This window comes from Mesorhizobium sp. M0243 (assembly GCF_040321775.1).
In the GTDB taxonomy this organism is placed as follows: Bacteria; Pseudomonadota; Alphaproteobacteria; order Rhizobiales; family Rhizobiaceae; genus Mesorhizobium.
Genome location: NZ_JAMYSF010000009.1, coordinates 113,570 through 167,713 on the forward strand (window position 1 = coordinate 113,570; position 54,144 = coordinate 167,713).

General features: G+C 60.8%; 65 protein-coding genes and 2 tRNA genes (2 of these 67 only partly in view). 34 read left to right on the forward strand and 33 right to left on the reverse strand.

All coding sequences use genetic code 11. The features are described 5' to 3' along the window. On the reverse strand, positions 1–159 hold the 5' portion of the coding sequence (locus NKJ11_RS14585) for a tyrosine-type recombinase/integrase (protein ID WP_352793633.1). It extends 318 nt beyond the left edge of the window; only the first 159 of its 477 coding nucleotides appear in the window; it begins with the start codon at positions 157–159; its stop codon lies beyond the left edge, outside the window. A 430-nt stretch (positions 160–589) separates the two neighbouring features. Beyond that, complete coding sequence (locus NKJ11_RS33825; RefSeq protein ID WP_502905796.1) at positions 590–775, reverse strand: hypothetical protein; 186 nt, start codon at positions 773–775, stop codon at positions 590–592. Positions 776–914: 139 nt separating this feature from the next. Here NKJ11_RS33825 and NKJ11_RS14590 point away from each other — a divergent pair, with 139 nt between their 5' ends. Together NKJ11_RS14590 and NKJ11_RS14595 are read left to right on the forward strand one after the other, a co-directional pair. After that, positions 915–1,187: a hypothetical protein gene (locus NKJ11_RS14590; RefSeq protein ID WP_352793634.1), complete on the forward strand. Its 273-nt coding sequence runs from the start codon at positions 915–917 to the stop codon at positions 1,185–1,187. Positions 1,188–2,157: 970 nt separating this feature from the next. Further along, a complete protein-coding gene (locus tag NKJ11_RS14595; protein ID WP_352793636.1) occupies positions 2,158–2,520 on the forward strand; it encodes a hypothetical protein in 363 nt (120 codons plus the stop codon). A 47-nt stretch (positions 2,521–2,567) separates the two neighbouring features. On the opposite strand, the gene NKJ11_RS14600 is transcribed toward NKJ11_RS14595, so the two are convergent. After that, positions 2,568–2,753, reverse strand: a complete 186-nt coding sequence (locus NKJ11_RS14600; protein WP_352793637.1) for a hypothetical protein — start codon at positions 2,751–2,753, stop codon at positions 2,568–2,570. 86 nt (positions 2,754–2,839) lie between these two features. Between NKJ11_RS14600 and NKJ11_RS14605 the strand changes: the two genes are divergently transcribed. After that, entirely contained in the window at positions 2,840–3,067 is a 228-nt protein-coding gene (locus NKJ11_RS14605; protein WP_352793638.1) for a hypothetical protein, read from the forward strand. A 258-nt stretch (positions 3,068–3,325) separates the two neighbouring features. Beyond that, entirely contained in the window at positions 3,326–3,730 is a 405-nt protein-coding gene (locus tag NKJ11_RS14610; RefSeq protein ID WP_352793640.1) for a hypothetical protein, read from the forward strand. Positions 3,731–3,767: 37 nt separating this feature from the next. Here NKJ11_RS14610 and NKJ11_RS14615 read toward each other — a convergent pair whose 3' ends face one another. Then, positions 3,768–3,866 carry a putative RiPP precursor gene (locus NKJ11_RS14615; protein WP_352793641.1) on the reverse strand — a complete coding sequence of 33 codons (99 nt, stop codon included), beginning with the start codon at positions 3,864–3,866 and terminating at the stop codon, positions 3,768–3,770. A 461-nt stretch (positions 3,867–4,327) separates the two neighbouring features. On the opposite strand from NKJ11_RS14615, the gene NKJ11_RS14620 reads away from it, so the two are divergent. Further along, a complete protein-coding gene (locus NKJ11_RS14620) occupies positions 4,328–5,059 on the forward strand; it encodes a hypothetical protein (RefSeq protein ID WP_352793643.1) in 732 nt (243 codons plus the stop codon). Positions 5,060–6,196: 1,137 nt separating this feature from the next. Here the strand turns inward: NKJ11_RS14620 and NKJ11_RS14625 are convergent. Together NKJ11_RS14625 and NKJ11_RS14630 are read right to left on the reverse strand one after the other, a co-directional pair. Continuing rightward, a complete protein-coding gene (locus tag NKJ11_RS14625) occupies positions 6,197–6,655 on the reverse strand; it encodes a DUF1515 family protein (protein WP_352793644.1) in 459 nt (152 codons plus the stop codon). A gap of 891 nt (positions 6,656–7,546) precedes the next feature. Next, a complete protein-coding gene (locus NKJ11_RS14630) occupies positions 7,547–8,788 on the reverse strand; it encodes a tyrosine-type recombinase/integrase (RefSeq protein ID WP_352793645.1) in 1,242 nt (413 codons plus the stop codon). 100 nt (positions 8,789–8,888) lie between these two features. On the opposite strand from NKJ11_RS14630, the gene NKJ11_RS14635 reads away from it, so the two are divergent. Together NKJ11_RS14635 and NKJ11_RS14640 are read left to right on the forward strand one after the other, a co-directional pair. Beyond that, positions 8,889–8,979, forward strand: a tRNA-Glu gene (locus tag NKJ11_RS14635). A gap of 351 nt (positions 8,980–9,330) precedes the next feature. Next, a complete protein-coding gene (locus tag NKJ11_RS14640; protein ID WP_023810468.1) occupies positions 9,331–9,573 on the forward strand; it encodes a DUF6894 family protein in 243 nt (80 codons plus the stop codon). Positions 9,574–9,728: 155 nt separating this feature from the next. Here NKJ11_RS14640 and NKJ11_RS14645 read toward each other — a convergent pair whose 3' ends face one another. After that, positions 9,729–9,962, reverse strand: a complete 234-nt coding sequence (locus NKJ11_RS14645; protein WP_352552867.1) for a hypothetical protein — start codon at positions 9,960–9,962, stop codon at positions 9,729–9,731. 768 nt (positions 9,963–10,730) lie between these two features. Here NKJ11_RS14645 and NKJ11_RS14650 point away from each other — a divergent pair. Together NKJ11_RS14650 and NKJ11_RS14655 are read left to right on the forward strand one after the other, a co-directional pair. After that, complete coding sequence (locus NKJ11_RS14650) at positions 10,731–10,949, forward strand: hypothetical protein (RefSeq protein WP_352610663.1); 219 nt, start codon at positions 10,731–10,733, stop codon at positions 10,947–10,949. A 38-nt stretch (positions 10,950–10,987) separates the two neighbouring features. Beyond that, positions 10,988–11,287: a hypothetical protein gene (locus NKJ11_RS14655; RefSeq protein WP_352610662.1), complete on the forward strand. Its 300-nt coding sequence runs from the start codon at positions 10,988–10,990 to the stop codon at positions 11,285–11,287. Between the two features lie 113 nt (positions 11,288–11,400). Here NKJ11_RS14655 and NKJ11_RS14660 read toward each other — a convergent pair whose 3' ends face one another. From NKJ11_RS14660 to NKJ11_RS14675, 4 genes are all read right to left on the reverse strand, one after another. Next, entirely contained in the window at positions 11,401–11,955 is a 555-nt protein-coding gene (locus NKJ11_RS14660; RefSeq protein ID WP_352793646.1) for a methyltransferase domain-containing protein, read from the reverse strand. 251 nt (positions 11,956–12,206) lie between these two features. Beyond that, positions 12,207–12,506: a hypothetical protein gene (locus NKJ11_RS14665; protein WP_127297149.1), complete on the reverse strand. Its 300-nt coding sequence runs from the start codon at positions 12,504–12,506 to the stop codon at positions 12,207–12,209. A gap of 452 nt (positions 12,507–12,958) precedes the next feature. Further along, on the reverse strand, positions 12,959–13,261 hold the full coding sequence (locus tag NKJ11_RS14670; protein WP_127297148.1) for a DUF1330 domain-containing protein: 303 nt from the start codon (positions 13,259–13,261) through the stop codon (positions 12,959–12,961). 113 nt (positions 13,262–13,374) lie between these two features. Continuing rightward, positions 13,375–13,617 carry a hypothetical protein gene (locus NKJ11_RS14675; RefSeq protein ID WP_352555229.1) on the reverse strand — a complete coding sequence of 81 codons (243 nt, stop codon included), beginning with the start codon at positions 13,615–13,617 and terminating at the stop codon, positions 13,375–13,377. A 165-nt stretch (positions 13,618–13,782) separates the two neighbouring features. On the opposite strand from NKJ11_RS14675, the gene NKJ11_RS14680 reads away from it, so the two are divergent. Next, complete coding sequence (locus tag NKJ11_RS14680) at positions 13,783–13,974, forward strand: hypothetical protein (protein WP_352555231.1); 192 nt, start codon at positions 13,783–13,785, stop codon at positions 13,972–13,974. Positions 13,975–14,010: 36 nt separating this feature from the next. Here the strand turns inward: NKJ11_RS14680 and NKJ11_RS14685 are convergent, their stop codons facing one another. The 7 genes from NKJ11_RS14685 to NKJ11_RS14715 all read right to left on the reverse strand — a co-directional run bounded on the left by NKJ11_RS14685 (position 14,011) and on the right by NKJ11_RS14715 (position 18,080). Continuing rightward, complete coding sequence (locus NKJ11_RS14685) at positions 14,011–14,418, reverse strand: TadE/TadG family type IV pilus assembly protein (RefSeq protein WP_023810463.1); 408 nt, start codon at positions 14,416–14,418, stop codon at positions 14,011–14,013. Then, positions 14,408–14,848 carry a TadE/TadG family type IV pilus assembly protein gene (locus NKJ11_RS14690; protein WP_352610660.1) on the reverse strand — a complete coding sequence of 147 codons (441 nt, stop codon included), beginning with the start codon at positions 14,846–14,848 and terminating at the stop codon, positions 14,408–14,410. The genes NKJ11_RS14685 and NKJ11_RS14690 overlap by 11 nt, the downstream gene beginning before the upstream one ends. A gap of 5 nt (positions 14,849–14,853) precedes the next feature. Then, entirely contained in the window at positions 14,854–16,047 is a 1,194-nt protein-coding gene (locus NKJ11_RS14695; RefSeq protein ID WP_502895804.1) for a pilus assembly protein TadG-related protein, read from the reverse strand. Between the two features lie 327 nt (positions 16,048–16,374). Next, positions 16,375–16,779 carry a DUF6074 family protein gene (locus NKJ11_RS14700; protein ID WP_245486113.1) on the reverse strand — a complete coding sequence of 135 codons (405 nt, stop codon included), beginning with the start codon at positions 16,777–16,779 and terminating at the stop codon, positions 16,375–16,377. A gap of 70 nt (positions 16,780–16,849) precedes the next feature. Continuing rightward, positions 16,850–17,146 carry a DUF982 domain-containing protein gene (locus tag NKJ11_RS14705; RefSeq protein ID WP_128303352.1) on the reverse strand — a complete coding sequence of 99 codons (297 nt, stop codon included), beginning with the start codon at positions 17,144–17,146 and terminating at the stop codon, positions 16,850–16,852. 159 nt (positions 17,147–17,305) lie between these two features. Beyond that, entirely contained in the window at positions 17,306–17,545 is a 240-nt protein-coding gene (locus NKJ11_RS14710) for a hypothetical protein (protein WP_023810458.1), read from the reverse strand. Between the two features lie 112 nt (positions 17,546–17,657). After that, entirely contained in the window at positions 17,658–18,080 is a 423-nt protein-coding gene (locus NKJ11_RS14715; RefSeq protein WP_023810457.1) for a hypothetical protein, read from the reverse strand. Between the two features lie 200 nt (positions 18,081–18,280). On the opposite strand from NKJ11_RS14715, the gene map reads away from it, so the two are divergent. Then, entirely contained in the window at positions 18,281–19,108 is an 828-nt protein-coding gene (gene map, locus NKJ11_RS14720; RefSeq protein ID WP_013532002.1) for a type I methionyl aminopeptidase, read from the forward strand. A 27-nt stretch (positions 19,109–19,135) separates the two neighbouring features. On the opposite strand, the gene NKJ11_RS14725 is transcribed toward map, so the two are convergent. From NKJ11_RS14725 to NKJ11_RS14740, 4 genes are read right to left on the reverse strand one after another with little or no spacing between them, the layout of a single operon-like run. Further along, positions 19,136–19,786 carry a sensor histidine kinase gene (locus NKJ11_RS14725; protein ID WP_352793647.1) on the reverse strand — a complete coding sequence of 217 codons (651 nt, stop codon included), beginning with the start codon at positions 19,784–19,786 and terminating at the stop codon, positions 19,136–19,138. Between the two features lie 39 nt (positions 19,787–19,825). Continuing rightward, positions 19,826–20,461 (reverse strand): hypothetical protein, encoded by a 636-nt coding sequence (locus NKJ11_RS14730; protein WP_352793649.1) that lies wholly within the window; start codon positions 20,459–20,461, stop codon positions 19,826–19,828. Next, a complete protein-coding gene (locus NKJ11_RS14735; RefSeq protein WP_031212976.1) occupies positions 20,458–21,219 on the reverse strand; it encodes a response regulator in 762 nt (253 codons plus the stop codon). The genes NKJ11_RS14730 and NKJ11_RS14735 overlap by 4 nt, the downstream gene beginning before the upstream one ends. Positions 21,220–21,260: 41 nt before the next feature. Next, positions 21,261–22,118 (reverse strand): MipA/OmpV family protein, encoded by an 858-nt coding sequence (locus tag NKJ11_RS14740; protein WP_352610657.1) that lies wholly within the window; start codon positions 22,116–22,118, stop codon positions 21,261–21,263. Between the two features lie 251 nt (positions 22,119–22,369). Between NKJ11_RS14740 and radC the strand changes: the two genes are divergently transcribed. The 8 genes from radC (at position 22,370) to NKJ11_RS14780 (ending at position 30,498) form a co-directional block, all read left to right on the forward strand. Further along, positions 22,370–23,131, forward strand: coding sequence for a RadC family protein (gene radC / locus NKJ11_RS14745; protein WP_352793650.1), 762 nt, complete (start codon positions 22,370–22,372; stop codon positions 23,129–23,131). A 254-nt stretch (positions 23,132–23,385) separates the two neighbouring features. Continuing rightward, positions 23,386–24,567 (forward strand): carbohydrate kinase family protein, encoded by a 1,182-nt coding sequence (locus NKJ11_RS14750; protein ID WP_352610656.1) that lies wholly within the window; start codon positions 23,386–23,388, stop codon positions 24,565–24,567. Positions 24,568–24,633: 66 nt separating this feature from the next. Beyond that, entirely contained in the window at positions 24,634–25,413 is a 780-nt protein-coding gene (locus NKJ11_RS14755; protein WP_352610654.1) for a glutamine amidotransferase, read from the forward strand. Positions 25,414–25,440: 27 nt separating this feature from the next. After that, a complete protein-coding gene (locus tag NKJ11_RS14760) occupies positions 25,441–26,211 on the forward strand; it encodes an ATP-binding cassette domain-containing protein (protein WP_023810449.1) in 771 nt (256 codons plus the stop codon). A gap of 33 nt (positions 26,212–26,244) precedes the next feature. Continuing rightward, positions 26,245–27,231: an autoinducer 2 ABC transporter substrate-binding protein gene (locus tag NKJ11_RS14765; RefSeq protein WP_027036878.1), complete on the forward strand. Its 987-nt coding sequence runs from the start codon at positions 26,245–26,247 to the stop codon at positions 27,229–27,231. A 47-nt stretch (positions 27,232–27,278) separates the two neighbouring features. Further along, the gene (locus NKJ11_RS14770; protein ID WP_352555246.1) at positions 27,279–28,226 is read left to right on the forward strand and encodes an ABC transporter permease; all 948 of its coding nucleotides are present in this window, start codon (positions 27,279–27,281) and stop codon (positions 28,224–28,226) included. Further along, positions 28,223–29,182 (forward strand): ABC transporter permease, encoded by a 960-nt coding sequence (locus tag NKJ11_RS14775; RefSeq protein WP_352793651.1) that lies wholly within the window; start codon positions 28,223–28,225, stop codon positions 29,180–29,182. The genes NKJ11_RS14770 and NKJ11_RS14775 overlap by 4 nt, the downstream gene beginning before the upstream one ends. Then, positions 29,182–30,498, forward strand: a complete 1,317-nt coding sequence (locus NKJ11_RS14780; RefSeq protein ID WP_352630198.1) for a M20 family metallopeptidase — start codon at positions 29,182–29,184, stop codon at positions 30,496–30,498. The genes NKJ11_RS14775 and NKJ11_RS14780 overlap by 1 nt, the downstream gene beginning before the upstream one ends. Before the next feature lie 253 nt (positions 30,499–30,751). On the opposite strand, the gene NKJ11_RS14785 is transcribed toward NKJ11_RS14780, so the two are convergent. Next, positions 30,752–31,276: a hypothetical protein gene (locus NKJ11_RS14785; RefSeq protein WP_352610645.1), complete on the reverse strand. Its 525-nt coding sequence runs from the start codon at positions 31,274–31,276 to the stop codon at positions 30,752–30,754. 160 nt (positions 31,277–31,436) lie between these two features. After that, entirely contained in the window at positions 31,437–32,903 is a 1,467-nt protein-coding gene (tig, locus tag NKJ11_RS14790) for a trigger factor (protein ID WP_352630200.1), read from the reverse strand. 373 nt (positions 32,904–33,276) lie between these two features. Between tig and NKJ11_RS14795 the strand changes: the two genes are divergently transcribed. Continuing rightward, a tRNA-Leu gene (locus NKJ11_RS14795) sits at positions 33,277–33,361 on the forward strand. Positions 33,362–33,404: 43 nt separating this feature from the next. On the opposite strand, the gene NKJ11_RS14800 is transcribed toward NKJ11_RS14795, so the two are convergent. Beyond that, a complete protein-coding gene (locus tag NKJ11_RS14800) occupies positions 33,405–33,983 on the reverse strand; it encodes an NUDIX domain-containing protein (protein ID WP_352555253.1) in 579 nt (192 codons plus the stop codon). A gap of 225 nt (positions 33,984–34,208) precedes the next feature. Between NKJ11_RS14800 and NKJ11_RS14805 the strand changes: the two genes are divergently transcribed. The 3 genes from NKJ11_RS14805 (at position 34,209) to NKJ11_RS14815 (ending at position 36,115) form a co-directional block, all read left to right on the forward strand. Continuing rightward, on the forward strand, positions 34,209–35,312 hold the full coding sequence (locus tag NKJ11_RS14805; RefSeq protein WP_352793653.1) for an NADH:flavin oxidoreductase/NADH oxidase: 1,104 nt from the start codon (positions 34,209–34,211) through the stop codon (positions 35,310–35,312). 254 nt (positions 35,313–35,566) lie between these two features. Beyond that, positions 35,567–35,845 carry a DUF982 domain-containing protein gene (locus tag NKJ11_RS14810; protein ID WP_352630204.1) on the forward strand — a complete coding sequence of 93 codons (279 nt, stop codon included), beginning with the start codon at positions 35,567–35,569 and terminating at the stop codon, positions 35,843–35,845. 30 nt (positions 35,846–35,875) lie between these two features. Next, positions 35,876–36,115 carry a DUF2188 domain-containing protein gene (locus tag NKJ11_RS14815; RefSeq protein ID WP_013532013.1) on the forward strand — a complete coding sequence of 80 codons (240 nt, stop codon included), beginning with the start codon at positions 35,876–35,878 and terminating at the stop codon, positions 36,113–36,115. Positions 36,116–36,275: 160 nt separating this feature from the next. Here the strand turns inward: NKJ11_RS14815 and NKJ11_RS14820 are convergent, their stop codons facing one another. Then, complete coding sequence (locus NKJ11_RS14820; RefSeq protein WP_352610642.1) at positions 36,276–36,557, reverse strand: hypothetical protein; 282 nt, start codon at positions 36,555–36,557, stop codon at positions 36,276–36,278. A 312-nt stretch (positions 36,558–36,869) separates the two neighbouring features. Between NKJ11_RS14820 and NKJ11_RS14825 the strand changes: the two genes are divergently transcribed. From NKJ11_RS14825 to NKJ11_RS14860, 8 genes are all read left to right on the forward strand, one after another. Next, positions 36,870–37,613, forward strand: a complete 744-nt coding sequence (locus NKJ11_RS14825; RefSeq protein ID WP_352630206.1) for a competence/damage-inducible protein A — start codon at positions 36,870–36,872, stop codon at positions 37,611–37,613. Positions 37,614–37,694: 81 nt separating this feature from the next. Next, positions 37,695–38,528 (forward strand): universal stress protein, encoded by an 834-nt coding sequence (locus NKJ11_RS14830; RefSeq protein ID WP_023810436.1) that lies wholly within the window; start codon positions 37,695–37,697, stop codon positions 38,526–38,528. Between the two features lie 132 nt (positions 38,529–38,660). Then, positions 38,661–39,161, forward strand: coding sequence for a xanthine phosphoribosyltransferase (gpt, locus tag NKJ11_RS14835; RefSeq protein ID WP_057145797.1), 501 nt, complete (start codon positions 38,661–38,663; stop codon positions 39,159–39,161). Between the two features lie 211 nt (positions 39,162–39,372). Further along, positions 39,373–39,861 carry an NUDIX hydrolase gene (locus NKJ11_RS14840; RefSeq protein ID WP_023810435.1) on the forward strand — a complete coding sequence of 163 codons (489 nt, stop codon included), beginning with the start codon at positions 39,373–39,375 and terminating at the stop codon, positions 39,859–39,861. A gap of 132 nt (positions 39,862–39,993) precedes the next feature. Continuing rightward, positions 39,994–40,305 carry a PilZ domain-containing protein gene (locus NKJ11_RS14845; protein WP_023810434.1) on the forward strand — a complete coding sequence of 104 codons (312 nt, stop codon included), beginning with the start codon at positions 39,994–39,996 and terminating at the stop codon, positions 40,303–40,305. Positions 40,306–40,903: 598 nt separating this feature from the next. After that, complete coding sequence (locus NKJ11_RS14850) at positions 40,904–44,680, forward strand: vitamin B12-dependent ribonucleotide reductase (protein ID WP_352793654.1); 3,777 nt, start codon at positions 40,904–40,906, stop codon at positions 44,678–44,680. 6 nt (positions 44,681–44,686) lie between these two features. Beyond that, complete coding sequence (locus NKJ11_RS14855; protein ID WP_023810432.1) at positions 44,687–44,887, forward strand: type II toxin-antitoxin system HicA family toxin; 201 nt, start codon at positions 44,687–44,689, stop codon at positions 44,885–44,887. Positions 44,888–44,891: 4 nt separating this feature from the next. Beyond that, entirely contained in the window at positions 44,892–45,098 is a 207-nt protein-coding gene (locus NKJ11_RS14860; protein WP_023810431.1) for a type II toxin-antitoxin system HicB family antitoxin, read from the forward strand. Positions 45,099–45,145: 47 nt separating this feature from the next. On the opposite strand, the gene NKJ11_RS14865 is transcribed toward NKJ11_RS14860, so the two are convergent. The 7 genes from NKJ11_RS14865 to NKJ11_RS14895 form a co-directional block, all read right to left on the reverse strand. Then, complete coding sequence (locus NKJ11_RS14865; protein WP_352793655.1) at positions 45,146–45,445, reverse strand: hypothetical protein; 300 nt, start codon at positions 45,443–45,445, stop codon at positions 45,146–45,148. Further along, a complete protein-coding gene (fghA, locus tag NKJ11_RS14870; protein WP_352793656.1) occupies positions 45,429–46,259 on the reverse strand; it encodes an S-formylglutathione hydrolase in 831 nt (276 codons plus the stop codon). Before fghA ends, NKJ11_RS14865 begins: the two co-directional genes overlap by 17 nt. A 102-nt stretch (positions 46,260–46,361) precedes the next feature. Then, complete coding sequence (locus NKJ11_RS14875) at positions 46,362–47,171, reverse strand: formylmethanofuran dehydrogenase subunit C (RefSeq protein WP_352793657.1); 810 nt, start codon at positions 47,169–47,171, stop codon at positions 46,362–46,364. Further along, positions 47,168–48,076: a formylmethanofuran--tetrahydromethanopterin N-formyltransferase gene (fhcD, locus tag NKJ11_RS14880; RefSeq protein WP_352793659.1), complete on the reverse strand. Its 909-nt coding sequence runs from the start codon at positions 48,074–48,076 to the stop codon at positions 47,168–47,170. The genes NKJ11_RS14875 and fhcD overlap by 4 nt, the downstream gene beginning before the upstream one ends. Continuing rightward, the gene (locus NKJ11_RS14885) at positions 48,064–49,695 is read right to left on the reverse strand and encodes a formylmethanofuran dehydrogenase subunit A (protein WP_352793660.1); all 1,632 of its coding nucleotides are present in this window, start codon (positions 49,693–49,695) and stop codon (positions 48,064–48,066) included. Before NKJ11_RS14885 ends, fhcD begins: the two co-directional genes overlap by 13 nt. Next, positions 49,689–50,510 (reverse strand): tungsten formylmethanofuran dehydrogenase, encoded by an 822-nt coding sequence (locus tag NKJ11_RS14890; protein ID WP_352793662.1) that lies wholly within the window; start codon positions 50,508–50,510, stop codon positions 49,689–49,691. The genes NKJ11_RS14885 and NKJ11_RS14890 overlap by 7 nt, the downstream gene beginning before the upstream one ends. Before the next feature lie 384 nt (positions 50,511–50,894). Then, on the reverse strand, positions 50,895–51,275 hold the full coding sequence (locus tag NKJ11_RS14895; RefSeq protein WP_013532029.1) for a 4a-hydroxytetrahydrobiopterin dehydratase: 381 nt from the start codon (positions 51,273–51,275) through the stop codon (positions 50,895–50,897). Between the two features lie 155 nt (positions 51,276–51,430). Between NKJ11_RS14895 and NKJ11_RS14900 the strand changes: the two genes are divergently transcribed. The 3 genes in view from NKJ11_RS14900 to NKJ11_RS14910 are tightly spaced (at most 29 nt apart) and all read left to right on the forward strand, a layout consistent with a single transcriptional unit that may run on beyond the window. Continuing rightward, complete coding sequence (locus NKJ11_RS14900; protein ID WP_352793663.1) at positions 51,431–52,402, forward strand: beta-ribofuranosylaminobenzene 5'-phosphate synthase family protein; 972 nt, start codon at positions 51,431–51,433, stop codon at positions 52,400–52,402. Between the two features lie 29 nt (positions 52,403–52,431). Then, a complete protein-coding gene (locus NKJ11_RS14905; protein ID WP_352793665.1) occupies positions 52,432–53,325 on the forward strand; it encodes an NAD(P)-dependent methylenetetrahydromethanopterin dehydrogenase in 894 nt (297 codons plus the stop codon). Positions 53,326–53,338: 13 nt separating this feature from the next. Beyond that, positions 53,339–54,144, forward strand: the 5' portion of a protein-coding gene (locus NKJ11_RS14910) for an ATP-grasp domain-containing protein (protein WP_352793667.1). 289 nt of this gene lie beyond the right edge of the window; 806 of the gene's 1,095 nt are visible here — the first part of the coding sequence; the start codon lies at positions 53,339–53,341; the stop codon falls past the right edge of the window.

The following is a 54,144-nucleotide window of genomic DNA, read 5'->3' on the forward strand; positions in this document are numbered from 1 at the left end:
CTCGGCGATGAACACCGACTTGTTCATGACGTCATAGTCAGCAATCCGCAGCCGGGCCAGTTCGCCGAACCGGGCGCCTGTCACAAGCGCCGCAGAAATGAGATCGCGGATCGTCCGGTAGCTCGCCGCCACCCATGCCCGCTGATCTTCCGGCGACACGTTCTGGTGTGGCCGACGGTTAACAGCAACTCATGCAGGAGTCGCGTCTGCCAGTAGGCCGCAATGCGGCGATATGAGTCTCTTAGGCCAGAGCTTCCGCGATCACGCTATAACGCACAGGGCCGAATCGGCCCATGTCTTCGAATGCGGCGGACTGATTGTCCGCTTGGCCGGCGCCGCACAGCCCAACAGCTCCCACCCTGGCGTCGGCCATTTACCCCGGGGAACTTCCCGACGCTGGTGACGTTCGCTGGTATGGCTCTTGTCACCGGGTTTGCATCTGCAGTGGTTATTTTGTTTGTCGTGCTGCTTTTCACCCATGCGGCCCGTGACCTTCAAAGCTCACCTCTGTTTCATAGAATATGTCACCGACTGCGCCGTGGGCTTTAGGTCGTCGTTTTGTAGCGCAATGATCCTGTGGCTGAGGGTGTTACCCCGCCGTCGGCGGTCGAACCGGCCCGGTTGTGTTCCACCGAATGAACTCCACTTCCCTCCCCGTGACTTCCCGGACGGTGTTCAACAGCACCTCATGCAAGACCCGCGTCTGCCTGTAGTGGTCGCAATGCGGTGATATGCACGGCTTGACGATGCTCAGGTCTAACCGCCACTGGATCATCAGTCATCGCGTTGGGCAGGTGCTCTGCCATCCACCGATCGAGAAAGCGATCCCGCGTGTGCTCATCAGCCGATAAGTTCAAAGCGCATATTCGGTTCCGCTACTTGACCCGTGAGACGGCCGCACCAGACTCCAGTGCATGGCTAGAGGTCTCAACATCGGCGATGAGGTGGCGATCGACGCCACCATTATTCGACGCGTCACTGACGACAGGATCAGCGTGTCAATACCGACCTACGGATTTCCCCATTCCGTTCGGGATAGCACCACGAAGGTGGTCAAAGGCCAGACCATGGAACTGATCGGCAGCATCACACGGGTCGAGAAGGACGCCGTAACCGTCAGCCTGGGTGGCCCGGTGGTGACGGTCGCGCTTGATGTTGTGCGGCTGGTGACGCCCACAGTGCGTTAGTCAGCCAAGGACCATCCCAGCGAATACCACAGTGAGGAGCAGTGATACCGGAACGGCTAGCAGACAGCACAGCTCAATGGTCTTGTTATCTTGCCGCTTGTCCATCTCACCGCCTCGCATTGTTCGCTGTGATTTTGACGAACCGGGGTGGCCAATGGAAGCGGATCCGCGCGCGATGCGTTAGAGATGCTGTCGGGTGCTGTATATTAGCAACACCTTGAGTGACCCCTGCTCAATTCCTCCCTGAAATCCTGCAGTGCCGCAGGTCATCCTCGCCCCGCAGGTACTTCACACGGCCGGCGATGCCGGTCTTACCCCCCGAGAATGGCTGGAGCGCGCAATGGTGAGGGTACGGAAAACAAGAGTGAAGGGGCGTCCGACAGAATGTCAGAATGACTTAGGCGGAACGTATAGGCAGATGGTTATGTCAGGGTTGCCAGATGGAAATTCATGATGCCGGCCTGCCGTTACTTTTTAAGCATGACACCAATGAAAACGCATGTCGTGCGACTGATGCACCCTGCCATCCGCATAAGGAAGCAACTCGCCTGACGGTACCATGAAGCCCCTGCTCGTTTCGCGGACGGCACCGTCGGCCACCGGCTCGCAATGCTGGTTATGGCAGCATTGTTTTTCGTACCAGTCATCGTGTGCCGATGCCAAAGGAGTTCCGAAAGCGCAGGCCGCAGCAATGGTTGCGCCCAACCCGAACGCGCCGCCGCACCGCCTCAATGGCCAGAACATGACGTTACATTAGACTTACCTGATATGACCGCGCAAGCGCAGCGCTTAGCTTAGGTGCAGCGCTTCCGCTGCCTGCTCGTCCATCTGGCCATGGTAGCGAACTCCTTTGACGGGGGTCGCCGCATAAGCAGGATTTATTCCTGATCTCGATGGCGCTGACAACCTCGCTTTTCAACCCTCATTGCGTTGTCGACGGATTCGCGCGCATATTTGCGAGGGGGTTGCCATGAAGCACCGGATTGGGTTTGCAGCGCTGGTCTTGCTTGGCGGTGTCGTTCAAGCGCAAGCTGATGTGAGACGCGGCGATTTCTCCCACGCCCTTTGGTATTCATCGAAGTGTCCGGCCTACGAACTTGACCCCGTCCGAGCCATGGAGGTGGCGGTGTCGGTGGGACTACCCGATACTCCGAGCTCAATCACAGTTGCGGCAAACGAAGGGACGAGTTCGATGATATCGAATGGGGTGCCCTTTATAGGCCATCCTGAACCGGCGCAGCTTTCCGACGAGGAATGCAGCGCCGCCTACTACTGGTTTGGTCCGCAGGGAACCAAGATCAAGGGCCTTCTGAAGCTCCGAGAAACTCAATAGCCAGTGCGATTAGCCTCCCGAAATCCTGCAGCGAAGCTGCCGTGGGGTCATCCCCCAAAGCGCTCAGTATGCCATGTTATCTTGCCGTCGATCTTCATGGGCTTGTGGATCACCAAGCGCTTCGGCAGGTGCTCCGGATGCATCTCCAGCAGCGTGATCTTGATCTGTGGCTTGCAACGGCTGCAATCGAACTTCAGCGTCTGCGGATCGACGCCGCCGCCGTAGACCATCATCAAGTCGGCCGACCGGCAGTAGCGGACATTGCCGCAGCTGAAATCGGTTCCGGAACATTTTAGCTTAAGTGCATGTTTCATTGGTTATGAAGATCGAAGCCGACGAATGCCGGGCAGCGTTGACGCTCATCCGGCGCACAATCGAGGAACACTGCCCGCCCGGCGTGCTGCCGAGCGAAGAGATGGTCAACGGGCTTTATGGTCCCGAACTGATCAATGAGGCGGAAGCCATTGCCGCCGCCATCGTAGCAACGATCGACCAGATGCAATTGCGCGTGATCATGAAACCGCCTTCCCCGAGCATTAAGGCTTAGCGTGGCCTTGCTGGAGGTTCCGCGCTTGGCCACACTGTAGCTCTTGACTGCGCGAGCGAGTTAGATCACCTTCGCTGCGTGTCCTGAGAGAAGCGGCCCAGGGTGCCTCGGAAAGGCCGCGTGATAACCGACGATGGGGGAGCCCTTACGTCGTAGACAACGAGCAGCACGGCTGCCCAAACACAACTCCCTCAGCATCAACATGGTCGCCACCCCGCGATGGGAGTTGCGGCCGCACGAATGTCATTGGAGAAGGCCATGCAAACGCAAAACGGCTACTGGTGGGCGGTCAGCATTAGGCAGGAGAACGATCGACCCGAGATTATCGACGTGGAAACCTATTCGTTTGGCCAAATGGCCACTCGGATTGGCGATCCCGATCCCTTCAATCTAATCGAGTTTGATCTGTTGCAGCGTGTCGATACAGATCGCCTGCCGACAACGGGTTCGGTCGATCGTGAGGCAGTTCAGGAAGGTTACTGGTGGGCTCTCGATCCGGCTGAGGGGCATCAAATAGTACTGATTGGCAAAGGAATGATCGTTCAAGACTTTAACGGCGACTTTGACCGCAGTCTCGATGAGTTCGAATTCCTGATGCCGATCGACACGAGCAGATGGCCCAATGGCAAACAGGGGATTCACATTCGAACGAGTCCGATCTAGAAGCCCGCCGGCTTGCCAAGCCGGTTCACGGATCGGCTCAGTCCGACGTGGCAGAACCCGAATCCACGACTTGCGCCGTGACCGAGGAAAGAATTCCCCTCTTCGTCAGGACAGGCTTTTCATAGGTCTTTTTCATAAGGTGCTCCCGCTTTTCCGATCACCGAAGGTGCTTTGGGGCAACCAAGTTGTCAAGCCGATGCTAAAATGCCCGCTATCTTTCGGCGCCGGCAGGATATGGGGTGCTGGATCAGCGTGGGTCAACGAGCGGCGGAGGGGCTGGCAGCGTTTGTATCACGGGCAGTGATTTCGTAATAAAAGCTTCCAATGCTGTTCTACTGACCCGCCATCAGTTAATTTAGTGGAGTGCCTTACCGAGCACCACGCGACTCCTTGACTCTCCCCGGCTCGAAGTTCTTTGTTCGCGCTGCGGGAGGAAAGTAAATGAGAGTACACGCGTACAGGGTCGCTCAGCGAGGACCTAGATCCCTTGAAGCTCTTTTGGATTGGCTTTGGGATCGACCTATGCACAACCGCTCGTTTCCTGGCAGGGCCGCTACAATGCGGCTTGAGAGCTTAGATAGGCAGGACGGATTCATTATGGCTGACTTCGCGGCTCCTCGGCAGGGGCACGGGCCGGGTAAAATGGCTCCAGAGGTGCCTGTGAGCGCTATTGCGATGGAAGCGGGCCACTCATTTGCGGAAGACACTGCTTTCGTGGTGGATACGGCAACGGGCTATATGGCCTTTCAATACAACCATAACGGCCCTCGCTTAGGGAGTGTCCGCGATTATCTCTTCTCCGCAGACAAGGCGGCGGGGATGCCGGGAGGCGGACGGCCTTTGAATGCGGATGCGTTTGGATTTGGCATTGGCTCCGTTCTAAAGCCTGAAGCCTATGCCCGCTTGCGCCGGTTCGGAATATTCCGATCGGTCGAGGTCGAGATCAGCCTTCCAGGAGCCTTGGCGGTTGACCTTGAGGCAGGCCGTAGCCTGAGCAGCGTCTTGAATGCGCCTTTGCCCGATGGCGTCGAAACGATGTCGATCAAACTACAGTCTACCGCCACGCGAGGCGGTCAGCTTTCGGCGGAGGGTGTCTGGGGTATAGCTGACGACATCGTGCGGTTGGGTAGCGCAGTAAAATCTGCCGTCATCGTCGGGAAGGTGGATGACCACACTCGTCAGGAGGAAGTCGATTTGATCTCGGAAAGGGTATCCACTGACGTTCGGATACAGTTGGGCAACGGGATGAGGTATGATAGAAATGACAGATGGATCGCACTGCGCGGAGCACTAGAGAGTTGGCAGGACGCCGGGGTGCTGCCGGTTTGAGGCTGAAACCAATCCACTTCGAGCGGTCATGGCCGTACATTGGCGCGGCAGTAGGCGTAGCTGTCTGGCACTATGTCGGCGGCTACAGCACTTTCCCATCTGACCCGCTACCGATGTTGGCGGCAGCGGGAACTGTAGCGTCCGTTTTAGTCGGCTTCATCATTACCGCTGAAACCATCGTGTTGGGCCTTACAGGCACTCCCGTATTCAAAAAGCTGGCTGCCACCGGTTATGCCGGGATGCTATTCAACTATTTGCACGAGGCGCTGTGGGGTGCGCTTAGCTTCCTAGTCGTATCGTTCCTTGGGTTCTTCACATTGCAAGCAGCCACCCCCCCGTTGCAAACGGGAGGAGCTCCAGCATGGTTTGCTACGCTATTCGTTTTGTGCGCAGTCGGCTCCATACTGCTTTTTGTACGGATATCTATAATTCTATCTTCGCTCCTTAAGACGGCATCGCGGACGCCGTAGAAGGCTCCCGATTTCTAAGTTCGCATATTGGAAGGTGCGCGGGCATGGGGGAATGTGTGCGGTTCGCTAAGCTGGCGATAATCGCTGCTGTGGGATTGGTTTTGCCCGCATGCACGGACGGGGCCCCGGAGCACTATTACGTCTTATGTGATGCGAAATCTGGAGACTGGACCCTCGTCGATTCCAGAAAAGACCAGAACGGCTACCTGATCGCGTGCACCTATCAATCTGCTGACAAAACTCAAGTGCGGACAGATGTATGCACTGAACATGGTTGCGATTGATTGGTTTGGCTCATGGGGGATCATTGCTTCCTCCGCAATTCGTCAAGCTCCACTTCATGTAATGGATACACGTGGCCCACGGCTCGGGCATGGAGCATGCACTAAAGTCCAACTCAGAACCGTCGAGAGCCAGTGTTAGACCTGACTAATGCAGTGATCCTGCACGGACGGGGCGTACGTTGGTGTATCAAATCAAAGAGTTCTTGGCTGGCCGAGTGACAGCCGAATATAGCTCCGTCGAGCCAACAGCTCTCAGTGCCGCGCAGATGGCGACGGGCCGCATGGTCACGTGCCATAAATCGGGGAACTTTCTCCTGGAAGTCACGGATATGACCAGCGGCCGTATATTTGCATTCCAGTACGCCGAGCTTCTCTACTGACGATTACCCGCCTCGCAGCGCACGCCAGATATCGGCCCAATAGGCGGTGACCAGCGAGGCCAGCGCCGCCGCCGCCATACCGGTCACGCCCAGGGCCCCGAGACCCATCAGCTTCCACCGGGTCACCTCGGCTGTAACGGCCTTCACGCCCGTCATGTCGTCATTGAGTTTGCTGACCGCAGTTTCGGTTGCCGCCACCCTGTCAACCAGCTCGTCGGTCTTGGCGTACCTCTTCGATCGACTTGCGGCGGCGCGATGTTCGGATGGCCCGTAACTCAGGGCGGCTCGGGAATCGCCGTCCTTGATAGCGTCGGATCTCGGTGGTAAGCGCTGTTCCGACGCAACCTTTCGCGCGTGGAGTTTACGCTTAAATCGCGCGTGGAGTTTACGCTTAAATCCAATGATCCCGGCAAGAGATGCCGGTATCACCTGCCCCGACCACTGCCGGATCTCCTCAGCCAATTGCTCGAGAACGCCTGTCGTCCCGGCGGGGAGCGGGTCCGGAAACCGTTGCTCGGGAAACGCGAGCGTTCCCCCTAGATGGACCGGCTGCGTCGAGGATGGCGTGACCACCCAACAGCTTTTCGAGAATGAGGAATTCGCCAGGAATTTTGCAGCCGGTCAAAGCAAGCGGCTCAACCCTCAACCGGCCCCACTAAAGCCAGATGGCAGACCCGCGCCTTAGCCACGCCTGTTTTGACGTCAGGTCGCCCGGATAGCTGTGGCAAGCGCGTGAGCTGGATGGCCTGCGAAAGCATTCGTAAACCATGCCAACACTGTAAATATTTTATATCGAACCGATCGGGTTGCAGGTGGTTGTGCACGGGTCTGCAACAAAGAGGCCCAGGTCATCCATGCACCGCTTATCCATTTTGCCCGCCCTCGTGATCTCCTTCGCAGTTGCTTACGGGGTTTGCGTCTGGGTGACCTCGGATAAGCCGGTCAGCTTTTTCGAAGCCCAAGCGGCGCCGCAAATGCGTGGAACTGTCGATGCCTCTGAATAGCTGCAACGCCACGGAAGGTTGGTCCGTTCGCGCTTGTTATTCGCATGGCGACCTTCGCACGAGCGCCCGGGCACGCGCTTCCTTCTCACGGCGGCGTAGGTCGAGTCGGACTTAATAGGTTGTGAAGTGTGCTGGCTTCGCCATCGCCATCGCCACAGCTTCTCGCACGATTGGCCCCAACGCCTCCGCCAAACGCCGAGCTGCAGCATCCTTTTGCTCTTCCGCCTCGAGATAAGAAGGGTGATGAGCTGATTTTTGCCAAGGTGAATAAAGCGATCATGCAAAGCGCACAGAAGCACGCGATGACTGCAAGCGAACAGGCGATAACAACTTCTGCCATGGTCGTCCTTTAAATGTCAGGGGCCAGCCGGCGGATCGTGTCCGCCACATAAGACGGCGCCAAGTGTGCATAATGCTTCTCGGCCATACGTGTGTCGCTGTGCCCGAGTGCCTGCGCAACGATGATCAGTGGAGCGCCATTGCGAACCATCGTACTGGCGTAGGTGTGCCGCAATTCATGAAGCGTTACATCGGAAAGGTTCGCTTGCTTCAGCAAAGCCTTCCACGGACGATGGTAAACAGCCTTGGCCCAAACGACGCCGCTGTCTTGGGTAAGCAGGGGTTCACTGCCTCCCCTGCCCTGAGCCAGCCGTTCAAACAACTCGGCACCGCCGGCCGGCAATGGGATATGGCGGGGCTTTCCGCTTTTGCTCTCGGCAACAAAGACCGATTTGTTGACAACGTCGTAATCGACCACCCGCAGTCGTGCGAGCTCGCTAAAGCGCGCGCCCGTGACCAACGCTGCTGAGACCAGGTCGCGGATCGCGCCGTTGCTCGCGGCCACAAGCGCCTTCTGCTCGGCTGGGGTTAAGAACCGGACCCGCGCGGCAGTGGTTCCGCGGTAAGGCCGCACCAGTCGCCAGGCGGTATCGTCACTAACAAGGCGATTATTGAAAGCCCAATTGAGCGCGGCCTTGAGCGTCGTCAGCGTGCGATTTGCTGTGTCGCGCCGACGCCGGATCACTTCCGGATCGGCGAGATCGACGGTAATGAAATTGACCTTGTCTGCAAACTTTCCGGTCCGGCGCCGCTTCTGCGCCGAGACCATGCCGTCGCGCCAGTTGCGGATTTTCTCAATGGTCAAGTCGGCAACTTTAGCTTTGCCGAGCTTCGAACGGATGTGGAATGCGGCGCGGCTTTTCGCGTCGTCGACCGATTTCATGCCCTCAGCAGTTCGGGCTTCGAAATACTTGTCGAATGCGGCGTTGACCGTCAACGCTGGGGCGGCCTCTGCACCGGCGCTCAGTGTCTTCACCCAAGCCCTGGCCGCCGCTTTCGCCTGCTCATGTGTGAGCACATCGGCGCCGTCGGCCGGAGAGGCATCATCGGCACGGCCGAGTTTTGTCTGAAGGCGCGTTCCGTCGGTGGCCCTGGACGCGCCTAGCCATGAGCCTCCTCGTCCCCGCGTCGTACGTCCTCGCCTATAACCGAGCCTTACTCCGGGGCTGATCACTTCCCATTCCGGCGTGTCAGAAGCTGGGAGCATCGCCCGGCTCGTTTTGCTGGCAAGATTGCTGCGTCTCTGCGCCATTCGCGTCCCTGAGTTTTCGTTGTCGATTTCGTTGCTTTACAAGCCACGAAACCGCGTTATCGTCTCTGAGACTATATGCGATAAAGCACAATGAAATCAAATGCCTAATAGACTCTCACGTAACCTCATGTTGTGCCAGACACCGCCCTTTCACGGCGGTAACAGGGGTTCGATTCCCCTTGGGCGTACCAGATCTTTCAACGACTTAGCCGAATCTGTACCCCATTCGTCACATAAGCGTCGAATAAGCGCAGCGAATTTCAGCGGACGTTCGCGCACAAACCGAATCAACGTGACTGAGAAAAGCCCGCCACCGTGAGGTAGCGGGCCAAACGCGACAGTTCAGGCTGCGCCGCCTTCCGAAGCGTTGACCGCCTCTTCCAATACTTCTTCCGGTAGGAACGACCAGAGCAGCGCGTCAATGTCCTCATGCTTGGTCCGCGATTATGTCGGGTGCGAGCAGATCGAAGTTGGCTTGGTGGACTGGATAACCAGCAAGTAGCAACAAGGAAACCTTTTTCGGGGTTAGGAATTAAGGCCATATGGCCCGCTTCTTCTTTGATCTAACGGACGATGGCGAAGTGTTTCCCGACCCTGAAGGAACCGAGCTTAAAAGCCGGAAAGCCGCTGAAGATGAGGCAGCAACAGCGTTACTCGAAATAGCCAAAGACCAGATGCCGGAAACTTTCAGGAAAGTTGCCATCCGTGTCCGCGACCACACCAGCAAGCCGCTATTCACCGTGAAGGTCACGTTCGAGTGGGTGCGTGAGCTGCCCGATGGATGAGGACATCGCCTTAGAGCTATTCATTATGGCGGCGCACCGACGCCAGCGACATGCGGTCGCTGAGGCAGACAACATGCTTTCGGCCATCGCGGACACGCGCCGCACAATCGCAGAGTCGCGCAAGCTGCTAGAAGGACTAACCGACACGTCAGGCCTTAAGTGGGTAGCACCGGCCCAGTAGTGTTCCACCGGATGAACTCGACTTCCCTTCCGGTCACATCCCGCACGGCTTTCAAAAGCACCTCATGTAAGACGCGTGTCTGTCTGTAGTGGTCGCAGTGCGGCGATATGAACGGCTTGACGATGCTCAGGTGCAGCGCTTCCGCTGCCACCAGAAAGCGCTCGATTTCAACCTGTGATAACTGCTTGGAAGGTTTCGATCGGGCCATTTGTGCGAACTCCGTTTGAGGGGATCGCCGCAACGGAAGGATTATATTCCTCATCGCCATCGGGCTGGCAAGCGACCGTAGTCGGCCCGTTCAAGCAGCCGAGCATCGAGCGCGAGCATCAGCGGCTAAAGCGACCTAGCACCCGGATCGACCTTTCTTGATTTGTGAAGCCTTGGCTTCGGCAGCAAGGCGTTGTTCTCGAAGTCGGGCAGTTTTTGTATCTCGCGCCTCTCTCTCGGCCGCGTTAGCAATCTTTGCCTCACGGTCTGCGCGCTCCAACCGGTCTTTGTCGACGCTCCGCTGGGACAGTTTGGCCTCCTGCAGAAGAACCTTCAATTTACAGTTTGCTAAAATGTTCCCATCAATTTTGTCGCCCTGAGGGAGCAGTGACGGCCTTCCGATGTTCTGCTCCGCCAGGGGAACCGAGCGCGATCCAAACTTCCTTTTCGGAGCGTGTTCCAGTGGGTCCGCCCCCACTGGCGGGCAGAGGCGGACCCGGCCGGGGCTTGGAGCCTCGGCCCGGCAGCGGGGGACGCTGCCGCCATTTCCAACCCCCCTCGATATATCAGGTTCCGCTATTACACAAAAAGCCCCCACCGTTCGGCAGCGGGCCAAACCTTGGATGGAAATCAGATCACCAGCAGGGTTCGAACAGTGGCCAATTCACCGGTCCGTCCCGTGCCACTGAATGAACGACGCATCCTTAGGGGCCGGAACTTTGATGCAATAGCGAAGTTCGAGAGGAGATATTTTCGCAGCAGGCACGCAATGAACGGGATCGTAAACGACATCCTGGCCGAGGTGGCAGAGATACTTCCGTCGCTATCACCGGACGAAAAAGATTTGCTGCCGAAACTGCCAGTCGACGCGCCCAATTTTCCCAACGACCTGGAACCAGTGATTCGAGCGGAGACGCCACCCCCGAAGCAGAAAGCAGAAACCGCAGACCGTCACTGCGACGGGAAGCCGCCTCAAGGCGAAGCCTGATGTCGGACGACGGGCGGAACCGAGTTCGGGAAGGCGCGTTGCTCACCAGCGCCACGTCACGAAAGGCCGGAGCAATGGTGGACAATCTATCTCGCAGGCAAGAACAGCGTGGCACGCGAAGACTCATGGCGTGGGGCGTGGCGGTTATCGCCGTCCTTTTTCTAGGCCTGATAGCATTCTTTGTACTCACGCCTTTATCGAACGGCTCTTGGCAGACAGCACCGTTCAAGCGTGCTCCTGAGCAAAACCAGGGCGGTAATGCGCCAGCGGACACGTCACCCAGCCCAGGCGTGAAAAAAGACCCTCAGGAAAATACTGAAATGCCCGAGCAGCAGTAGTGGGGTGGGAACAAATCCGCACCGGTCTGGAAAACTTCTTTCGGGGCTGCCGGGCGATTTTAACAAAGAACTCGCCCGCCGACCTTTCCCGCGCGGACCTTCTGGTAATGCTCCTACGAGCGGCCCTGATGCTCCGAAACGTAACCGGCCCAGCGCTTGACCCGAGGGTCCAAGAGCCCTTGTCGGGCGTGGCGGAAGAAATGGGGCTCACGAGGGCGGACCTCATCCGAACCATAGAGAGCGATTGGCTTGTCGCTAATGCGTATCTGCCGGTTCCGCATGCATTGGACGAGGACAGCACTGTGGAAGGAAACGCAGAAAGTGAAGGTGGCAGGATCACATTGGTGAAAGATTACATTCGCCAAACCACGTTGCGCGGCTCTCGCCCGAGCAGCGTCAAGAGCCTCCGCCGACCTGTCAGAGCCGATGACAAGACCTGTGGGTCCGACAACATCTGCCGCGAGAAAGGCGACATCCCCGGCGCCGCTCCCCACATCAAGGACATGCATTCCCGCTCGGAGACCAGCTCGCCGTAGGTAATCCCGTGTCAGCGGGTCAACCAATGTCGCCTGCGTCGCCAGCCTTTTTAGTTCTCTTTCCGAATGCCCAGTTCGTATTCGTGCTGACGTTCGCTTGTCATACTGGTGTCCCCCCGGATGAAAAAGCACAACAAGTTAGAGCTCGAATGCAGGCCCTTGGCGCACTCTAAAGCCGAGCGGCTCATCTGCACTTTAGAGATGTCTAACATAAATGGCGGCTGAAAGGGTGTCTAGGCGCATCCTCATTGGACCCTCCCAGAAGTCCTTCAGCGAGGCGAACCCGCCGTGCCGGCCCAGCACGACGGTTTTTTCGAAAGTGGCTACATCCTGAGAATCGACCGCTATGCATCAACCTGGGACAGGAAAGTCCCAACGGAAGGTCAGCAGCCTTCCGTGGTCTTTTTCATCTGGCCAGGAGCAGCCGAGTTAGCATCGGTATCCTGTTGACCTGGCGCTGCCTGCTTGGCGCTGCCAGTTTGTTGACCCGGAGCGCAGTCCTTGGCGGAGTTCGAGTTCGTTCCACTCGTGGTGGTCGAATCCGTGCCCTGATCGGTCGTAGTGCTCGGCATGGTCTTGGTTGTCGAGGTCGACGATCCGCCTGTGGTCGTGTCGGTCGATTGCGCAAATGCGAGGCCAGTTGACAGTGCCATAATGGCTGAAGCGAAAAGAACCTGTTTCATGATCAACTCCATTTCGGAATGTCCCTTTGGTACCGAACTTCGCTGCGGCACGACGGTTCCAAGAAAAATGGGCAATCCAGAGGTCCGCACCTGGGATTGCCCTATGGCCCGCCACTGGGAAGCTCTCTGCCGTTATCTTCAACGAAGACCTGTCTTCCGCGATCACACCATAGGCTAACGCGGTCACACGGGTCATAATCCTGCTACAAAGTGGTCGATTCCTCAGGGATGTAGCCGCTCCAAGAGCCCGCCGCAGGTCGCCCCCGTGGCGGGCTTTTCAATTGCACGGTCGAGTTGGGTTCTCGGCACTGCGATGATGAGAAAGCCCCGCAGTGGTGGTAAGCCCGTATTTATTGCCTGGTTTCCCGGCTTTAAACAGCTGACTTCGCGGTGTGCGGATTCGGGCAAAAAGCCGGATTCTGCCTGATGAAGGCGAAGGCGAGCCACCACGGTCAAAGAGTGGGTGTTGCAACCCCCTCAAGCGCAATTATCCTGGTATTGGCGCAACGCTTCCGGATTTCAATAAGGCGGGCGTATTCCGGCGAATTGTACCAGCCCATCAATGACGTCATGTCGGGGAACTCGATAATAACCAAACGGTGTGGCTCCCAATCACCCTCCAAAACCTTGGTCGCACCGCCACGACCTAGATATCTCCCACCATAACGCTCCTCGGTGGCTGGCACATCGCGCCGGTATTCCTCGAAGACGGCAGCATCCTTTATGTCTACATCCGCGATCAGATAGGCGGCCATTTGCGCTTCCTTCTCCTCGACGGCGCCCGATCGTTGCGCTCCGGTGCCGGGGTGGGGCCTGTCGGTTAAGACAACTCTCTTCTGCGCTTCAACCGGCATCCGCCAATGCGAAGTCAAAAGCCGGTTACAATCCACGGGTTGGAGTCGTACCCGAGGCGCGGCTCTGCCTTTGCGCCGCTATCTTCCGGTTTGGCGGTTCCGGTGAAACCGCAGTCCAGATTTGGAACGGGCTTCTTGGCTGACGGGTTGGTGGAACACAAGGCGGCGGCGTCACTGACCGCCACCTTCTTTTCCTTGGCAACAGCGACACCAGCCGTAGCGAAAACGACAGCCACGCAAAATACAGCCACTCTCATTTGAACCCCCATATTGCACCCGACAGATGGTCGGACATGACCTAGCGTCACCTTAATATTAGCACTACGAAATATATTATCTAGCCCCGTGCCATCAAAAGCAGGCTGAGTGCCAAGCTTGCATCGTGACCGCCAAAACCGGTGCCGATCTGGACACCAGCCGGCATGAGTCGCATTCTGCTCGTGGAGAAGGATGTGGATCGACAAAAAACAGGGGCTGATCAGGCCAAACGCTGGCGGGACCGGGCCCTGCGCAGTCGCCGCAGGCGTCTGTCACACAACATTGTGTCGTGGGCGCTGATCCTCATGGCGATAACCATTCTCGGTGGTCTGATCGCGCTCAAGGCGTACAAGTAAGCAGAGCCCCAGCGCGCGAGGCTATCAGGCCACAGCCTAGCCGCTGCCAAGCAGCGGCACGGTAACGGTTGTCGCGTAGTTGATCGGGAAGGAACTGAAGTAGGGGAAGTCGATGACGAAGGCATAGGCCGCGGTCAGATGCGCCATGCGGAAGCCGCCGCTCACGGGGTCGATGGCGATCGTGACGTTCACGTCTTTAAACCCCAAGGCCTGCAATTTCTGCGTGGCGATCGATTGAATGTCGGCCTGGGTCAGCGTGTTCTTAAGCTGCAGCGAGCGCGCTGACGTCTCCAGCGTATAGCGAACACTGGAGACCGAGTGCATCGACCAGCCAAAAGCGAAGATCCCGAACAGCAGCATGACGAGGAAGGGGGCGATCAGCGCGAACTCCAGCCCGGCCCCGCCCGATCGATCCTGCCGGAACGCGCTTACCCTAGCGGACACGGATCATCTCCTGGTGACCGATTACAGTGGAAGTGGCAAATGGGCCGAAGGCAATTGGCGGCACCCAGGTGGCCGATGCCTGGATCTGGACATAGACCGACGGCACCTTCGGCCCACTGCACAAGGTGGCAGCGTCGACCACGGCCGTCCCGCACATGTAAATCCGGCTTAGCGTGACCTGGCCGTCCTCCGGCCGATTCTCCCAGCTCGCAATGGCAACAGCCTTGGTCGCCGCATCATTGGTCGATCCGCTCATGACCAGGTTCGAGGCGGTCTTCACGCCGGCGCGCATCGAGAGCGAACTCGTTACGTAAGACCAGCCGTCCAGAATACCGAGCAGCACCAGGCACAGGATGGGCAGCACCATTGCGAATTCGACCGCCGCAACGCCCGCTTGATCGCTCAGGATCGGCACCGATCGGCGTTCCACGGAGGCTACTCTACCAGCGCCACGGACTGCGCCGCCGGAATGTCGCGCATCCCGAGGCTCTTGCAATCCTGGTTGACGGTCGCGCTGCCGGACCATTGAATTGTGTTGGCGACCACCTGGGTGCAGCCGCTGTTGCCCGAGAAGTTGCCGAGATAATTGACCTGTTGCTTAGGAAAATAGAGCGCGCCGGTCAAAAGCGAGTCCGCCGTGCCGTTGAAGGTGCTCTGGGCCGCGGTCCCCGTCCTGTCGCCATAAAACAGCACCCCGGAATAGGTGCCTGAAGTCGGCGCGCTGAGCTTCACGGAGGCGTTGCCGTTCATGCTGACGGTGTTGCTGCCTTGCATGAAGATGGTAACCCCGGTGCCCAAAATGACCGCACCCGCGTTGATCTTCAAATTGCCCTGCACGACATAGACGCCGGGAGACAGCGTGATGGTGCCGTTAAGGTTCATGCCACCGCAATAGGTCCCGGGCTGGATTGTCTGCGTCGTCTTGTTGCCGTTAATATTCTTGCACGGGTTGCTGGCCGCAGGCGTTGGCAGGTCGGCAAATGGATCGGCGGCAGGCAGTGCCTGGGTGATCGGGGCCTCGCAGACGGTGGTGACGGGATTGCTGAGGGAGACGCCGCCCGCCGATATCAGGCAATCCACCTGGAGGGCCGCCGAGCCCTGAAGCTTGATGGCGTCCGGGGCGTTCGAATTGGACATGATGACGCAGTGTGTGACCTTCACGCTGGTATTGCCGGAAAACAGTACAGCCTGTGGGGCGACCGGATCGAGCGCTTCCATGCAGGCCTTCGAGCCATCGATGATAAGTGCGACCGCCCTCGCCTGCTCGGGAACCGGGGTCTGCGTGAAGATCAAGGTGAACATCCGGTCGAGGTTTTGGCGGACTATGACCTCGACCGCTTTCTTCGCCGTGTTCGGTCCGGACGCCGGCGGCGTATTGACGACGATGGTGCCCGAGCCCAACCCGTTCGTCGCGGCCGACTGGGTCGCGGCCGCGACGATTGTCGGCTTGTTGGAACCCGAGATCTGTTCGAGCGCACCGGCATAGGCGGCGGCATCGGCCGTCGCCTGCAATTTCAGGCTGTTGTAGTACCAATAGGAGGTCTCGACACCGAAGCCTGCGCCGCCGACAACGACCGGCAAGGTCAGAGCAAAAATGGTGGCGACGTTAGCGCCCGTGCTCCGGCGCATGGCGTCCATTACAAGCCGAACACGGGTGAAGCTACTCAAGGCCATGGTTTAAATTAGAAAGCACGCATAGATGAACGAATGGCTAAAAAGTTCGTTGCATTTTTGAGCAGTGGTCCATTGGCTTCAAAAAAGAAGTGTTTCGCTGGCTGACCAACGCGCAAGCGCATCGATGTCTCAGAGTGGGCCACCCCTCAAGGCCGGCGGGAAATTGCCGGATTCGCAGCCGAGACCGCGCGAACAACGACCGGGTCTCCGAAAAACACACCGGAGTAAGTGTATTTACAAATTACTGATGCATGTGTGGAGGATGGAGGTTCAGGATTTGCTTCAAGCGGAAAGAATTGGCATCGACTCCGAGGCCGTATCAGCCAACATCTCTCGCTGCACGGCCAGGAAAAACCTGCGCACTTCATCGCCGGCTGCTGTTCTGTCCCTGCCGGATCCGACCACAAGATCGAGCAACTCCGACGCCTTGGCTCTCCAGAACGAGGTGGCGGTCTCGCCATGCAGGTTGCCGAGCTTGGCGGCAACCTCTCTAACCAAGAATACCTGACGGTCGATCGGGAATGCACGGACTTTTTCTGGGGACATCTTCCAAACCATGAGACTGACGCAACGAATCACCATCGCCAACAAGCAATGGCGTAGCCGGGAAGGTGGAAACGGAAGCTTAACGGCGCTGACGTAGGTGCTGCGGTCGTCGGGGACGAAAGGGCGCAGCCCTACGCTCACGACATCGCCGCGTGCGTTCAAACGCGATCGTTGACGTAGGAATCGGGGCAGGCGAAACGGGCGACGGCCCTCAGGCCTGGAGCGCCCTCGCCTCACCGCCGCGCTTGCGCGGCGTCATCATGTCCCTGGCCATCAGTCCACTGGCGCGGCAAAACGCCATGAACGCCCGGCAGGCATCCTCGGTCTTGACCACCTCCACCGTGGCGCCAAAGCAGGCGTTGAACGCTTTCTGATAGATCGGGCCCTGACGGCGCGCAGGCCAGTCCTGGAGAAAATCGAGCGCCTGTTCGACGCCATAGATCTCCTCGACTGGCAGACCGGATCCAGGCGCTATGCGCACCGGCACCTCGAATTGCAGTCTATCCATTTCCTGTCTCCCGAACGGCGTCGCCGAGGCAACGCCGTTCGTCGTCAAAAGTTGCTTTGACCGGCTTTTGGCTCAGAAATGTGTCGTCACTTGGGTCGCGGGCCGCCACATCGCGCCAAAGAAATCGCGCATCCGAGATCTGTCCTGGGTGCCATATGCTCACTGGTTCGCCGAATCCGTCTCCGCGTCGAAGGCCATGCGAATGGCGGTGATCAGTACAAATACCGTCGGCACGGCGAAGATGCCGCCGAGAACAAGGGCCGCCATCGCCGACAGGCCGAGCGTCTCGGCAACCGCCCAATAGACGGTTCCGATGCAGATGAGCGCCTGGACGGAGAGAAACATGGCAGCCGAGGCCGCGCGCGACAGGGTTTTGAAAGTCTTGATGCGTTGTTGCATTGAAATAATCCGGAAATGACGCGCCGCGCGACCGCTGCGCGGCCGACAGCCGCCGCACGATCACGACGCAACAGGAATAACGAATGAGGTAAAGGGTACGGTCCTGGACCGCTCAGGCCGTGATGGTCGGCGGTGCGCGCGGCTGATTGGTGCTCGCCCCGGGAACCGGAGCGGCCCCATATCCCGAAACCATCGCTCTTTGCGATGTCCGTTCGGCCCAAAGAAAAACAGCGTCGGGGACCGGAAGCGCGGGATGGCCGCCGGCGAACTTGACCAGGAGCGGACGGCCGGCACGAACTTCCAGCGCTTGCGCCTTGCCGGTGACACGCAGCAGCGCCGCCACCTCGCCCGACCGCTCGACACCGACACTGGCACCGCTTGGCGCAGACCCCGCAAAGCCTGACGCCGCCGGCAGGCCGAAGCACAGCATCGCCAGCAGCACCATGCCCATCAGGCATGAGCACGCTGCCGTCAGCGGCGCTTCAGGCCATCCGGTTTGCCTGGCCGCCGCGAAGGGACGCGATCTCGAAAACATCACCCGCCCTAACGCACCATGGCCAGAAAGGGAAGCAAACCGGGCAAAAACCGGCAAGACATCGCCCATGCGAGGCAAATATCCGGAAGCGCGCGGCCGCATCAGACAGTTCTTCCTTGAACCTTTTGCCCTCAAGTGCCAAATCTGGGGAAATTTTCACGCTGGCTCTCCTGCAGAGCCCTACCCGCTACACGGACAAAATGGTCACCTATCTCGACGCCGCCACGGCCCCGCTCAGAAATACCGGCCAGATCCGCCTCTATGGCGAGGACGGCTTTGCCGGCATGCGCAAGGCATGCGATCTCACCGCACGCTGCCTCGACGAGCTGGTGCCGATGGTCCAGCCCGGCGTCACCACCGAAGCAATAGACCGCTTCGTCTTCGAATTCGGCATGGACCACGGCGCGCTACCGGCGACGCTCAACTATCGCGGCTACACGAAATCGTCCTGCACCTCGATCAATCATGTCGTCTGCCATGGCATTCCCGACAACAAGCCGCTCAAGGATGGCGACATCGTCAACATCGACGTCACCTACATCCTCGACGGCTGGCACGGCGATTCCTCGCGCATGTATCCGGTCGGCACGATCAAGCGCGCCGCCGAGCGCCTGCTCGAAGTCACGCATGAATGCCTGATGCGCGGCATAGCGGCGGTCAGGCCCGGCGCTCGCACCGGCGCCATCGGCGCCGCCATCCAGACCTTTGCCGAAGGCGAGCGCTGCTCGGTGGTGCGCGACTTCTGCGGCCACGGCGTCGGCCAGCTTTTCCATGACGCACCGAACATCCTGCACTATGGCAGCGCCAATGAGGGCGTAGAGATGCGGCCTGGCATGATCTTCACCATCGAGCCGATGATCAATCTCGGCAGGCCGCATGTGAAGGTTCTGTCGGACGGCTGGACCGCGGTGACGCGCGACCGCTCGCTGTCGGCGCAGTACGAGCACACGATCGGCGTGACCGACACAGGGTGCGAGATTTTCACGCTGTCGCCCAAAAAGCTCGATCGCCCAGGCCTGCCGGCCTAGCGGCGCATCTACCCGGCAGGAGGCCGTCTATGCCGACTGCACGCCTGCGGCATTCGGCAGGTCGATGGTGACGACCAGTCCGCTGGGCTGGTTGTCCTCCAATTCGATCCTACCGCCGTGACCCTGGACGATGTCGGCAACGATCGACAGGCCCACACCGAAGCCATGCTTCGATGCAATACCGCGCGACGCATCTTCCTTGAAGAATGGTTCGAAAACACGGGCGCGTGCCGTCATCGGAATACCCGGCCCATCATCCCCTACCGTGATGCGCGCCGCCGTGCCGGTCGCCGTCAAGGCGACCGTGACATTGCCAGCGAATTTGACCCCGTTGTCGCAAAGATTGGCGATGGCACGCGCCAATGCATTGGGCTTGCACCAGCCCAGGAGCCGGTCCGGCCCGGAATATGAGACAGGAAATCCGACATCGGAGAATTCGGCGCAGACGGTTTGCAGAACGCTGGCAATGTCGGCGCGCTGCAGCTTCTCCGTCGAAACATCGTTGCGCAGATAGGTCAGGGTCTCGTCGATCAAGATTTCGATGTGCTGGACATCGGACAGGATTGCGGTTCGGATTGGGCCATCATCCATACGCTCGGCGCGAAGCCGCAGCCGCGTCAACGGCGTGCGCAGATCATGACTGACGCTGCGCAACATGCGCGTGCGATTTTCGATCATCGTGCGGATGCGCGTCCTCATCCTGTTCAGGGCGCGCGCCTAGCCCACCATTTCAATGGAACCGTGTTCGACGAAGAGCTGTTCGCCATTCTCGATCTCGGCCGAACCGACTGCTGCCGAGATGCGCTTCAATGGATCCGTCACGGCCCAAACCGCAAACAGCCAGATCAGCACGGGCAAGGCGACGAAAGCCATGAACCTGTAGAACGAGGCACGGACGAGGCCCGATGTCAGCCAGGAATCGGGCATGCCGAAATGGGCCAGGACGTCCTGCTGGTCCAGGTCGATGACAAACGCGTATCGGCCGCCGATCCTTAGCCAGCGTCCATCAACCGTCCCCCTGTCGATTCGCAAAAGCCATTCGACACTTCGCCATTGCAGATAGGACTGGGGAATGCCGCGTATCTGCTCCTTGGGCAATATCTCGAAATCAAAGCCGGCCCGCGTTGCTGTCGCCAGAATTGCCCCACGCGCCTCCGCCGGCGTTTCTTGCAACAAGGCAGCAACAACGGCCGCACGCCTTGCGTTATCTTCCGCGGCGGGAAGGTCGACGTTCTCCATGAAACTCTCGACGACCGAACCGACGAACATGATCACGATCACCGCGATGAAAATGATCGCCACAAACTGCCCACGCACGGACTGTGGCAAGAAACGGCGGATGAAACCCTTCATGCTTCCTCCACCGTCGCGGTGAAGATGTAGCCACCCAACCGAACGGTCCTCAAAAGCACCGGATCGCGCGCATCCTTTTCGATCTTCCTGCGGATTCGACTGATATGGACATCGACGCTACGCTCGATCGGCCCCGCGAGCCCGGCATGGGTTACGCCCAGAAGCTCCTCGCGAGAGAGAACCCGTCCTGCATTGCGACAAAACGCAAGCAACAGGTCGAATTCATGCGTCGTGGTCGTAACCCGCGCATTGTTGGGGTCATGCAATTGCCGTCGTATGGGATCGAGGCGCCAGCCGTTGAAACGAAGCACCTTCGACCAGTCCCGCTCGTCTGGAGTATAGGCTGTACGGCGCAGCAGCGCCCGTATCCTGGCCGTCAGTTCGCGCGCGCTGAACGGTTTCGTCACATAGTCGTCGGCGCCGATTTCCAGCCCGAAGATGCGGTCGATTTCCTCGCCGAGCGCGGTCAGCATCAGGATCGGAATGTTGGTTCCGGCACGAAGACGGCGGCAGATGTTGAGACCATTTTCGCCCGGCAGCATGACATCGAGCACGATGAGATCGAATTTCTGGTTGCGAAGCGCGGCATTCATCTGGACGCCGCTCTCGGCAATTTCCACGATCATGCCGTTGTCGGTGAGCGTCTCGCCCAGCATCCGTGCGATCTCAAGATCGTCTTCGACAATGAGGATGCGCGAACCTTGCCTTGCCGACCTGGATTCGGCGCTCAAATCGCTTTGGTGCCGTTGCTGTGCCATTCCGGAGTTTGTCTAGCCTGCATTTGGTGCCTGGGTAGGCGTCAGAACCGATATCCGACGAGAAGCATCCCTGAAGGCTGGATCTTTTCGACGACAACAGGACTGTCGGCAGCGTCACCCAAAAGAACACCGACCCCCGCTTCGCCGCGCACCATCCAGCTCTCGTCAAGCATATATGTGGCGGAAATCGAAAAATCGGCGTGCTTCAAACCGGCGCCGGCATCATAGCGCGCCAGCCCCGAGCGAGCCGATTGTTCGGGCGTGACGCCAAAATAGGCCTGCATGTAATTTTCGTCGGCAAAGACGGCGGACGCGCTGGCGCCGATCATCAACGATTGAGACAGAGGCCGGGTCACCTCGATCCCCACCCTGCCCTCCAGGCCATCGCTGCCGCCGATGGTCTTGTCCAGCTGCGCGAATATTTCGGCTGGACCGAACTTCGCCGCTGCCTTCGCGCCGACCGTCGCGCCCATGTCGACATCCCCCAAGCCGCGCAGATGGTCGGAGTCGTCTTCCTTGCGGCCCATCTCATAGCCAAGCCGCGCGCTGAACGCGAACGGTCCTTGTCCATAGACGGCGATGTTGGCACCTGTCGGATCGATCGTCACCGTGTCGAGGAATGTCGCCGTGACGAAAGGCACCGGCATGATCTTGAACTCATCGCTGCCCTCGTATTTGGGGACGATGATGGCCCCGCCGCCGAGCACGACATGCCAGTCGGCCAGCTTCTGTTCGAAACGCCCGAAACGGGAAGGCTCGGGCGGCAGGGTAAAATCATCGGAATTCACGGCAATGGCGTCTGCCGCCAGCGCGCCCTCCGAATGCGTCGAAAGCAGGATTGCCATGGCCGCGAGAGATGCCCGGCCGGCAAATAGTCCAGAGTCGATTTTGGCGAACATGCGCGCTCCAGTATAGCGAGGCCACGAGCCTCCGATGGCGCCAACATGTCAGGTGAAAGTGGCCGCATGCGTTAAGTGATGTTAAGTTTTGTTGCGCAATCGTGGTTTCATCTTGCCGTATAGGGAAGCCATAGACTGACAGCGGGAGCTGCCACGATCTGCCGTGGATCGTCTCGCGATCGGGGAACAGAACTGTTTCAATCCCGGCCAGAACAGTTCTAATGTCTGTGCTGGAGCAATGTAGGCGGTGTATGGGGAACACAAGCGACGACGACGAGCGGAGTTTCTTCTCCGAAGCGCCGATACGGCCTGCGGCGAAAGCCAAGGCGACGCTCGACGAAAAGCCGCATTACCTCGGCCATCGCGACCGCTTGCGCGAGCGCTTTGCCCTGGCGGGGCCGGATGCCCTGCCCGATTACGAACTTCTGGAACTTCTGCTCTTTCGCCTGATCCCTCGTGCCGACACCAAACCGGCGGCCAAGGCGCTGCTGGCACGCTTCGGCACGCTGGCCGAAGTGCTCGGGGCGCCGGTTGGCCTCCTGCAGGAAGTCAAGGGCATTGGCCCTGCGGTGGCGCTCGATCTCAAGATCGTCGCGGCAACCGCGCAGCGCATGGCGCGCGGAGAGGTGCAGAGTCGCGAAGTCCTCTCGTCCTGGACGCAGCTTCTTGCCTATTGCCGGTCGGTCATGGCCTTCGAGGCGCGCGAGCAGTTCCGCATCCTGTTCCTCGACAAGAAGAACGCGCTGATCGCCGACGAGGTTCAGCAGACAGGCACCGTCGACCATACGCCCGTCTACCCGCGCGAGGTGGTCAGGCGCGCCCTCGAACTCTCGGCCACCGCCATCATCCTGGTCCACAATCACCCGTCAGGCGACCCCACACCCTCACGAGCCGATATCGAAATGACGAAGGAGATCATCGAGGCGGGCAAGCGGCTGGGCATCGCGGTGCACGACCACATCATCATCGGGCGCAAGGGATACGCCAGCATGAAGGGCCTGTTGCTGATCTGACGGGCCGGGGGCATGCCACGACCGCCCGATCAAGCCCGGGCGATCGAATGAAGTGCAGGAAATTCGCTTGCACAATCTTTTGCCAAAAAATTTGAAAATTGTTCAATCTTGGAAAGAGGATCCCAGTATCCGCTATTTCTGGATTAATCTTCCAATCTAGAAGAATTCTCTCTTTGATTTTTAGAAGATAATTCCGTTGAGGCATCGCATTTTCGCTGCTACCGTTTTGAAACGCTTCAATTGGAACTCCGCCATTGCAACGCAAGCGCCCGACCATAGCGGATGTCGCACGAACCGCCGATGTCTCCATCGGCACGGTGTCGAACTTCATCAATGGAACGGCCAGCCTGAGGGAAGGCACGCGCGACCGCATCGAGAAGGCGGTTGCCGCGCTGATGTATCGGCCGAGCTCCTTTGCGCGCTCACTGCCGGGCCGCGCGCCACACAGGCCAAAGAACCTCGATCACCTGCCAAGACTTCTGGTCGCCGGCAGGGTGAGTGTCGACTTCCTGTGCCGCGTCGACGTGCTGCCGCATCGCGACGACCGGATCACCGCCAGCCACATCGACAAGGCGCTGGGTGGCCCCGCCGCCAATCTCGCGGTTGCCGCCGCCGGCATCGGAGCACCCTACGCGCTGGACGTTGAACTGGCGACAGCGGTTGGCCAGGATCCAGAGAGCGATTGGGCGCTCGGCGCGCTTTCGAAACTGGGTGTCCACGCCTTGCCGATCCGCAACACGCCCAACAACCGACTCTCCCAGGCGATCGTGATCATCGAGCGCAACGGCAGCCGGACGATCATCAGCGAACCGTTCGAGCTTGGCGAGGTCGACCTGACAGCCAATCTGGATATCCAGCCCGAGCAACGTCCGGCCTGCCTTCATATCGAAGGCTTTCACTACGAGACGATGACCGCCTCCATCGCGCGCTTTCATCACGCAGGCTGGAAGGTGAGCCTGCATTCGGCCGGCCTTCCCAAAAGCGCACGCACGCCGGAAACCTTCTCGCAGATGGTCAAACAGATCGATCTGACCTTCATCAACGATGTGATGATACGGGAGATCTTCGACTTTCGCAGCCGCATGGCGACGACGATCGAAGAGGTGCGGCTGATGCTGTCACGCATCAAACAACGGGGAACGGTCGTGCTCACCCTCGGCGAGTTCGGCGCCGTCGTTTTTCCGGCGAATGGCGGTCCGCAGATCGAGGTGCCGGCGCTGCCGGTCAATCGCGTCGACGCGACGGGCGCCGGCGACAGCTTTGCCGGCATCTTCCTTGCCCTTTGGCTGCATGGCGCGTCGCTGGGCGACGCCGCGCGCTACGCGGCGATCGGGGCGAGCCTGACGACAACGGTCGAAGGCGCGCAGGGTTACATCGCAGACTTTGCCACGCTGAAGGCTGCGGCCCTGGCGAACAATGCCGTGATGGCCAGTTGAAACAATGGCTTATCGACGTTTCGACCCGGCGCGGAAAACCGCATCAACCGACGAAATCAGGAGAGTATGATCATAGCGAAAACAAAAGTCCTTCTTGTCGGCGAAAGCTGGGTGAGTTCGGCGACCCACTACAAGGGGTTCGACCAGTTCGGCAGCGTCACCTTTCACCTGGGCGCAACACCCCTGGTGGACGCCTTGAAGGGCAGCGAATTCGATCTCGACTACATGCCCGCTCACGAGGCCGTCGAGAAGCTGCCTTTCACCATGGAAGGGCTGTCGCAATACAGGGCGATCATCCTGTCCGACATTGGCGCGAATTCGCTCCTGCTCCACCCCGATGTCTGGCTCCACGGCAAAACGGTTCCCAACCGGCTCAAGCTGCTGCGCGACTGGACGCTGGCCGGCGGCGGCCTGATCATGATCGGCGGCTATTTCAGCTTCCAGGGCATTGACGGCAAGGCGCGCTGGCATCGCACGGCGGTCGAGGAGGCGCTGCCGGTGACCTGCCTTCCCAACGATGACCGGCTCGAAATTCCGGAGGGCTTTCGTCCTGAGATCACTGGTTCCAGAGACCACCCGCTTTTTGCCGGCATCGAGGGCGAATGGCCGCTGCTGCTCGGTGCCAACGAGGTCATCGCCCGTGATCGCGACGATGTCGAGGTCCTGGCACGGCTGCCGCAGGACCAGGGCGGCCATCCCCTGCTGGTCACCGGGCGCCATGGCGAAGGGCGTACGCTGGTCTGGACGTCGGACATCGGTCCTCACTGGCTGCCGAACAGTTTTGTCGAATGGCCTGGCTACGCGAGGCTTTGGACCAACGTGCTGCGCTGGGTCAGCAACGCCTAGCGGTCCGCAATCGTCGGGGAACCCGTCATGACAGAGCCCTTTCTTGTCGCCAGAAACATCGCCAAGCGCTTCGGCGCTCTGACCGCGCTGGCAAATGTCGATCTGGAGATCCGCTCCGGCGAGGTGCTGGCGCTTCTCGGCGATAATGGCGCCGGCAAATCGACCTTCATCAAGATCCTGGCAGGCGCTCATCCGCCCAGTGGTGGGGAGCTTGTGATCGAGGGCAATCCGGTCGCCTTTCACTCGCCCAAGGATGCCGCGGCATCGGGGATCGCGACGATCTTTCAGGAACTGGCGCTTTCGGAGAACCTGTCGATCGCAGAAAACGTCTTTCTCGGCCGTGAATTGAAACGCTCCATTTTGGGCATTCCGTTCCTGAAGCGCAAAGAAATGCGCCAGCGCGTCGACGGCCTGCTGAAGGAGCTCGATGCTCATATTTCCGATCCAGAAGCGCCTGTTGGCAGTCTGTCGGGCGGGCAACGCCAGGCCGTCGCAATCTGCCGGGCGCTCAATCTGAATGCCAGGCTGGTCATCATGGATGAGCCGACTGCGGCCCTTGCCGTTGCCGAAACGCGCAAGGTCCTGGCGCTGACACGGCGGCTTGCCGCGCGCGGCTGTGCCGTTGTGCTCATCAGCCACAACATTTCCGAGGTCTTCGAGGTCGCCGACCGCATCGTGGTGTTCCGGCGCGGCCGCAAGGTGGCCGAACGGCTGGCTGCCGATACCGATCACGAGGAAGTCGTTTCGCTCATAACAGGCGCTCATCCCGACGTGCGGGCGCTTGAAAAAACAAACTGAAACGCACGTCATTTCCAGAGAGGTTCAAACACAATGCTTTCACAGTTCAAGAAAGTGCTCGCCGCATCCGCACTGTCACTCGCCATTGCAACCGCGGCGCATGCCGCGGACAAACACAAGGTCGCCTTCGTTCCGCAATTGATCGGCATCCCTTACTTCAACGCCATGGAAGCCGGCGGCAATCGCGCCGCCAAGGATCTCGGCGTCGATTTCATCTATTCCGGTCCCGTCGACACCAATCCGGTCGACCAGTTGCAGATCGTCCAGAACCTGATCGATCAGGGCGTCGAGGCGATCTCGGTCAGCGTCCTCGATGCCTCCAGCATCGCACCCGTGGTCGAGAGCGCCAAGGCGAAAGGCATCAAGCTGTTCACCAGTGACAGCGACGCGCCCGACAGCGGCCGCGCCGTCTATGTGGCGCAGGCGACCGACGAAGGCCTCGGCACAACCATTGTCGACGAACTCGTCAAGCGCGTCGGCGAGGACGCAACCATCGGCATCGTCTCCGGCGAGGCAACGGCGTCCAATCTCAACGCCTGGATCGGCTTCATGCAGAAGCAAGCCACCGCCAAATATCCGAAGCTGAAGCTGCTCGCGCCGCAATTCGCCGGCGGCACCGCCGAACGCGCCGCGCAAATATCAGGCGATCTGATGGCGGCCAACCCGGACATCAAGGCCATCATCGCCGTCGCCTCCTCGACATGCCCGGGCGTAGCCCAGGCCATCGAAACCGCAGGCAAGATCGGCTCGGTCATCGGTGCCGGCTATTGCAGCCCGAACACGGCACGGTCCTACCTGAAGAGCGGAGCCTTCGGCTTCACCGTGCTCTGGGATCCCGAGCAACTCGGCTATCTCACGGTCTGGGCCGGCAAACAGCTGATCGACGGCAAGAGCTTCGAAGCGGAAAACAAGGTCGCCGGCCTGGAAAAGCCAGTCACCTATGATGCCGCCAAGGGCATTTTGCTTCTCGGGCCGCCGGCTGTCTTCACCAAGGACAATGTCGACAAGTTCAACTTCTGAGCTCTGAGATGAACGTAGTGCGGCAGTTTGGAAACGGTGTCTTCTCCATGAACGGGCGGGAGTGGTCTCTGCTTGTCGCCTGTTTGCTGGCGATCGTCATCTTTTCTGTCGCATCGCCGCACTACGCGACATCAGGCAATGCAGCCACGGTCTTGCGCAACAGCGTCGAACTGCTGCTGATCGGCCTTGGCATGACCCTGCTGCTCGCCATGGGCGGCATCGATGTCTCGATCGGCATCGTCATGGGTCTGGCGGCGATCGCCATCGGGCGCGTGCTCGGCGCCGGCGGCAATCCGCTGCTGGCGCTCATTGCAGGCCCTTTGGTCGGTGCGCTGCTGGGATGCGTGACCGCCGCCGTCGTTGTCCTCGGCCGCGTTCCGGCAATTGTCGGTACACTCGGCCTGCTCGGTGTCTACCGCACCGCCGTCTTCGTACTTCTCGGAGGGCAATGGCTTTCGGGCCTGCCCTCGAGCCTTACAGATCTTCTTGCAACCAGCGTGCTCGGCGTCCCCGTCCCTGCCCTGGTGATTGCCGCTGCCTATCTGGCCGTCTGGCTGGCGCTGCGGCGAACCCCTTATGGGCTGCATCTGCTGGCGATCGGCAATTCGGAGGAAAAAGCGCGGCTTTCTGGCATCCCAGTGATCAAGATCCGCTTCACGACCTTCGTCATCAGCGGTGTGCTGACTGGCATTGCCGCCACGTTCTATGTCGCCACCTACCGCAATGTGGAGATGACGATCGGCAGCACGCTGGCGCTCGACGCCATTGCCGCGGTCATTCTTGGCGGCACCAGCATATTGGGCGGCAGATGCAGCCTGATCGGCACCGTGCTCGGCGTGCTTCTGCTTAGAATCCTGCAAAACGGTCTGCTGCTGATCGGTGTCCCCTCCCTTTGGCAGCCTGTCGTCACCGGCGTTCTCATCATCGGCGTGCTTGGCTTCGAAGCTGTTTGCAACCGATTGCCGCTCGGCAGATTTCAACGAGCCCGCGCATGAAAACGCTCCGCAACCTGCAGGGCCCGGCCCTTACCCTGGCTCTGCTCTGTATGCTTTGGCTGATCGTGATTGTCGGCCTGCTGGCGCTCAAGCCTTCTGTCTTCAATCTCGGTACCGTCACCACCATTCTTCAGTTCTCGACGATCCTTGCCCTGGTCGGCCTTGGACAAGGGTTGGTCATCATGGCCGGTGGCGCCGGCATCGACCTCTCGGTCGGCGGTGCGGTCTCGCTGTCCGCCATCGTCGCGATGCTTTGCCTCAAGCTGGGATTGCCGCCGGTCCTGCTGCCCGCCGTCTGCATCCTGGCCGGCGCGATGCTCGGTGCCTTGAACGGATGGCTGGTGAACGGGCTCGCGCTTCTCCCCTTCATCGCGACGCTCGGCACCTTCTTCGTCTATTCCGGCGCTGCACTTGCCATTACCGGCGGCGCGGCCCAAGCCGGCGTGCCCTCCTGGCTGCTTGTGTGGGGGCGCGGCGTCGTCATGGGCATTCCCCTGCCCTTTCTCACCCTTGCCATCCCCTGCTTTGCGCTAGCCGGTTTGGTGCTGCTCTCGACAGCGTGGGGGCGCTGGATCTACGCCATGGGCTTCAACGAACGCTCGGCCAGGCTGGTCGGTATTCCGGTCGATCGCGTTCGCTTGGTCCTCTACGCCTTGAGTGGCGCGCTCGCCGGCGCCGCGGGACTCGTCTCGATCGCCTGGCTCGGCAGCGGCAGGCCCAATATCGGCCAGAACCTCGAACTTGAATCGCTGACTGCCGCCATGCTCGGCGGCATCGCCATCACCGGCGGGCGCGGCGGCGTCGGCGGCGTGTTCGCGCCCGTCCTGCTGCTGGTCACGCTGAAGACCGGCCTTCTGCAATTGAACATCAACACGGTTTGGCAGGTGGGGATTGTCGGCGCCCTTCTGGTTTTTGTCCTTCTCGCCGACCGACTTTCCCAACGTTGGAGATCATGATGCCGTCCATGGAAGAGATCATTGCCGCGCGCGTCGAGGCAAGCGCTGACCGTATCGTCCAAACGCTGAGCGATCTCGTCGCCTTCCCCTCGATCGTGAAATCCGATCCAAAGGAGGCCGGCCCCGGCGAGCGTGATTGCCAGGTCTATCTGCAAAAGCGGATCGAGGCGCTAGGCTTCTCGACCGATCTATGGGACCCGGACGGCCCAGCACTCTACGAAAAATACAAGGGGCGGGCCGGCGCCAACAAAGGCAGGACGTTCGAAGGCCGGCCCAATCTCGGCGGTATCTTGAAGGGCACGGGCGGCGGTCGCTCCATCATGCTGACCGGCCATATCGATGTCGTCCCGCCCGGCGCCGCCGGGCACTGGACGACCGACCCGTTCCAGCCCGTCCTCAAGGACGGATTTCTACACGGCCGTGGTACGGTCGACATGAAAGGCGGCGTCGCCTGCATGCTGATGGCCGTCGAGATCCTGAGGGGACTCGACATTCCCCTGTCCGGAGACGTCGTCTTCACCACCGTCGTCGACGAGGAAATCGGCGGCATGGGGTCGCTGGCCATGGTCGATCGCGGCTTTCACGCCGACGCCGGCATCATGACCGAACCGACCGCGAACAGGATCGCACCGCTCTGTCACGGCATTCTGTGGGGGAAGATCATCATTGACGGCATAGGCGGGCATGCGGAGCTGACGCCCAATGCCTGGTATTCGAGCGGCCCGGTCGATGCCGTCCAGCTTTGCCGGCAGATCCTCGACGGCATCGACATCCTCAACCGGCGCTGGATGTTCGATCCCAGAAAGAACCATCCGTTGATGGACCTGCCCAACCAGATCATCGTCACCCAGATGAGCGCCGGCGAACATCCGTCCTCCATGGCAGGGCGCGGCGAGATCATCATCGACGCCCAGTATCTGCCAAGCGAGCATGACGAGTTCAAACTGGGCGGCAACGTCAAACGCGAAATCGAAGAGCACATCGCCAATGTCTGTCAGGCAGACCCATATCTGCGAAAGCACCCCGCCCGCGTCGAGTGGATCCTCGACGCCGACTGCGCCGAAATCCCGTCGGACAATCCCTTTGTCGGCGTCTTCCAGGAGGCCGTCAAAGAAGCCAATCTCTCGCCGGTCCTGAGTGGCTTTGGCGCGCACAGCGACATCGGCCTGCCGACCGGACTCGGCAACACGCCGACCGTCAATTTCGGTCCCGGCGACCCCGCGCAGGCGCATCAGCCGAACGAACGCGTTTCGGTGCGCGATCTCGTCGATTGCACCAAGGCAATTGCAATTGCCGTCGAAAAATGGTGCCGCTAGCGGGCAGACGATTGGCAGTGCGACAACGCAGCATAGGGGCCATGGCCCTTCGACAGGAGCCGCGGCTTCTGGTCATCGACCGGCGGCGGCACGCCCTCGAGTTCCCGCCATGCGGCAAGTGATCGATCTTTGCCGCACTGCAGGCATGGTTGCGCCCCTGCCTGGTGACGTCGTCGCGTTCTGACACCCGGCGAGCTTGCGCACGTGATTTGAGCTGAACGCCTGTGCAGCAAGCCGTGCCCGTTGCGTCCGTTCACGGCGGATCGGTGTTGCAGCTGCCGGCTACCTGGTTGACCGCTTCGCCGAACCCGGCGAGGTCGAAATCGGCCTCGCCGCGCCCCGCCAGCAGCCCGAACCGCCAGGAAAGCTGGAGCCGGTTCGCGGCGACAAGGCGCCTGATGCCGTCGGCTCCATCGCGCACCAGCATCCGGCCGCGCGGCCCGACCGACCAGCTTTCATCGAACTTGCTCTCCTGATCGACCGTGATCGACATGGTGATCTTGCGGCTGGCCGAAACAGCGTCGTTCAATTGCAGCCATTCAGTCCAATACGGCTCGCCGTTTGCCCGGCAGGCAATCGTCAGGATCGGGCTGTAGCTCAAGGCACCGCCGCCGGTGATCAGCTTGTTGGTGGCATAGAGCGAGGCCGTGACGAGGCCGTCTTCACTCGTGCCGAACCGCCAGTTGTCAGGCACCGTGCCGGCCTGGGCAATGCCGCAGACCGAAACAAGGATCAGCGCGATTACCGAAGCGTGTCCCAATTCGACGAACAGTCTCAACACGCCCTCCAACAACCAAGCGGCTTGCAATAGAAGCGCAGATAATGATCAAAGCTTGGTCGCCACAGGCCATCGCTCGCGAAGCATGGCGGCTGTTGCAGTTTGGCAACGAAAAAGGCCGCCTCGACGGCGGCCTTCCTGTTTCAGCGGAGCGCTGGTGTTATTCGGCGGCCTTCTTCTTCGGCGCGGCCTTCTTCTTGGGCTCTTCCGCGTCGTCGGCCTTCTTCGCGTCGGCCTTCTTGGCGGCGGCTTTCTTCGCCGGCTTCGCCTTGACGGCGGTCTCGTCCTCTTCGTCGTCGGCCATCAGCTCTTCCTTGCTGACCTTGACGTCGGTGACCGAAATCTGACCGAGCAGATGGTCGACCACCTTTTCCTCGAACATCGGTGCCCGCAGCGTGTTCAACGCTTCCGGGTTGTTGCGGTAGAACTCGAAGACTTCCTGCTGCTGATTGCCGGGATAGCGGCGCACCTGCTCGAACAGGCCGCGCTGCAGCTCTTCGTCCGATACGGTCACGCCGGCCTTCTCGCCGATTTCAGCCAGCACCAGGCCGAGGCGCACGCGGCGCTCGGCAAGCCGCAGATACTCGGCACGCGCCTCTTCTTCCGTCGTCTCTTCCTCGGCGAAGGTGCGTCCGGCTGCTTCCAAGTCACGATTGACCTGCGCCCAGATGTTGTTGAACTCGGCATCGACGAGCTTCGATGGCGCCTCGAACGAGTAGGACGCGTCGAGCTGGTCGAGCAGCTGGCGCTTGACCTTCTGGCGCGTCATGGCGCCGAACTGGTTCTCGATCTGGCCGCGTACGACGTCGCGCAGGCGCTCCAGCGACTCCAGGCCGAGGTTCTTGGCGGTCTCGTCGTTGATTTCCAGCGCGCCGGGCTGGGACACTTCCTTGACGGTGACGTCGAAGGTCGCTTCCTTGCCAGCCAGATGCGCGGCCTGGTAGTTTTCCGGGAAAGTCACGGTGACCTGCTTTTCGTCACCGGCCTTGGCGCCGACCAGCTGATCCTCGAAGCCGGGGATGAATTCCTTCGAACCCAACACCAGCGGCTGATCGGTGCCGGCGCCGCCATTGAAGGCCTCGCCGTCGATCTGGCCGACATAGTCGATGGTGACGCGGTCGCCATTGGCGGCCTTGCCGGTCTTCGGCTCATAGCTGCGCGCCGATTCGGCAACGCGCTGAACCTGCTCGTCGATCTCGGTATCCGGAACGTCGAACACCTGGCGTGTCACCTTGATGTCGGAAAAGTCCTTGATCTCGATCGCCGGGATGATCTCGTAGTTGAGGCGGAATTCGAAGTCGGCGCCGCCGGCCAGGATCTTCTCGGCTTCCTTCTCATCCTCGGTCATGATGACTTCGGGCTGCATGGCAGCCTTTTCACCACGCCCGGTAATGATCGAACGGGTCGAATCGTTGAGGATTTCGTTGACCACTTCGGCCATGAACGACTTGCCGTAAACCTTGCGCAGGTGCTGCACCGGCACCTTGCCGGGACGGAAGCCGTTGATGCGGACCTTGTTGCGGGCATCCGAAAGCCGCGCCATCAGCTTGGCTTCCATGTCACCGGCCGGCACGGTGATCTTGATCTCTCGCTTGAGACCGGAGTTGAGCGTTTCGGTGACCTGCATCGTAAAACCTTTGTTTTCACCAATGAGACTGCCACGGCCTCTGCCGTCCACAGCCTGCCGGTATATTCTTGCCGGGAATGGCTTTTGGTACGGAACCTGGCGATTTGACCGAAAACCCGGCTCAAACTCTCCCAAACTGCGTTCCAAAATGTGAATAAGTTCTTGTTTTTCCTACTTCTTATCACATTCTGCAGAAGCGGATCGTCGCGTCCCGTCACATTTGACACGCCTTTTGTCACAGGCGAGGCCAATTTTCAACAGTCTTCGCATTCCGGCGAATAACCAGCATTCGGGCCTGACCACATCTTGTCGCTGACCCACATCTTGTCTCTGACATTGACAGAATGATGGCCACATGGGATTGCCGGTCCATGCGGATGTGGCGGAACTGGTAGACGCCCTGGATTTAGGTTCCAGTGCCGAAAGGCGTGGGGGTTCGAGTCCCTTCATCCGCACCACCCTCGCTCTGCGAGCTTCGGGTGGCGGCCACCGAAGCTCGGTTCAGGCAGCGATCGGATTGAGCTTCAGATGCTGGATCAGAATAATGGTCTTGGCGTCGAGGATACGGCCATCGGCGATGCCGGCCAGGGCCTCGTCGAGCGGCATTTCCAGGACCTCGATGTCCTCGCCCTCTTCTTGCGCGCCGCCGCCGGCCGAGATGCGGTCGGCGGGTGAATAACGGGCGATGAAAAACCAGAGACGTTCGGTGACGCTGCCGGGGCTCATATAGGGCGAAAACAGCCGCTCGACGTTCTGCAGCCGGTAGCCGAGTTCTTCCTCCGCCTCCTTTCGGATGCAGGTTTCGGGATCGTTTTCGTCCAACAGGCCGGCACAGGCCTCGATCAGCGGCTCGCGGTGGCCGGTGACGTAGGCGGGATAGCGGAACTGGCGCACCAGAAGCACGGTCGAACGCAAGGGGTCGTAAGGCAGGATCACCGCGCCATCGCCGCGATCATAGGTCTGGCGGATTTGCGTCTCCCACTGACCGTCGCGCCGACGGTAGTCGAGAACGGTCTTCTTCAGGACGGCCCAGTCGTCGGAGAGGATTTCCTCCGAACGGACGCGAATACGATCTTCCATCGTGGTCTCCATGCAAAAGCGCGTCGCGCTTTATGCTCCTGTTTTATGCGTGTCGTTCTCCCAAACCGGGGCCACTTTTGGGCGCCATGCATTGCCGAGGCCTATCCGCGAACCGGCATTTCGGCAATCCCGTCAGTGATTGGTCCAGAACCCCTTTCACCGCCTCGTGTCTGGCGCAGGCGCCATCGGTCGCCTAAATAGCTGCGAACGCTCCCGGAGTTTCTCATGACATCGTCGCTTTTCCAGTCGATCACCCTCGACGGCCTCACCTTTCCCAACCGCATCGCCGTCGCGCCGATGTGCCAGTATTCCGCCGACGACGGCTCGGCCAGTGACTGGCATCTCCATCACTGGATGAATCTCGCAATGTCCGGTGCCGGCATGGTCACAGTCGAGATGACCGATGTCGAGCGGCGCGGGCGTATTACCCATGGCTGCCTCGGCCTTTATTCCGAAGACAATGAAGCCGCCGCCCGCCGCGCACTGAACGCCGCACGACGCGTCGCCGCACCCGGCACGAAATTCGGCTCCCAACTCGCCCATGCCGGCCGCAAGGCTTCGAACCGCAAGCCGTGGGAAGGCGGCGGGCCACTGCAGCCAAACGAGGATCCCTGGCAGACCGTTTCCGCCTCGGCCATCCCCTACGACACCGGCTGGAACGTGCCGCACGCACTGGAGGACGAGGAGATCCTGCAGCTCATCGAACGCTTCGCCGAAGCCGCAAGGCGGGCCGAACTCGCCGGCTTCGATTTCATCGAACTGCACGCCGCGCATGGCTATTTGATCTTCCAGTTCCTGTCGCCCTTGTCCAACCAGCGCACGGACCGCTGGGGCGGCTCGCTGGAAAACCGCATGCGTCTTGCCGTCGAAATCGCCAAGGCGGTGCGCAAGGCTACGCCAAAGCTGATGCTCGGCGCGCGGCTGTCGGTGATGGATTGGGTCGATGGCGGCTTCGACGTGGCGGACGCGATCGAAGTGGCCAAAGCGCTCAAGGACGAGGGCGTTGCCTATCTCTGCTGCTCGAGCGGCGGCAATTCGCCGTTGCAGAAATTGCCCACCGGCCCCGGCTATCAGGTGCATCTGGCGGAGGCGGTGCGCAAGGGTGCTGATATTCCGACCCGTGCCGTCGGCCTGATCGACGACCCCAAGCAGGCCGAAGCGATCCTCACCGAGGGCCGCGCCGACATGGTGGCGCTGGCGCGGGCCTTCCTGGCTGATCCGCGCTGGGGATGGCGTGCGGCGGCGACATTCAGCGAAACGATCCACCCGGCGCCGCAGCTTGCCCGTTCGGTGACCACGATGCAGCACTGGATGAAGGCGGTGGGCTGAACGGTCCGCTCTCCCGACACGCGCCCTCCTGTCTCCAGACAGCTTGACGGTGCTTCGCAGCTATTCCGTCCGCAAGCTGTTGGGTGGGACGAGGCTGCGGCGGGCGTGGCCGGGCGTGGGAGAAAACTGTTCAGGGCATGCTTGCCGGTTGCGGCGCTGACCGCAGGTGTAGAACCTTCAAACAGCCTCTGAGACGTTTGGGCGCAGGCTGACGGCCATGGTTGCAACCAATTTGGCTGCTTTGCGTTGCGGCCATGATGGACAACAAACTTTTTGAAGTGCCGGTCGTCGTCGAACTTGGCCACGTCGGCAAATATCGCCACATCCGCAGCGCCCAGGAGGCCGCGGAGTGCCTGATGACGGTGTGGCCGCTCAATCGCGGCCCGCGCCATCGTGATGCCCTCGACACTTGCCTCAAAGTGCTGGAAGGTTATCGTTCGACAGCAGATGCGCGCCGGGCGCTGATTGAAGCCGCCAAGGAATCGGAAGTGCTGGTGCCCGACGACAGACTGCCCGACGACCGGCTGCATTGAGCAGACGGACCTTTCAACCGGAGGTTTTCCATGGCGAAGCTGACTTACAAGATCGTCGAGCATGACGGCGGCTGGGCCTACAAGGTCGGAGCGACCTTTTCCGAGACGTTCCCCACGCATCAGGACGCATTGCGCGCAGCCGAAATCGCCTCGGCCGAGCAGCAGGTCGCCGGAGCGACCGACGGCATCCAGTATGAGGACGCCGAAGGCAAATGGCACGAGGAACTGGCCGACGGCCGCGACCGGCCGCAGACAGAAGTCTCAGATTAATTCCGGTATAGCGCTTGATGTTGAGCGGTCCGATAGGGCGCCGACCGCAGCGCCGTCCGGAGAAAGGACGCGCCAGCGGCCAGCGGCTGTCCTTGCGGACTAGCCCTCGAACATGGCTTTCCAGAAAGTCGGTATCCGCTTTTCGGAAATCGCGTTCTGACTATTTGCCGCAATACTGATCGTTGACGTTTTGCCCTGCGTTTGCGTCCGGGCCTGGCGTGTTGTGGGCACATGGGCCTATTGCGCCGGTATTGCCTTGGGTGTTCAACCCGGAGCCGTCACTGATGCTTCCCGTGGTATAGGGGTCGACAGTTGTCTGGTCGCTGTTGCCGAACAGCCACCAGTCACGATTGTTGGAATACCTGTCGTCCAATGACTGCGCCATCGCCGATGTTGCGAGACCGATCGTCAGAACAGATGCTGCGAGAATTTTTGTAACCATTGAATCACTCCGTATCTTAGCCGCCTTGGTGCGACACTCATAAAACCCGGTAGTCAGCCGAATGGTTCCTTGAAATTGTCGTGAAGCTCAGTTGAGGCCCTGACCAGCAAAGCCCGGCCGGCGATGGCTCGATGAATGCGGCGGTTCGCTCCGGGATCACGAATTGCGGCATGTGCCCTATTCCCTCGACCAGTTCGAACCTAGATCCTTGACCTCGCCTTGGCGGCGCGAAGATGACATTGCGGCCACCGTCGCGCCGCGCTATCTCAGACCACTCGCCTTCCCAGGCCACTCGCCTTGCCGGAGCCTTCCATGCCTGAAATCGTGACCGCCGCCATGCTCGTCATCGGCGATGAGATTCTGTCCGGCCGCACCAAGGACAAGAACATCGGCCATCTCGCCGACATCATGACGGCGATCGGCATCGACCTGAAGGAAGTGCGCATCGTCCCTGACGAGGAAGACGAGATCATCGCCGCGGTGAACGCCGTGCGCGCCCGCTACACCTATGTGTTCACCACCGGCGGCATCGGCCCGACGCATGACGACATCACGGCCGATTCCATTTCCAAGGCTTTTGGCGTGCCTTGCGAATACGATGCCAAGGCCTATGCGATGCTGGAGGCGAGCTATGCCGCGCGCGGCATCGAATACACGCAGGCCCGCAAGCGCATGGCACGGATGCCGCGCGGCGCCGATCTCATCGACAATCCGGTGTCGGTCGCGCCTGGCTTCCGCATCGGCAACGTCCACGTCATGGCCGGCGTGCCATCGATTTTCCAAGCCATGCTCGACAATGTCGTGCCGACGCTGAAGGCCGGCACGAAGATGCTGTCGGCGACCGTGCCCTGCCCGTTCGGCGAAGGCCTCATCGGCGGGCCGCTGGGTGATATCCAGAAAGCGCATCCCGATACGATCATCGGCTCCTACCCGAAATATGGCGATGGCAAGTTCTGGACCGAGTTGGTCGTGCGTGCCCGCAGCCAGGAGGCGCTGGACGCCGCCCGCGCCGATGTCGAGGCAATGGTCGCGGGGTTCGCCGACAATCCCGGCTGATCTGAGCCAGACCGGAACCAAGCACGACGCTGCAACGTTTCCCCGGCACGAGTTCGCTAGCTCGTAGATTGAGGGATCATCATGCGATTCAAAACCATCGTCGCCATTCTGCAGAACGAGCAGGACGCCGAGCGCGTGCTCGACTGCGCCATTCCGCTCGCCACCCGGTTTCAGAGCCATCTGGTCGGCATCCACGCCGAAACGCTTCCCGTGCCCTACACCTCCGCCACAGGCTTTCCCGACACCGAATTCCTGCAGGTTTCGGCAGATATGAACCGGGAACGGGCCGAGAAGTTGAGGACGCTGTTTCTCAGGCATATCGAGGATTCCGGTCTTTCCTTCGAGTGGCGAAGCCTGGAAAGCTTTTCGGGTGACAGCGCGCTGACCGGGATTTCGAGCGTGCGGGCCGCCGACCTGATCATAGCGGCGCAGCGCGAAACGGGCGGCGATTCCAGTGCGGACGTAGACACGCTGGTCTACGATGCCGGCCGGCCGGTGCTGGTGGTGCCGCACGAGGGTCCGCTGATCACCACCTTCAAACGCGTCTTGCTCGCCTGGAACGGAAGCAAGGAAGCGGCACGCGCCGCCTTCGACGCGCTGCCCTTCATCATCGAAGCCGAGAAGACCGACATATTGGTTATCGACCCTCCTGAAACGCTCGACGACAGCCCGGAGGCCGCCGGCGCCGAAATCGCGTCGGCGCTATCGCGCCACGGCGCCACCGTCAGCGTCTCGGTGCAGCAGTCGGGCGGCAGTTCGGTCGATGACATCATCCAGACCAGGATCGCGGAAACCGGCGCCGATCTGCTGGTGCTCGGCGCCTACAGCCACTCATGGCTGCGTCAGCTTCTGTTCGGCGGCGTGACGCGCAGCGTGCTGCGCACCGCGCCGGTGGCAGCCTTCCTGTCGCGGTAGGTCCACAGCGATCGCTGGCCCTTGCCTTTGCCAAGGCCCTTACTCTTGCCAAGATGGGGGCTTTCCAGCTAATTCCGCGCGCATTCCCCTGTTTTCCTGCGCGCGATCCCCGCGTGCTGTGGAGTGCGCGACATGTCCCTTCCCGAAAAAGCCTTTCCGGTCTCCTGGGACCAGTTCCATCGCGACGCCCGGGCGCTCGCCTGGCGGCTTGCCGGCGCCAACAAGGGACAATGGAAAGCGATCGTCTGCATCACGCGAGGCGGGCTGGTCCCCGCGGCGATCATCTCGCGTGAACTCGGCATCCGCGTCATCGAGACGGTCTGCGTCGCCTCCTATCACGACTATACCAGCCAGGGGCAGCTGCAGGTCCTCAAGGAGATCACCCCTGCCCTGCTCGCCGAAGACGGCGCCGGCGTGCTGATCATCGATGACCTGACCGACACCGGCAAGACGGCGGGCATCGTGCGCGCGATGATGCCCAAGGCGCATTTCGCCACCGTCTACGCCAAGCCGAAAGGCCGGCCGCTGGTCGATACTTTCGTCACCGAAGTCAGCCAGGACACCTGGATCTATTTCCCGTGGGACATGGGCTTCACCTACCAGAAGCCGATCGCCGACGACCACGCGGGCTGATTCGAACTACCTGCCTGTTACAGACCGGCAGCTTGCACTGGGGATGATTTGCTTTCGCAAACAGGTCCGGCAGGGCCGGATATTTTGTGAAATCGACGTCTATCGGCGGAAATCGGCCAGGCGAATGAAATTTTTTACTTTTATTGCCGACAATTAGCCGTAAGATTCGTGAGACGGCAAACGATTCCGGAGGCTGGGGCTAGCTTCTTCGATGTTGACGAGGCCAACGACACACAATCATCTGGCCGAAAGGGTCCGACGGCTCTTCGGCACGGCGCCGTGCCGCCTGCAGGTTGCCGCCCTGCCCTGGCGCGACACGGGAGACGGCGTCGAGATCATGCTGATCACCAGCCGCGATACGGGTCGATGGGTGTTGCCCAAGGGCTGGCCCGAGGCCAGGGAGCCGCTCTGCGAGGCCGCGGCGCGCGAAGCCGGCGAGGAGGCCGGGCTGCGCGGTCGTGTCTCTCATCTTGAAGCCGGCCGTTACTTCTACGCCAAGGTACTGGCTTCCGGCGAAGAAGTGCCGTGCGAGGTCCTGGTGTTTCCGCTGCATGTCGACAAAGTCGCGGACCGCTGGAAGGAAAAACACTCACGCACCCGCAAATGGGTCCGCGCAAGCGAAGCGGTGCGCATGGTCAACGAACCCGACCTTTGCCAGATCATCGCCTATTTCTGCGCCGACCCGCACAGCTTCTCCTGACGGGCGGCCACACCGCGCTCTTTGCAAAACGGGACTGGCTTGCAAGGGCTGGACATGCGTTGGCGCGTATCGACATGAATGCTTTGCTAAGGAATCAAGGATAGGATTCGGCAGCTCTGGTATTTTTGATCGATGGCGAATCCCGCAAATCCAATTCCAAACGAGTCCGACGAGCCCCAGCGCGAGCGTCGTCCGCGCGTGCTCAAGGGCGGGTCGATCATCACCGGAATTTCGAATTCGGAAGTGGGCTGCACGCTGCGCAATCAGCACGACGGCGGCGCCGAACTGAAGATACCGCTCGAAGCCCGGGTCCCAGATCGCTTCCTTCTCTATGTGCCGCTCGACGGCATTGCCTATCGTTGCGAGGTCCGCTGGCGACGCAACGACCGTATCGGGGTGCAGTTCACCGGCACCGAGCCAAAACCCCGGCTGCATTACGGCTGACGCCCGGGCAAGCTTGCGCGCGGAAAATCGTGATCCGCGCCTGCATTCTATCCCCGTTATCCACATATGTGACACACAAGATGTTGGGGTCACAAAAGCTACGCAAACGAATCCTTGACGGCGCAAAACGAGTCGCCTTTTATAGGCCATGTGCTCCTGTTGAGAGTGCGACCGGAAAGTTCTGAGCCCGGTCTTTTTTCCCGGACTATGTGCGTTTTTGCTCGCATTTCCGCCTGTTTACGAGGCCGGCGGAAGCGTTGGGATTGTGGGGCGGTTGGGACGATAGGGACAATTGTCGGGCTTGAATAAATTGTCTGTTAATACTATATTTAGTGTTTGCAGGTAGGTTCGACGCTAGATAGTGTGAATTTCCCTCGATCGAGGGAATCGGAAAAAATCAGTTTTGAGGGACCCGCGGGTTCGTCGGCGCGTTGGACAGATACTTCGCAAGGAGTTTGACCAGCAGGGCCGGCGGAGACCGCGAAAATGGAGAGCCGGTCGTTTCGAACGCCCGGCAGACGGCGGACATGCGCGTTTCGCATCGGGGGCAGAAATCCCTTGGGAAAAGCGCTATATATAGACAAAAGGGACCGGACCAATGCGCATCGAGCGTCGTTTCACCAAGCCAGGACAATCTGCCTATGCGGAGATCGAATTCCGCAAGGCGCTTTCGGAGATCAAGAATCCGGATGGTTCGGTGGTGTTCCGCTTGGACAATATCGACGTGCCGGCGCAGTTCTCCCAGGTTGCAGCCGATATCCTGGCGCAGAAATATTTCCGCAAGGCCGGTGTCCCCGCACGCCTTAAGAAGATCGAGGAGAACGACGTCCCCTCCTTCCTGTGGCGCTCCGTCGCCGATGAGGCGGAACTGGCGAAGCTGCCGGAAGCCGAGCGCTACGGTTCCGAGATCGACGCCCGCCAGGTCTTCGACCGGCTTGCCGGCACCTGGACTTACTGGGGCTGGAAAGGCGGCTACTTCAAGGGGTCGGAGGAAGACGCGCGCGCCTTCCGCGACGAGCTTGCCTACATGCTGGCCACCCAGCGCGTCGCGCCGAACTCGCCGCAATGGTTCAACACCGGCCTGCACTGGGCCTATGGCATTGACGGCCCGAGCCAGGGCCACTTCTATGTCGACCCGTTCACCGGCAAGCTGACCAAGTCGAAATCCTCCTACGAGCATCCGCAGCCGCATGCCTGCTTCATCCAGGGCGTACAGGACGACCTCGTCAACGAGGGCGGCATCATGGACCTGTGGGTGCGTGAAGCGCGCCTGTTCAAATACGGCTCCGGCACCGGCTCCAACTTCTCGCTGCTGCGCGGCGAAGGCGAAAAACTGTCCGGCGGCGGCCGCTCGTCGGGCCTGATGAGCTTCCTCAAGATCGGCGACCGTGCGGCGGGTGCCATCAAGTCGGGCGGCACCACGCGCCGCGCCGCCAAAATGGTCATCGTCGACGCCGACCACCCCGATATCGAGGAATTCATCGACTGGAAGGTCAATGAAGAGCAGAAGGTCGCCTCGCTGGTGACCGGCTCGAAGATCGTCAAGAAGCATCTCGAAGCGATCATGAAGGCCTGCGTCAACTGCGAAGGCAATGGCGACGACTGCTTCGACCCGTCGATCAACTCCGCGCTGAAGCGCGAGATCAAGGCGGCCAAGAAGTCGGCCGTGCCGGAGAACTACATCTACCGCGTCATCCAGTTCGCCAAGCAGGGCTATAGCTCGATGTCGTTCAAGACCTACGACACCGACTGGGATTCGGATGCCTACCTCACGGTTTCGGGCCAGAACTCCAACAATTCGGTGTCGCTGAAGGACAATTTCCTGCGCGCCGTCGAGGACGATGCCGACTGGCACCTGACCGCCCGCAAGGACGGCAAGGTGTTGAAGACGCTGAAGGCCAGGGATCTCTGGGAAAAGATCGGTTACGCCGCCTGGGCGTCGGCCGATCCGGGCCTGCATTTCAACACCACGATGAACGACTGGCACACCTGCGCATCGGCCGGTGCGATCCGGGCGTCGAACCCGTGCTCGGAGTACATGTTCCTCGACGACACGGCCTGCAACCTCGCCTCGATCAATCTGCTGCCCTACCGCAACGCTGACGGCACGATCGACATCGCAGCCTACGAGCACACGGTGCGGCTGTGGACCATCGTTCTCGAAATCTCGGTCATGATGGCGCAGTTCCCGTCGAAGGAGATCGCCAAGCAGTCCTACGAATACCGCACGCTCGGCCTCGGCTATGCCAATATCGGCGGCCTGCTGATGACGTCGGGCATTCCCTACGACTCCGATGAAGGCCGCGCGATCTGCGCCGCACTCACCGCGATCATGACCGGCATGGCCTATGCCACCTCGGCCGAGATGGCCGGCGAGCTCGGCGCCTTCGCCGACTACGACCGCAATGCGCAGAACATGCTGCGCGTCATGCGCAACCATCGCCGTGCCGCCTATGGCGAGAAGCAGGGCTACGAGAAGCTCGCCGTCAATCCGGTGCCGCTGGTCGCTTCCGACCTGAAGCAGCAGGACCTTGCTACCCACGCTAAGGCCGCCTGGGACCGCGCCATCGAACTCGGCGAGGAGCATGGCTACCGCAACGCGCAGGCGACCGTGATTGCGCCGACCGGCACGATCGGCCTGGTCATGGATTGCGACACCACCGGCATCGAGCCCGACTTCGCGCTGGTGAAGTTCAAGAAGCTCGCCGGCGGCGGCTATTTCAAGATCATCAACCGCGCCGTGCCGGAAGCGCTGCGCACGCTTGGCTACTCCGAAGCCCAGATCGCCGAGATGGAGGCCTATGCGGTCGGCCACGGCAACCTCAACCAGGCGCCCGCCATCAACCCCGGCGCGCTCAAGGCCAAGGGCTTCACCGACGACAAGATCGCGGCGCTCAATGCGGCGCTGAAATCGGCCTTCGACATCAAGTTCGTCTTCAACCAGTGGACGCTCGGCGGCGACTGGGTGAAGGAGAATTTCGGCTTCACCGACGAGCAGCTCAACGATTTCTCGTTCGAGATCCTGCCGGCGCTCGGCTTCTCCCGCAAAGACATCGAGGCCGCCAACATTCATGTCTGCGGTGCGATGACGCTGGAAGGCGCACCGTTCCTCAAGGCCGAACACCTGGCGGTGTTCGATTGCGCCAGCCCGTGCGGCAAGATCGGCAAGCGCTCGCTGTCCATCAACAGCCACATCCAGATGATGGCGGCGGCACAGCCCTTCATTTCCGGCGCCATCTCGAAGACCATCAACATGCCCAACGATGCGACGGTGGAAGACGCCAAGGGCGCCTACATGCTGTCGTGGAAGCTGGCGCTGAAGGCCAACGCGCTCTACCGCGACGGCTCGAAGCTGTCGCAGCCGCTCAATTCCTCGCTGCTCGCCGATGGCGAGGACGACGAGGATGATGCCGTCGAGCAGCTGCTCGCCGCACCTGCGGCGGCGCGCGCGGCGCAGATCACCGAGCGGATCGTCGAACGCATCATCGAGCGCGTGTCGCGCGAGCAGGAAAAGCTGCCCGGCCGCCGCAAGGGTTACACGCAGAAGGCCAAGATCGGTGGCAACACCATCTTCCTGCGCACCGGCGAATATGACGATGGCCGTCTCGGCGAGATCTTCATCGACATGAACAAGGAAGGCGCGACCTTGCGTGGCCTTCTCAACAACTTCGCCATCGCCATCTCGCTCGGCCTGCAATATGGCGTGCCGCTCGACGAATATGTGCACGCCTTCACCTTCACCAAGTTCGAGCCGGCCGGCATGGTGCAGGGCAATGACGCCATCAAGAGCGCGACGTCGATCCTCGACTACGTGTTCCGCGAGCTGGCGATCTCCTATCTCGGCCGCAACGACCTCGCCCATGTTGACCAGTCGGACTTTTCCAACACCGCACTTGGCCGCGGCATCAGCGAAGGCAAGACCGATGCGGTCTCCAAGGGCCTGACCCGTGGCGCCTCGCCGGTAAAGCTGGTATCGCGTGTCAGCGGCAACGATCCGAAAGGCTTTGCGGCCCCCTCGGGCGCCCCTGCCCGCTCAGTGCCGACCGCCTTCTCCGGCTCCAACGTGCTGGCCCTGAAACCGGCCAGCGACGAAGCGGTCGCCTACAAGCGCGACTATGAGGAGCGGGCGAAGGAACTGGCCGAGGACATCGCCTTCGAGGAAGCGGCTGCATCCGACGCCACCGCGGGATTGTTCACCGACGCCGCGGCCGTTGAGGCGGCCGAGGCGAAGAAACTCGCCAACGACCGCCGCGCCAAATCGCTGCTCCAGGGCTACACCGGAAATTCCTGCTCCGAGTGCCAGAATTTTACCATGGTGCGGAATGGGACTTGTGAGAAGTGCGATACGTGCGGCTCGACGAGCGGGTGCAGCTGAGGTCTAGTGCCACCTCGGCTTACAGTTCGCGAGATCATTCGCCTGCTGGAGGCCGACGGCTGGTATCTGGTTGCAACCAAGGGCAGCCATCGCCAATATAAGCATGAAGTCAAAGCCGGCCGCGTCACCGTGGCTGGCAAGCCGTCTGAAGAGGTTGCACAGGGAACACTGAACAGCATCCTCAAGCAGTCAGGTTTGAAGGAGTGATGACATGCGTTACGCGGTGGTGATTGAAAAAGCAGGAAGTAATTTCTCTGCCTATGTGCCGGACCTACCCGGCTGCATCGCGACAGGTGCCACTGTGCCTGAAGTGGAAACCGAGATTCGCGATGCAATACGCTTGCACATCGAAGGTTTGCGAGCCGATGGGCTGGATGTGCCCAAGGGTGTCAGCCTCGCGGAATACGTAGAGGCGTAGAAGGCAATTCACTCAATCGGATCAGGCTCTGATCCCGCCTGCTATCTCTACGGCAACACCTCCAGCGTCTGCTCTTCCTGCCCTATCCGCACGAACAGCACCTTGCGCCCCTCACCCGTGGGCACCTCGAAATACTGGATGCCGTCAGGCATTTCGCCGCAGGGCGGCTCGGGGATCTCATTGAGGTCGGCTACTGCTTTCAGTTCTTTCGCGTGGGCGGCGTCGGGGCTGAATGTGTAGCGTTTGACGGCGGCAGGCGCGGCGCCCTCGGTGTAAGGCGTCGGAGTCGATAACTTGTTTGCATCTGGCCATGCCTTCGGCCTGCCCAGATCAAAGCCTCTCAGCATGCCATCTCAGATGGTCGTCCATGAAGCTGGAGATGAAAAGATACGAGTGATCGTATCCATCCTGCATCCGCAGCTTCAGCGGAATACCTGCTTTGGCGCAGGCCGTCTCAAGCAGCCAAGGCATCAGCCCGTCGTCAAGAAATCCGTCCGACGTTCCCTGATCCACCAAAAATTCGGGGAAACGGTATCCGTCCTCGATGAGCGACGTCGCGTCGCAGGTTCGCCACGAGGCCTCATCGTCGCCGAGATACTTCTCAAAAGCCGGTCTCGACCAGCCGGCGGTGCTTGGCTGGGCGATCGGGGCAAACGCCGAGCAGCTCTTGAAACGCTGCGGATTCTTCAAGGCAATCGTCAGCGCGCCATGCCCGCCCATCGAATGGCCGGAGATAGCCTGGCGCGCCATATCGGCTGGAAATTCAGCCGCGATGAGAGCTGGCAACTCCTCGGTGACATAGGAATACATACGATAGTTCTTCGCATAAGGTTCTTGCGTCGCATCGAGATAGAAGCCGGCGCCGGAGCCGAACTGCCAGTTGTCTTTTTCATCCGGAATGTCGGCCCCGCGCGGGCTGGTGTCGGGACAGACGACGATCAGGCCAAGCTCGGCGGCCATGCGCCTGTACTCGCCCTTGTCCATTACATTGGCGTGGGTGCACGTCAGGCCTGAGAGATACCACACAACGGGACAAGGCGCCTCCCGCGCCTGCGGAGGTATGAAAACGGCAAAAGTCATGTCGCAACGGCAACTCGTCGACCAATGGGAATAGACGCCCTGCACGCCGCCATGGGCTTTCGTTTGAGAGATGATTTTCATGTGTTCTCCACGTTGCAGGCCGAATGACGGTCGGCCCCACCACTGCCACCCAGCGGCAAGCACTTGCGTCCTGCCATCCTATGGTTCTTGTGTCGACGGATCTCAGCGCGGAAAAAGAACCTCGCCCATTCCGAGCACTGCATTGTCCCCGCCATATTTGTGCGGTGCGCTCCCCAGAAGCGGCCGTTTCAAAATGCCCTCGGCGATCAGATGACGATCGATGATGGCGGCGAAAACGCTCTCGGGCGCGCCACATTCGACGAAGCTCGGCGACATGCGTGCCGGCGTGCGATCGAGAAGGATCGAACCGCGACGCATCAGATAGCCGGGCATCTCGCCGGTGCCACCGGCCACCACCAGCGTGCCGGCGATCATGCGGCTGCCGGCAAGGTCGCCGGAGCCTTTCAGCACCGCGATCAGGCCGCGCCGCATGCGGTCCGCCGCGAAGGCGCCCGCCTTGCCCCTGACGATCAACACACCGCCGTTCATGCCGGCCAGTTCCCCCACGAGCGGCGCACCGAGGTGGTCGCCGGCATTGCCCGTTATTTCAAGCCTGCCGCCGCGCATGCCGGAGCCGGCGTATGGGCCCGAATTGCCTTCGATCGTCAGCTTGCCACCGCGCATGGCGCGCCCGGCCTGGGCGCCGGCATTGCCAACGAGGCGAACCGACCCACCCCGCATGCCTTGCGCCACAAGGTCAAGGCGCGTGCTTCCGCCCTCAAACACGATGACTGTCGGATCGCTGCCTGCGACGCGAAAAATGTCGCCCACCTTCGATCCGTGCTTCGACATGCCGATCTGGATTCTTTCGACGTCGCGCCTTTCGATCCCGGCCAGCCGCTCCGGCGTCAGCGGCGACAGGTCAAGGCGCTCCGGCGGCTCGGCAACCAGGGTGAAGGTCAGCGCCTTCATGGCAGCATATCCTTCAGCGAGTAGATGAATTTCCCGAGCTTACCGCCGTAATTGCCGGCGCTGATGCGAACCGCGCCTCTTTTCGGTCCTAGATTTATGACAGCCTTGATGCCTGCCTTCATCGCGGCGGCAACTGCATCATTGGTTTCACCATCAATGACGATTTCCAGGACGGCGTTGATGTCAGGACCGATCTCACTCGCGACGACGCCGCGCAGCGTCGGGGCGTAGGCTTCGTTGGCCGAAGCGATCATGCCTTTGTATTTGCCACCTATCTTGGAACCGGAACGGGCAATGCCGCCCGGAAACGGCACGATGGCGCCAGGCACCATGCCGATCGCAGCGACAGCGGCCTCGGCAGCGGCCAAAGCGTTGGCGCTGCTTTGCGCCATGACAAAGAAATTGCCGCCACCGACAGCTTCCTTCGTCAGTCCGGTCGTTGCTTCGCACAGGAACTCGCCATCCATGACGGGAATACGCCAGAAATGCCTGTCGCCGATCTTCTTGGAGATTTGCCAGCCGTCGCCGAAATAACGCAGCGCCGAACCGAGCTTGAGCTCGGCGCTGCCCTGCAGCCCGGCAAAGCAGGCGGAACCCGGCGAGGTCAAAACGCACTGGCCGACACGATTGAGTAGTTGTTTCTGCAATTCGTCCGTTCCCATCGCGAAAATCATGACGCGGCAGCCCGGCCGGCCATCCGGTGTGGCCGATGGCGGCAGGTCGAGATCGATTGCTGCTTCGCAGCCGCAACCGATCACCGAAGTGGCGAAGCCGGTCATCGTGATCGCCGCTTGGCGAGCCCATTTCCGACTCGGCGCGGTGATGACGATGGCGGTTGCGCGCATGCCGAAGGCTTCGGCGAAGGTATCGTCGATCGTTACCCCATTGACGCTCATGTTCGGCATGGCACCTCGCCGAATGGCTGTTCGCGCGCAATCGCGGAATCCGGAAAATTGAACCAGTCCAGCGACAGGCCGTAGCGCTGCTGGTGATAGTCCTCGAGCCGTCGCACCATTGCCTTGTCGACAGGCGGCTTGAGCCTCAATGCCTTGCCCCAGCGGTAATGGATGATTTCCCCGTCTTGCACGACGAGATCGCCATCTTTGAAAACATACGCCGCCCGTCCGAGCATTTTCGCGATATCGCGGTCCCTGCGATAGATAGCGATGTCTGCTGTTGCGCCGGCGCCGAGATGGCCTCGGTCCGTCAAGCCGAGCAGCTTGGCTGGCGCCGCGCGGGTCATGATGGCGATTTCCTCGAACGTGTATTCGCGGTCGATTGCGGCCAGGGTAGAGAGCGCCAGAGCGGATCGTGAAAGTCCGGCGGTCATTTCGGCGCGCGCTTCCCGGCTCATCAGCAGTTCGAACAGCGCCGGATAAGCGGTAAAAGGTGCACCGTTGGGATGATCGGTGGTGAAGAACACACGCCAGGGATCGTCGATCAGGAGAAAAAGCTCGAGCCCGATCGCCCACTGCATCGTGCCATAGAAGTCCTTGCCGTAGCTGTAGGGCACGATTCCGCCGCCATTGCCGTCACCATCATGAATGACGGTCTTTTTCGGGTGCGCGCTGCCACGCGCCGAAAACTGCCGCATGACGTCGGAGGAGACCGTGACCGTCTGGCCGAACATGACCTGGCCGATATCGATGGTGACTTCCGGCGTCGCGTTGACCAGTTCGGCAAGCCGTGCGGCGGCGGAAGAAAACCCGCGTTTTCCTTCCGTGCCATAGCCATAGAACTGGAGGTGGGCGAGATGCAGCGGCAGCCCATCCGCCGCTGCGATCGTCGCAGCCGCCGTATCCGCCGATCCGGGGCTGCCCAGATTGTTGCAATGGACATGCAGGGGATGCGGCAGGCCAAGACTGTCGACGGCGGCCTGCAGCGTCTTGACGATCTTGCGCGAACTGACGCCATAGGAAGGCACGACATCGTCCAGCGAGAAGGTGCGGACGTTCTCCTTGAAGGCGGCCGCCGCACCGGCGTTGATCACCTTGACCCCAAGCGCTCGCGTCGAAGCGACCGTCCAGGCGACATAGTCCTCGATCATCGTTCGGGGGGCGTCGTCGCGGATCATCGACAACAGGAAATCGTCATTGCCGAGAATGGCAAGGGTTGCTTTGTCGATGATCGGGATGTCAGCCAGTTCGAGATGCGTGTGAAGCGCCGCTCCCGGCGACATCGCCGGCTCGACCACCGTCGTAAAGCCCATCTTTGCGTAGAGGCAGCCCGTCTGGAACGTCGACCAGCCGGCATTGGAGAGCGGCGTCGTTGCTGGCCTCAGCTGATGGGCGGCATGCTGTTCGGGCAAGAGCAGCCGCGCGGTGTTCACATTGCCGCCACCGATGTGGGAGTGGATGTCGATGGCGCCAGCCATCACGATGCAGCCGCTGGCTTCTATGGTCCGGTCGGCCGCCCCTCCCGCCGGCGCCGCAACGATCTTGTCGTCCTTGATCCAGAGGTCGCCCTTGCCGAGACGTCCGTTGACGGGATCGATGATGTCGCCGCCGGCGATTTTCGTCAGCATGGCAGTGGCTCGGCGAAAGCATGGGTAGCGATCAGGCGGATGATCGTCGCGGCGGAAGGCAATTGCGAGGCCGCTTGCGCATCGATTGACCTGAGCGAGCCCGTGCGGCTGGAGTAGACAACCGCATCGTGATCGACCCCGGCCTCGCCGATAGCGATGGTGACCGCGGCGCCGGCAACCGACTCTTGCGTTTTCGTCAGCACAATCAGCGCCATGCGTGCCCTTTTTTTCTGTTGTTGGGCCGTTGCGGCGGAGATCCGCAGGTGCAGGTCAGCTTCGCCGGCAGCGATCATGCGCGCCACATCGCAGCGCCAGGGATCGAATTCCGGGAAGCCGCGCGCAAAGCCGGTGCGCAGCGGAAAACCTGTCATCCAGGCCGAGGCGAGCGTGCTTCCCCAGCCGTTTTCGTTCGCCGGCAGATGAAGGCCGGATGCGCGCGATTTGCGATTGAGATCGGCGATCAGTCCTTGCAGCATCTCCAATGCCAAGCCTTCGGCGGCATGGCCTGAAAACAGGAACACGGGAAAATGCGCGGCCGCCAGAGCTTTGGCGAAATCATTGAAATTCGACACCGGTTGCGATGTACGCTGCCCTTTGTACTGTGCCCTCAGTGCCGCTAGCGTGGCGGCGAGGCTGGCTTGGCCACAGGAAAGTTGCGTTGCCTTGCGCCCGCCGTTCAGCGGCGGCACAGACATCCCGTTTGGACCTACCACGAAGAACGCGCGCTGGTTCCCGGTCGAGAGGTCGGGAACCGTCCCGTCGAGTTCGCCAACAAGACCATGATGGATCCGCGGGATCTCGCCCACGATCACCACGACATCGGCACGCCGGCGCGTCTCTCCGGGGGCGACGGTCATTGCCCCCTTGTCCGTAAAAAGCGGGGTCTCTCGGGCAAGTGCCGCGCCATCGGCATGGTCGTATGCCGCGCCAGCCCGCTCGGCCAGCGCGATCGCCGCCCTGGTGCCGTCTATATCCGTATCAAAGCTGAAAACCGGGCACCGACTTGACGACAATAGCGACGCGGCATGCGCAGCCGCGTGCTCAATCAGCGCTTCCCGGTTGCCGATCCAAGCAACCGCCATTCGCTAAACTACTTTCTGGTGCCGGCCCGATCCTAGACGAAACTGGATTGGCCGTGAACCCCACCTTGCAGCGGATCAGCGAATGTTTTCATACGCGTCAACAAATTCCGACCCTGCTTAGTCATATTTGACGTAAGCGAAGCGTTGATCGGTCAGCGGAGTGCCTTCCAGCGCCCCGCCTTCCTTGGCCGGCTGCCACTGAACAACATCCTCGATCTTTTTCGCCAACTCGAAATCCTTGTCGGTAATGCCTTTCGCCGCGTGGTTCGTCAGGCGCACCTCGACCCAGGCATAGGAGGCGGTGATATCGGGATGGTGCCACGCCGCCTCGGCGAGATGGCCAACCGTGTTGATGACCATGAGCGTCGATTTCCAGCTGTGGGTCTTGTATTTGCGCCGGATCCAGCCGTTTTCGTAACGCCATTTCGGCAGCTCCTTCTCAAGCCGATCGGCGATCTCGGCTTCCGAATAGACCTTTTCCTTGACTGTCTCGTTCATCTCGACCTCCGCGAATTGCTCGGTCTGTCTATGCGCCGGAGCCGGCAAACACGTGATGCATTCTCTTTGGCTTGCCCCATCGACGAAAACAGTTATCATGGTACCGGGCACCTAAACTTCCATGATGCATCCATGATGCACCCATCGGGGGGCAGATGTCGAATTCTGTTACCATACGAGTGCCCGCTCGCCTGCACCTTGGCTTCCTTGATCTCAATGGCGATGCCGGACGGCGGTTCGGCAGCGTCGGGCTTCCATTGAGCGAACCCGAAACCGTCGTCACCCTGTCGCGGTCCGGCGAGACCATCGTCGAAGACTCCGAGAGCACCCGCGCCAGCGAGCATCTGTCGACGCTCTGCAAGCATCTCGGCATTCGCGGCCAGCACCATCTGGTGGTCGAGCAGTCGATCCCCAGTCATGCGGGTCTGGGGTCCGGCACGCAGATCGCCCTTGCCGTCGCCTCGGCGTTGCGCACTCTCCATAATTTGCCTCTGGATATCGCCGGCGACGCGAGCCTGCTCGAGCGGGGCGGCCGATCCGGTATCGGCATCGCAAGTTTCGACGATGGCGGCGTCATAGTCGACGCCGGCAAGAACGACCGCGGCGGAACGCCTCCGGTCGTCGCGCGGCTGCCGTTTCCGGAAGAGTGGCGCGTCATCCTCATCCTCGACCTCTCCGGGCATGGACTGCATGGCGCTGCCGAGGTCGCTGCGTTTCGCTCGCTGCCGCCATTCCCAACGGCAGGCAGCGGGGAGATCTGCCGGAGGGTACTGATGGGCATTATGCCGGCTTTGGTCGAGCGGGACCTTCCGGCATTCGGCGCCGCCGTCACCGCGATACAGATGCTGATCGGCAGCCATTTCGCCCCGGCGCAGGGCGGCATGTTCACCTCGAAGGGGGTCGAGATGGCGGCCCACCGTCTCAATGAAGCAGGCGCCGTCGGCATCGGCCAGAGTTCCTGGGGGCCGACAGGCTTTGCCTTCGCGCCATCGCATGACGCCGCACTCAAGTTCGTCGACGCGGTTCGGAAGACGAAAGTTGGAGACGGCCTTGAGATCAAGATCGTCAAGGGCAGGAACTCCGGCGCGAAGATCAGCTCAACCAGGCTGAATCTCGTCGGCAGCTGACGCTCCCGTTTCAGGCAGAAAGGCAAGAAATGGCCCGCAAACACATCCTGCACATGCTGACACCGTTGAAGCAGATGAGCCCCTTCGACGTGAATATGGCGCTCGACGCAGGTTTCGACGCCGTCGTCCCCTATGTCGATGTAAGCCTCGCCGAAGTGACAGGCCTGGTCCAGGACGCGATCTTTTCGCGCCCGCCGGATGCGGGTGTCGACACCGGCATCTTCATCGCCGGGAAGGATGCCTCGTTGGCGCTCGACATGTTCGACGCCGCGAAGAAGGCGATGGTGCCGCCTTTCCAGGTTTCGGTATTTGCCGATCCGGCCGGCTCGTTCACCACGGCCGCGGCGATGGTGGCCAAGGTCGAAAAGGCGCTGGAGAAGAAATTCCAGCGTGGGCTCAGGGATACGAGGGTGGCTGTTTTCGGCGCCACCGGCGTCGTCGGCTTCTGCACCGCCGTCATCGCGGCAGAGGAAGGTGCACGGGTCACACTTGTCGGCCATGACGGCATCGAAAGGGTCAAGCGGATCGCGGCCGAGATCGAAAGCAGATTCAACATCATCGTCGATGCCGCTGACGGATCGAGCGACGCCCGCAAGACAAAGCTGGTCGAGGCAAACGAAATTATCCTGGCTTGCGCTAAAGCCGGCGTCCAAGTGGTCTCCAAAGCCCAATTGAAAGGCAATGACCTGCTTATTGCGGCCGACGTCAATGCTGTTCCCCCGGCCGGCATCGAAGGATTGGCCGTCAATGCCAATGGTGATCCACTCGAAACGGCAAAAGCTGTCGGCATTGGTCCGCTTGCCATCGGCAATGTCAAATATAAGGTCGAATTCGGTCTCTTCAAAAGAATGATCGAATCCGAAAAGACGATCACGCTCGATTTTCAGGAAGCGTTTTCCCTTGCACGCGAGATTGCCAAGTAACGCCGGATCTCTTTTGATCGCGGCAATTTCAGGCCGGGCGCTGGCCGCCGCCGCGCGTCGCGCCGGCTATCGTCCGCTGGTCGCCGATTTCTTTTGCGATACGGACACCGTCGCGCTCGCAGAACGCGCGACGATATTGCCAGGCGACCTGCAGGGGGGCGTCGATGGCGAGCGCATCATCGACACGCTTCGGCGATTGGCTGGCGACGACCTCCCGGTCGCCATTATCCTGGGCTCTGGGTTTGAGCGGATGCCTGAGACCGTGGACAAGATCGCGCGACACTTTCCGCTCGCAGGCAATGGCGGCGGCGCGATCCGCAGGATCAAGGATCCGCAGTTGCTGGCTGATGATTGCGCCGAACTCGGCATCCCGCATCCGCAATTGCGATGGGACCAGCCGCCTGATCCGGAGAACTGGGTGGTCAAGACCGCGGGCGGCGCCAACGGCGGCCACGTCAGACGAGCAGCCGGAGAAAGCCCGACCGCCGGCCGCTATTTCCAGCGCTTCGTTGCCGGACGCAGCATCTCGGCCCTGTTCGTCGGCAACGGGCAGACCGCGCACATCGTGGGCTTCAGCCAACAGTGGACGTCCCCCTCCCCGACAGCGCCCTATCGCTACGGCGGCGCCGTGCGGTTGAGACGCTTCGATCGCAGACAGGCGGCGCTCATCGGCGGTTGGCTCTCAAGTCTGACGCGGCGCGCCGGCCTGGTTGGATTGTGCAGCGCCGATCTCATCCGCGAGCCGGATGGCTACAAGTTCATCGAGATCAATCCGAGGCCGGGCGCCACCCTCGACATTTTCGACGATGTCGAAGCGCC

Coding starts and splice junctions, on each gene's coding strand:
- NKJ11_RS14815 (WP_013532013.1), top strand. CDS start 35,876: ATGGCGAAGCTGACTTACAAGATCGTCGAGCATGACGGCGGCTGGGCC.
- NKJ11_RS14845 (WP_023810434.1), top strand. CDS start 39,994: ATGGCGAATCCCGCAAATCCAATTCCAAACGAGTCCGACGAGCCCCAG.
- NKJ11_RS14610 (WP_352793640.1), top strand. CDS start 3,326: ATGCAAACGCAAAACGGCTACTGGTGGGCGGTCAGCATTAGGCAGGAG.
- NKJ11_RS14740 (WP_352610657.1), bottom strand. CDS start 22,118: ATGTTCGCCAAAATCGACTCTGGACTATTTGCCGGCCGGGCATCTCTC.
- NKJ11_RS14780 (WP_352630198.1), top strand. CDS start 29,182: ATGCCGTCCATGGAAGAGATCATTGCCGCGCGCGTCGAGGCAAGCGCT.
- NKJ11_RS14590 (WP_352793634.1), top strand. CDS start 915: ATGGCTAGAGGTCTCAACATCGGCGATGAGGTGGCGATCGACGCCACC.
- NKJ11_RS14895 (WP_013532029.1), bottom strand. CDS start 51,275: ATGAACGAGACAGTCAAGGAAAAGGTCTATTCGGAAGCCGAGATCGCC.
- NKJ11_RS14735 (WP_031212976.1), bottom strand. CDS start 21,219: ATGGCACAGCAACGGCACCAAAGCGATTTGAGCGCCGAATCCAGGTCG.
- NKJ11_RS14800 (WP_352555253.1), bottom strand. CDS start 33,983: ATGGAAGATCGTATTCGCGTCCGTTCGGAGGAAATCCTCTCCGACGAC.
- NKJ11_RS14650 (WP_352610663.1), top strand. CDS start 10,731: ATGAACGGGATCGTAAACGACATCCTGGCCGAGGTGGCAGAGATACTT.
- NKJ11_RS14770 (WP_352555246.1), top strand. CDS start 27,279: ATGAACGGGCGGGAGTGGTCTCTGCTTGTCGCCTGTTTGCTGGCGATC.
- NKJ11_RS14670 (WP_127297148.1), bottom strand. CDS start 13,261: ATGGCCGCCTATCTGATCGCGGATGTAGACATAAAGGATGCTGCCGTC.
- NKJ11_RS14810 (WP_352630204.1), top strand. CDS start 35,567: ATGATGGACAACAAACTTTTTGAAGTGCCGGTCGTCGTCGAACTTGGC.
- NKJ11_RS14620 (WP_352793643.1), top strand. CDS start 4,328: ATGGCTGACTTCGCGGCTCCTCGGCAGGGGCACGGGCCGGGTAAAATG.
- NKJ11_RS14860 (WP_023810431.1), top strand. CDS start 44,892: ATGCGTTACGCGGTGGTGATTGAAAAAGCAGGAAGTAATTTCTCTGCC.
- fghA (WP_352793656.1), bottom strand. CDS start 46,259: ATGAAAATCATCTCTCAAACGAAAGCCCATGGCGGCGTGCAGGGCGTC.
- NKJ11_RS14605 (WP_352793638.1), top strand. CDS start 2,840: ATGAAGATCGAAGCCGACGAATGCCGGGCAGCGTTGACGCTCATCCGG.
- NKJ11_RS14850 (WP_352793654.1), top strand. CDS start 40,904: ATGCGCATCGAGCGTCGTTTCACCAAGCCAGGACAATCTGCCTATGCG.
- gpt (WP_057145797.1), top strand. CDS start 38,661: ATGTCCCTTCCCGAAAAAGCCTTTCCGGTCTCCTGGGACCAGTTCCAT.
- NKJ11_RS14665 (WP_127297149.1), bottom strand. CDS start 12,506: ATGAAACAGGTTCTTTTCGCTTCAGCCATTATGGCACTGTCAACTGGC.
- NKJ11_RS14630 (WP_352793645.1), bottom strand. CDS start 8,788: ATGGCGCAGAGACGCAGCAATCTTGCCAGCAAAACGAGCCGGGCGATG.
- NKJ11_RS14765 (WP_027036878.1), top strand. CDS start 26,245: ATGCTTTCACAGTTCAAGAAAGTGCTCGCCGCATCCGCACTGTCACTC.
- NKJ11_RS14840 (WP_023810435.1), top strand. CDS start 39,373: ATGTTGACGAGGCCAACGACACACAATCATCTGGCCGAAAGGGTCCGA.
- NKJ11_RS14730 (WP_352793649.1), bottom strand. CDS start 20,461: ATGAAGGGTTTCATCCGCCGTTTCTTGCCACAGTCCGTGCGTGGGCAG.
- NKJ11_RS14775 (WP_352793651.1), top strand. CDS start 28,223: ATGAAAACGCTCCGCAACCTGCAGGGCCCGGCCCTTACCCTGGCTCTG.
- NKJ11_RS14645 (WP_352552867.1), bottom strand. CDS start 9,962: ATGGCCCGATCGAAACCTTCCAAGCAGTTATCACAGGTTGAAATCGAG.
- NKJ11_RS14595 (WP_352793636.1), top strand. CDS start 2,158: ATGAAGCACCGGATTGGGTTTGCAGCGCTGGTCTTGCTTGGCGGTGTC.
- fhcD (WP_352793659.1), bottom strand. CDS start 48,076: ATGCCGAACATGAGCGTCAATGGGGTAACGATCGACGATACCTTCGCC.
- NKJ11_RS14640 (WP_023810468.1), top strand. CDS start 9,331: ATGGCCCGCTTCTTCTTTGATCTAACGGACGATGGCGAAGTGTTTCCC.
- NKJ11_RS14755 (WP_352610654.1), top strand. CDS start 24,634: ATGATCATAGCGAAAACAAAAGTCCTTCTTGTCGGCGAAAGCTGGGTG.
- NKJ11_RS14805 (WP_352793653.1), top strand. CDS start 34,209: ATGACATCGTCGCTTTTCCAGTCGATCACCCTCGACGGCCTCACCTTT.
- NKJ11_RS14615 (WP_352793641.1), bottom strand. CDS start 3,866: ATGAAAAAGACCTATGAAAAGCCTGTCCTGACGAAGAGGGGAATTCTT.
- tig (WP_352630200.1), bottom strand. CDS start 32,903: ATGCAGGTCACCGAAACGCTCAACTCCGGTCTCAAGCGAGAGATCAAG.
- NKJ11_RS14905 (WP_352793665.1), top strand. CDS start 52,432: ATGGCCCGCAAACACATCCTGCACATGCTGACACCGTTGAAGCAGATG.
- NKJ11_RS14885 (WP_352793660.1), bottom strand. CDS start 49,695: ATGCTGACGAAAATCGCCGGCGGCGACATCATCGATCCCGTCAACGGA.
- NKJ11_RS14715 (WP_023810457.1), bottom strand. CDS start 18,080: ATGTTTTCGAGATCGCGTCCCTTCGCGGCGGCCAGGCAAACCGGATGG.
- NKJ11_RS14695 (WP_502895804.1), bottom strand. CDS start 16,047: ATGCGCCGGAGCACGGGCGCTAACGTCGCCACCATTTTTGCTCTGACC.
- NKJ11_RS14710 (WP_023810458.1), bottom strand. CDS start 17,545: ATGCAACAACGCATCAAGACTTTCAAAACCCTGTCGCGCGCGGCCTCG.
- NKJ11_RS14900 (WP_352793663.1), top strand. CDS start 51,431: ATGTCGAATTCTGTTACCATACGAGTGCCCGCTCGCCTGCACCTTGGC.
- NKJ11_RS14820 (WP_352610642.1), bottom strand. CDS start 36,557: ATGGTTACAAAAATTCTCGCAGCATCTGTTCTGACGATCGGTCTCGCA.
- NKJ11_RS14830 (WP_023810436.1), top strand. CDS start 37,695: ATGCGATTCAAAACCATCGTCGCCATTCTGCAGAACGAGCAGGACGCC.
- NKJ11_RS14600 (WP_352793637.1), bottom strand. CDS start 2,753: ATGATGGTCTACGGCGGCGGCGTCGATCCGCAGACGCTGAAGTTCGAT.
- NKJ11_RS14825 (WP_352630206.1), top strand. CDS start 36,870: ATGCCTGAAATCGTGACCGCCGCCATGCTCGTCATCGGCGATGAGATT.
- map (WP_013532002.1), top strand. CDS start 18,281: ATGGTCACCTATCTCGACGCCGCCACGGCCCCGCTCAGAAATACCGGC.
- radC (WP_352793650.1), top strand. CDS start 22,370: ATGGGGAACACAAGCGACGACGACGAGCGGAGTTTCTTCTCCGAAGCG.
- NKJ11_RS14875 (WP_352793657.1), bottom strand. CDS start 47,171: ATGAAGGCGCTGACCTTCACCCTGGTTGCCGAGCCGCCGGAGCGCCTT.
- NKJ11_RS14725 (WP_352793647.1), bottom strand. CDS start 19,786: ATGATCGAAAATCGCACGCGCATGTTGCGCAGCGTCAGTCATGATCTG.
- NKJ11_RS14760 (WP_023810449.1), top strand. CDS start 25,441: ATGACAGAGCCCTTTCTTGTCGCCAGAAACATCGCCAAGCGCTTCGGC.
- NKJ11_RS14705 (WP_128303352.1), bottom strand. CDS start 17,146: ATGGATAGACTGCAATTCGAGGTGCCGGTGCGCATAGCGCCTGGATCC.
- NKJ11_RS14865 (WP_352793655.1), bottom strand. CDS start 45,445: ATGCTGAGAGGCTTTGATCTGGGCAGGCCGAAGGCATGGCCAGATGCA.
- NKJ11_RS14675 (WP_352555229.1), bottom strand. CDS start 13,617: ATGAGAGTGGCTGTATTTTGCGTGGCTGTCGTTTTCGCTACGGCTGGT.
- NKJ11_RS33825 (WP_502905796.1), bottom strand. CDS start 775: ATGATCCAGTGGCGGTTAGACCTGAGCATCGTCAAGCCGTGCATATCA.
- NKJ11_RS14680 (WP_352555231.1), top strand. CDS start 13,783: ATGAGTCGCATTCTGCTCGTGGAGAAGGATGTGGATCGACAAAAAACA.